At 70.8% G+C, this 57,671-nt stretch carries 43 protein-coding genes and 1 pseudogene (1 of these 44 running past the window's edge); 20 read left to right on the forward strand and 24 right to left on the reverse strand.

The window, feature by feature from the left end; genetic code table 11:
* Positions 1 to 185: 185 nt before the first annotated feature.
* Complete coding sequence (locus ACIBEI_RS34030) at positions 186 to 812, reverse strand: DedA family protein (protein ID WP_398894144.1); 627 nt, start codon at positions 810 to 812, stop codon at positions 186 to 188.
* Between the two features lie 68 nt (positions 813 to 880).
* Positions 881 to 1,648 (reverse strand): annotated as a pseudogene (locus ACIBEI_RS34035) (MBL fold metallo-hydrolase); the annotation flags it as partial.
* Between the two features lie 85 nt (positions 1,649 to 1,733).
* On the opposite strand from ACIBEI_RS34035, the gene ACIBEI_RS34040 reads away from it, so the two are divergent.
* The 7 genes from ACIBEI_RS34040 to dnaK all read left to right on the forward strand — a co-directional run bounded on the left by ACIBEI_RS34040 (position 1,734) and on the right by dnaK (position 11,751).
* Complete coding sequence (locus ACIBEI_RS34040) at positions 1,734 to 2,159, forward strand: hypothetical protein (protein WP_143640931.1); 426 nt, start codon at positions 1,734 to 1,736, stop codon at positions 2,157 to 2,159.
* Between the two features lie 177 nt (positions 2,160 to 2,336).
* On the forward strand, positions 2,337 to 4,418 hold the full coding sequence (locus ACIBEI_RS34045; protein WP_398894145.1) for an alkaline phosphatase family protein: 2,082 nt from the start codon (positions 2,337 to 2,339) through the stop codon (positions 4,416 to 4,418).
* Between the two features lie 205 nt (positions 4,419 to 4,623).
* The gene (locus tag ACIBEI_RS34050; protein ID WP_398894147.1) at positions 4,624 to 5,685 is read left to right on the forward strand and encodes an ATP-binding protein; all 1,062 of its coding nucleotides are present in this window, start codon (positions 4,624 to 4,626) and stop codon (positions 5,683 to 5,685) included.
* A 256-nt stretch (positions 5,686 to 5,941) separates the two neighbouring features.
* Entirely contained in the window at positions 5,942 to 7,747 is a 1,806-nt protein-coding gene (locus ACIBEI_RS34055) for a hypothetical protein (RefSeq protein WP_398894148.1), read from the forward strand.
* A gap of 64 nt (positions 7,748 to 7,811) precedes the next feature.
* On the forward strand, positions 7,812 to 8,240 hold the full coding sequence (locus ACIBEI_RS34060; protein ID WP_398894150.1) for an OsmC family protein: 429 nt from the start codon (positions 7,812 to 7,814) through the stop codon (positions 8,238 to 8,240).
* A 203-nt stretch (positions 8,241 to 8,443) separates the two neighbouring features.
* Entirely contained in the window at positions 8,444 to 9,658 is a 1,215-nt protein-coding gene (locus ACIBEI_RS34065; RefSeq protein ID WP_398894151.1) for an esterase-like activity of phytase family protein, read from the forward strand.
* A gap of 179 nt (positions 9,659 to 9,837) precedes the next feature.
* Positions 9,838 to 11,751: a molecular chaperone DnaK gene (gene dnaK, locus ACIBEI_RS34070; RefSeq protein ID WP_398894153.1), complete on the forward strand. Its 1,914-nt coding sequence runs from the start codon at positions 9,838 to 9,840 to the stop codon at positions 11,749 to 11,751.
* A 184-nt stretch (positions 11,752 to 11,935) separates the two neighbouring features.
* Here the strand turns inward: dnaK and ACIBEI_RS34075 are convergent, their stop codons facing one another.
* Entirely contained in the window at positions 11,936 to 12,799 is an 864-nt protein-coding gene (locus ACIBEI_RS34075) for a helix-turn-helix domain-containing protein (RefSeq protein ID WP_398894154.1), read from the reverse strand.
* A gap of 213 nt (positions 12,800 to 13,012) precedes the next feature.
* On the opposite strand from ACIBEI_RS34075, the gene ACIBEI_RS34080 reads away from it, so the two are divergent.
* Positions 13,013 to 13,447, forward strand: coding sequence for a hypothetical protein (locus tag ACIBEI_RS34080; protein ID WP_398894155.1), 435 nt, complete (start codon positions 13,013 to 13,015; stop codon positions 13,445 to 13,447).
* On the opposite strand, the gene ACIBEI_RS34085 is transcribed toward ACIBEI_RS34080, so the two are convergent.
* On the reverse strand, positions 13,429 to 14,322 hold the full coding sequence (locus ACIBEI_RS34085) for a helix-turn-helix domain-containing protein (protein ID WP_398894157.1): 894 nt from the start codon (positions 14,320 to 14,322) through the stop codon (positions 13,429 to 13,431). The genes ACIBEI_RS34080 and ACIBEI_RS34085 overlap by 19 nt on opposite strands.
* Before the next feature lie 156 nt (positions 14,323 to 14,478).
* On the opposite strand from ACIBEI_RS34085, the gene ACIBEI_RS34090 reads away from it, so the two are divergent.
* Together ACIBEI_RS34090 and ACIBEI_RS34095 are read left to right on the forward strand one after the other, a co-directional pair.
* Complete coding sequence (locus ACIBEI_RS34090) at positions 14,479 to 14,784, forward strand: 4a-hydroxytetrahydrobiopterin dehydratase (protein ID WP_189840950.1); 306 nt, start codon at positions 14,479 to 14,481, stop codon at positions 14,782 to 14,784.
* An 8-nt stretch (positions 14,785 to 14,792) separates the two neighbouring features.
* Positions 14,793 to 15,551 (forward strand): class I SAM-dependent methyltransferase, encoded by a 759-nt coding sequence (locus tag ACIBEI_RS34095; protein ID WP_398894159.1) that lies wholly within the window; start codon positions 14,793 to 14,795, stop codon positions 15,549 to 15,551.
* Here ACIBEI_RS34095 and ACIBEI_RS34100 read toward each other — a convergent pair.
* Both ACIBEI_RS34100 and ACIBEI_RS34105 read right to left on the reverse strand, forming a co-directional pair.
* The gene (locus ACIBEI_RS34100; RefSeq protein ID WP_398894160.1) at positions 15,490 to 15,996 is read right to left on the reverse strand and encodes a hypothetical protein; all 507 of its coding nucleotides are present in this window, start codon (positions 15,994 to 15,996) and stop codon (positions 15,490 to 15,492) included. The two genes, ACIBEI_RS34095 and ACIBEI_RS34100, sit on opposite strands and share 62 nt — an antisense overlap.
* Complete coding sequence (locus tag ACIBEI_RS34105) at positions 15,993 to 16,571, reverse strand: hypothetical protein (RefSeq protein ID WP_398894161.1); 579 nt, start codon at positions 16,569 to 16,571, stop codon at positions 15,993 to 15,995. The genes ACIBEI_RS34100 and ACIBEI_RS34105 overlap by 4 nt, the downstream gene beginning before the upstream one ends.
* A 62-nt stretch (positions 16,572 to 16,633) precedes the next feature.
* Here ACIBEI_RS34105 and ACIBEI_RS34110 point away from each other — a divergent pair, with 62 nt between their 5' ends.
* Entirely contained in the window at positions 16,634 to 17,605 is a 972-nt protein-coding gene (locus tag ACIBEI_RS34110) for a helix-turn-helix transcriptional regulator (protein ID WP_398894163.1), read from the forward strand.
* 91 nt (positions 17,606 to 17,696) lie between these two features.
* Positions 17,697 to 19,607: a rhamnogalacturonan lyase gene (locus ACIBEI_RS34115; protein ID WP_398894164.1), complete on the forward strand. Its 1,911-nt coding sequence runs from the start codon at positions 17,697 to 17,699 to the stop codon at positions 19,605 to 19,607.
* 82 nt (positions 19,608 to 19,689) lie between these two features.
* Here ACIBEI_RS34115 and ACIBEI_RS34120 read toward each other — a convergent pair whose 3' ends face one another.
* From ACIBEI_RS34120 to ACIBEI_RS34130, 3 genes are all read right to left on the reverse strand, one after another.
* Positions 19,690 to 20,187 (reverse strand): hypothetical protein, encoded by a 498-nt coding sequence (locus tag ACIBEI_RS34120; protein WP_398894166.1) that lies wholly within the window; start codon positions 20,185 to 20,187, stop codon positions 19,690 to 19,692.
* 237 nt (positions 20,188 to 20,424) lie between these two features.
* The gene (locus ACIBEI_RS34125; protein ID WP_398894167.1) at positions 20,425 to 23,097 is read right to left on the reverse strand and encodes a cellulose binding domain-containing protein; all 2,673 of its coding nucleotides are present in this window, start codon (positions 23,095 to 23,097) and stop codon (positions 20,425 to 20,427) included.
* Positions 23,098 to 23,311: 214 nt separating this feature from the next.
* A complete protein-coding gene (locus ACIBEI_RS34130; protein ID WP_398894168.1) occupies positions 23,312 to 26,227 on the reverse strand; it encodes a glycoside hydrolase family 48 protein in 2,916 nt (971 codons plus the stop codon).
* 482 nt (positions 26,228 to 26,709) lie between these two features.
* Here ACIBEI_RS34130 and ACIBEI_RS34135 point away from each other — a divergent pair, with 482 nt between their 5' ends.
* Positions 26,710 to 28,422, forward strand: coding sequence for a glycoside hydrolase family 6 protein (locus ACIBEI_RS34135; protein WP_398894169.1), 1,713 nt, complete (start codon positions 26,710 to 26,712; stop codon positions 28,420 to 28,422).
* Positions 28,423 to 28,640: 218 nt separating this feature from the next.
* Positions 28,641 to 29,549 carry a class I SAM-dependent methyltransferase gene (locus tag ACIBEI_RS34140; RefSeq protein ID WP_398894170.1) on the forward strand — a complete coding sequence of 303 codons (909 nt, stop codon included), beginning with the start codon at positions 28,641 to 28,643 and terminating at the stop codon, positions 29,547 to 29,549.
* 95 nt (positions 29,550 to 29,644) lie between these two features.
* On the opposite strand, the gene ACIBEI_RS34145 is transcribed toward ACIBEI_RS34140, so the two are convergent.
* On the reverse strand, positions 29,645 to 31,009 hold the full coding sequence (locus ACIBEI_RS34145; protein ID WP_398894171.1) for a glycosyltransferase family 39 protein: 1,365 nt from the start codon (positions 31,007 to 31,009) through the stop codon (positions 29,645 to 29,647).
* A gap of 306 nt (positions 31,010 to 31,315) precedes the next feature.
* Between ACIBEI_RS34145 and ACIBEI_RS34150 the strand changes: the two genes are divergently transcribed.
* On the forward strand, positions 31,316 to 34,828 hold the full coding sequence (locus tag ACIBEI_RS34150) for a hypothetical protein (protein ID WP_398894173.1): 3,513 nt from the start codon (positions 31,316 to 31,318) through the stop codon (positions 34,826 to 34,828).
* 112 nt (positions 34,829 to 34,940) lie between these two features.
* A complete protein-coding gene (locus tag ACIBEI_RS34155) occupies positions 34,941 to 35,642 on the forward strand; it encodes an SDR family oxidoreductase (protein WP_398894174.1) in 702 nt (233 codons plus the stop codon).
* A gap of 84 nt (positions 35,643 to 35,726) precedes the next feature.
* On the opposite strand, the gene ACIBEI_RS34160 is transcribed toward ACIBEI_RS34155, so the two are convergent.
* Complete coding sequence (locus ACIBEI_RS34160) at positions 35,727 to 36,428, reverse strand: glycoside hydrolase family 75 protein (protein WP_398894176.1); 702 nt, start codon at positions 36,426 to 36,428, stop codon at positions 35,727 to 35,729.
* Between the two features lie 308 nt (positions 36,429 to 36,736).
* Positions 36,737 to 37,525 carry an aldo/keto reductase gene (locus ACIBEI_RS34165; RefSeq protein WP_398894322.1) on the reverse strand — a complete coding sequence of 263 codons (789 nt, stop codon included), beginning with the start codon at positions 37,523 to 37,525 and terminating at the stop codon, positions 36,737 to 36,739.
* Positions 37,526 to 37,814: 289 nt separating this feature from the next.
* On the opposite strand from ACIBEI_RS34165, the gene ACIBEI_RS34170 reads away from it, so the two are divergent.
* Positions 37,815 to 38,603, forward strand: a complete 789-nt coding sequence (locus ACIBEI_RS34170; protein ID WP_398894178.1) for a Tat pathway signal sequence domain protein — start codon at positions 37,815 to 37,817, stop codon at positions 38,601 to 38,603.
* Between the two features lie 41 nt (positions 38,604 to 38,644).
* Here the strand turns inward: ACIBEI_RS34170 and ACIBEI_RS34175 are convergent, their stop codons facing one another.
* From ACIBEI_RS34175 to ACIBEI_RS34195, 5 genes are all read right to left on the reverse strand, one after another.
* Positions 38,645 to 39,478 (reverse strand): ABC transporter ATP-binding protein, encoded by an 834-nt coding sequence (locus ACIBEI_RS34175; RefSeq protein ID WP_398894180.1) that lies wholly within the window; start codon positions 39,476 to 39,478, stop codon positions 38,645 to 38,647.
* Positions 39,475 to 42,609, reverse strand: a complete 3,135-nt coding sequence (locus ACIBEI_RS34180; RefSeq protein ID WP_398894181.1) for an ATP-binding cassette domain-containing protein — start codon at positions 42,607 to 42,609, stop codon at positions 39,475 to 39,477. The genes ACIBEI_RS34175 and ACIBEI_RS34180 overlap by 4 nt, the downstream gene beginning before the upstream one ends.
* A gap of 102 nt (positions 42,610 to 42,711) precedes the next feature.
* Entirely contained in the window at positions 42,712 to 43,968 is a 1,257-nt protein-coding gene (locus ACIBEI_RS34185; protein WP_398894182.1) for an ABC transporter substrate-binding protein, read from the reverse strand.
* Between the two features lie 199 nt (positions 43,969 to 44,167).
* Complete coding sequence (locus ACIBEI_RS34190) at positions 44,168 to 45,994, reverse strand: AMP-dependent synthetase/ligase (protein ID WP_398894183.1); 1,827 nt, start codon at positions 45,992 to 45,994, stop codon at positions 44,168 to 44,170.
* A 346-nt stretch (positions 45,995 to 46,340) separates the two neighbouring features.
* Positions 46,341 to 47,834 (reverse strand): MFS transporter, encoded by a 1,494-nt coding sequence (locus ACIBEI_RS34195; RefSeq protein WP_398894184.1) that lies wholly within the window; start codon positions 47,832 to 47,834, stop codon positions 46,341 to 46,343.
* 138 nt (positions 47,835 to 47,972) lie between these two features.
* Here ACIBEI_RS34195 and ACIBEI_RS34200 point away from each other — a divergent pair, with 138 nt between their 5' ends.
* Positions 47,973 to 48,947 carry an Lrp/AsnC family transcriptional regulator gene (locus ACIBEI_RS34200; protein ID WP_398894186.1) on the forward strand — a complete coding sequence of 325 codons (975 nt, stop codon included), beginning with the start codon at positions 47,973 to 47,975 and terminating at the stop codon, positions 48,945 to 48,947.
* Positions 48,948 to 49,013: 66 nt separating this feature from the next.
* On the opposite strand, the gene ACIBEI_RS34205 is transcribed toward ACIBEI_RS34200, so the two are convergent.
* Complete coding sequence (locus ACIBEI_RS34205) at positions 49,014 to 49,883, reverse strand: LysR substrate-binding domain-containing protein (RefSeq protein ID WP_398894187.1); 870 nt, start codon at positions 49,881 to 49,883, stop codon at positions 49,014 to 49,016.
* Positions 49,884 to 50,043: 160 nt separating this feature from the next.
* Between ACIBEI_RS34205 and ACIBEI_RS34210 the strand changes: the two genes are divergently transcribed.
* Positions 50,044 to 51,087: a bile acid:sodium symporter family protein gene (locus ACIBEI_RS34210; RefSeq protein WP_398894188.1), complete on the forward strand. Its 1,044-nt coding sequence runs from the start codon at positions 50,044 to 50,046 to the stop codon at positions 51,085 to 51,087.
* Here the strand turns inward: ACIBEI_RS34210 and ACIBEI_RS34215 are convergent.
* The 4 genes from ACIBEI_RS34215 to ACIBEI_RS34230 form a co-directional block, all read right to left on the reverse strand.
* Positions 51,026 to 52,261 (reverse strand): DUF4185 domain-containing protein, encoded by a 1,236-nt coding sequence (locus ACIBEI_RS34215; RefSeq protein ID WP_398894189.1) that lies wholly within the window; start codon positions 52,259 to 52,261, stop codon positions 51,026 to 51,028. The genes ACIBEI_RS34210 and ACIBEI_RS34215 overlap by 62 nt on opposite strands.
* Before the next feature lie 10 nt (positions 52,262 to 52,271).
* Entirely contained in the window at positions 52,272 to 54,278 is a 2,007-nt protein-coding gene (locus tag ACIBEI_RS34220) for an exo-alpha-sialidase (RefSeq protein WP_398894190.1), read from the reverse strand.
* Between the two features lie 328 nt (positions 54,279 to 54,606).
* Positions 54,607 to 55,359, reverse strand: coding sequence for a collagen-like protein (locus ACIBEI_RS34225; RefSeq protein ID WP_398894192.1), 753 nt, complete (start codon positions 55,357 to 55,359; stop codon positions 54,607 to 54,609).
* The gene (locus ACIBEI_RS34230; protein WP_055616762.1) at positions 55,356 to 55,628 is read right to left on the reverse strand and encodes a hypothetical protein; all 273 of its coding nucleotides are present in this window, start codon (positions 55,626 to 55,628) and stop codon (positions 55,356 to 55,358) included. The genes ACIBEI_RS34225 and ACIBEI_RS34230 overlap by 4 nt, the downstream gene beginning before the upstream one ends.
* Before the next feature lie 258 nt (positions 55,629 to 55,886).
* Here ACIBEI_RS34230 and ACIBEI_RS34235 point away from each other — a divergent pair, with 258 nt between their 5' ends.
* Positions 55,887 to 56,414, forward strand: a complete 528-nt coding sequence (locus ACIBEI_RS34235; protein ID WP_398894324.1) for an isochorismatase family protein — start codon at positions 55,887 to 55,889, stop codon at positions 56,412 to 56,414.
* Positions 56,415 to 56,577: 163 nt separating this feature from the next.
* Here ACIBEI_RS34235 and fdhD read toward each other — a convergent pair whose 3' ends face one another.
* Positions 56,578 to 57,441, reverse strand: coding sequence for a formate dehydrogenase accessory sulfurtransferase FdhD (fdhD, locus tag ACIBEI_RS34240; RefSeq protein WP_398894193.1), 864 nt, complete (start codon positions 57,439 to 57,441; stop codon positions 56,578 to 56,580).
* 7 nt (positions 57,442 to 57,448) lie between these two features.
* Positions 57,449 to 57,671, reverse strand: the 3' end of a protein-coding gene (locus tag ACIBEI_RS34245) for a 2Fe-2S iron-sulfur cluster-binding protein (RefSeq protein ID WP_398894195.1). It continues 638 nt past the right edge of the window; the window shows 223 of its 861 coding nt (coding positions 639–861); the start codon falls outside the window, past its right edge; the stop codon is at positions 57,449 to 57,451.

The following is a 57,671-nucleotide window of genomic DNA, read 5'->3' on the forward strand; positions in this document are numbered from 1 at the left end:
CCTTCCTCCAGCTCGCCCACTGCATGACCCTCGCCCGCAAACACCCGGCTTTCTGAAAGCACCCCTTAGGGGCGCGGGGAACTGCGCGACCAGCCACACTCAACCCGCAGACAACACACGGCAGAAGCTCCCCGCACTCACACCCGCACCCGCACCCGCACCCACGCCCACGCCCACGCCCACCCCTACCGCGGAGCGCCACGCAATCGCCGCCACACCCCCGGCGCCACGCTGATCACAACCGTCAGCACGACCACCGCAACCACCCCCTCCCAGGGCTCCTTGAACAAGGAACCCCCAGCCACCCCGATGAGCTGATACGTGGCAGCCCACGCGAGGCACGCCGGCACATCCCCCCGAGCGAACCTCCGCAACGGCCACTTCGCCATCAAGCAGGCCAGCATCACCGGAATACGCCCCGCCGGCACCAGCCGCGACAACACCAGCACAGCCACACCGTGCTCCGCGAGCTTCTCCTGCGCCTGCGCCAACCGATCCTCCGGCGCACGGTCCCGGATCGCGGCCAGCCACCGCGACCCGTTCTTCGACTTCATGCCACGGCGCCCGAGCCAGTACAGCGCCACGTCCCCCAGGAACGCAGCGAACGCCGCCACCACGAAGACCAGCACCATCGAGAACGGCGCGGTCTGGTGGAACGCCACCACCGCCGCCGAACTCACCAACGCACCTGTCGGCACGACGGGCACCAACGCCCCGATCAGTACCAGCAGGAACAGCGACGGATAGCCGAGCGCCTGCTGGGTGGACTCGGTCGGCACGGTCGTGACAGCGGCGGCGAGCACATCCCTCACCGGGCTCCGCCCTCCCGCTCGTCGTCGCCCCGGCCGGCCGGCGCGTCCCTCGGGGATGACCGGTACCCCGCGACCCGGGGCCGCACACGCTGTCCGTGGTCCAGAAGGTGCACCGCCACCTCGGGCGCACGCTCGGCGGCCAGGCGCACGAACTCCTCGCCGGGCGCGTGGAATTCATGGGGGCGCACGGCATCCATCCCGATCGGCCAGTACGTGCCGTAGTGCACCGGCACCGCGCTCCCCGGCCGCAGACGGGCCAGCGCCTCGGCCGCCCGCCCGGCGTCCAGGTGTCCCTCACCCAGATACGGCCCCCATCCACCGACCGGCAGCAGCGCCACGTCGACCGGTCCGACCTCCTTGGCCATCGACTCGAAGAGGCCCGTGTCCCCGGCGAAGTACGTCCGTGCCTCGCCCTCGATCACATAGCCGAGGGCGGGCGCGCGGTGCGGCCCGACCGGCAGCCGCCGCCCGTCGTGCCGCGCCGGAACGGCCTGTACGACCAGGTCACCGACCTTCGTACGGTCGCCGCTCGCCATCTCGGTGACCCGCAGATGAGTGAGCCTGCGCAGCCCGGGGACGGCCCGCGGGGCGCCCTTCGGCACCAGCAGCCGGGTGCCGGGAGCGAGCCGCGCCAGCGACGGGACGTGCAGATGATCGGCGTGCAGATGGGACACCAGGGCCACGTCCGCCACCGCGGCGTCCGGCGGGGGCGGCGCGCCCCGGCGCCTGCGCAGATGCGCGAGCCGGCGCGCGAAGAGCGGGTCCGTGAGCACGCGCGCGCCCGAGTCCTCGACGGTGCAGGTGGCGTGACCCCACCAAATGATCTCCACCGGCACTCCTTTGCCTCCTTCGCGCGACTCCCCCCGAGCGTACGGGCAGGAGTAGGGTCGGCGACGAAACCCGGAGGTGAGGGGGGACGCCATGGGAGACACACGCCGTGCCTCCGGCATGCTTCGCGTGACGACGATCGCGAGTCTGACGCCGTTGGAGGAGCTGGAGGCGGACCCCTTCCTGGTGGACTCGCGCAGCCAGCACGCCATGTGCGCGCGCTGGGCGGCCGAGCGCGGCTATGTCGTCACCCGCGAACTGCTCGTACGGGGGCTGCGGCCCGACCACTGCGCGCTCTGGGAGGACGTCGAGGCGGGCCTCGTCGACCTGTTCGTCGCGCCCAGCCGCCGGGTCTTGGAGCGGGCGCTCGCCTCCGTGGACGAGTTCACCGCCGAGTGCGCCCGGCGCGGAGTGCGGGTCGAGACGGTCGGTCATGCGGAACCCGCGTACGACGCCCAGATGAAGGCCCATGTCCACCGCCGGCTGTCGATGCCGACGGCGGGCTACGACGGCCGCTGACACCTCCGGCGGTGCCGAGCCCGGGATCACCCCGTGCGGTGGCCCGCCGTCGCCCCCCGCTGCCCCCCCCTGCCGCGCCGGTGGGCCACCGTCGTGCCCTTGTGCGCCGCCGAAACGGCTTGCGTGCTTGTGACAGGGTTGGGGCAGGGTTGAGAGCGGGGTGGAGGTGGGCGTGGCGTGAGCGGCGCGAGATGGCGGCGGCTGGTGAGCGCGCTCTGGCGGAGCGTTGCCGTATGGGCAGTGTCCACGGTCACCATGCTGGCGCTGGCCGGGATCCTGCCGGACTTCAGAATCCAGTCCGCCGACGGGGACAGCGCGACCAGGATCGCCATCACGGCCGCACTCGGCGCCGGGGCGTTCGGCATCCTCTCCTCTGTCGTCTGGCCGCTCCTCGTCCGGGCCCTGCTCCTCGTCCCCGCCCTCGTCCTCGGCCTGCTCGTCTTCTTCCTCAACGGCTCGCTCCTGTGGCTCGCCCTGCGCATCATTCCGTCAGGAGAGAGCGAGGCCGCCCCCGAGACGGCCGTGGTGGTCGCCGCGGTGATGTCCGCCGTCGCGTCCGCCACCGGCGGTGCCCTCGCCGTCCGGGACGACGACGCGTACCGGCGCAGGCTCTACCGGCTCTCCGACCGACGGCGCTCGGAACTGGAGCCGGGCTCGGGCCCGTCCACCCCCGGCGCGGTCTTCCTCCAGCTCGACGGCGTCGGCCACGACGTACTCCTGGACGCGGTCGGACGCGGTCTGATGCCGACCGTCGCCGCCTGGCTCGGTGACGGCGAGGGGGCACGCACCACCCACCGGCTCACGCCCTGGCGCACCGACTGGTCCAGCCAGACCGGCGCAAGCCAGCTGGGCATCCTGCACGGCTCCAACCACGACATCCCCGCCTTCCGCTGGTACGAGAAGGACACCCGGGAGGTCATGGTCTGCAACCGCCCCACCAGCGCCGCCGAACTCCAGCGCCGCGCCGTCGCACACACCGGCGACGGCGGCCTGCTCACCATGGACGGCGCCAGCCGGGGCAACCTCTTCAGCGGCGGCGCCGACCAGCTCGCCCTGGTGCTGTCCGTGGCCGCCAGGAGGGGCCGGGAGAACCGCTCGCGGGCCGGCTACTTCGCGTACTTCTCCGACCCCGCCAACGCCGTCCGTACCGCCCTGTCCTTCGTCGCCGAGGTCGGCCGTGAGATCGGCGAGTCCACCTGGGCCCGCCTCAAGAAGCGGCGTCCGCGGGTCGGTCGCGGCGGTCTCTACCCGTTCATACGGGCCTTCGCGACCGTCATCGAGCGGGACGTCGTCGTCGCCGCGGTGATCGGGGACATGCTCGCCGGCCGCTCCTCGGTCTACGCGGACCTGGTGGCGTACGACGAAGTGGCGCACCACTCGGGCCCGCGCAGCCGCGACACGGAGAAGGTCCTGGCCCGCCTGGACCGCTCACTGGCCCTGATCGCGCAGGTCGCCGAGCACGCCCCGCGCGCGTACCGCGTCGTCCTGCTGTCCGACCACGGCCAGAGCCCCGGTGAGACCTTCCGTACGCGCTACGGACTCGGCCTCGGCGAGCTGGTCCGGGCCGGCTGCGGGCTGCCCGTGCCCCGCAAGGCGCGCCGCACCCACAGCGGCGCCGAGGCCAGGGCCGCCGTACGGGCGGCGCTGCGCAGGCCCGTCGAGGAGGGCCGCGAGGAGTACCGCCCCTCCAGCCGCCACTCGGAACCGCTCGTGCTGGCCTCCGGCAACCTCGGTCTCGTGTCCTTCCCGGACGTGCCGCACCGGATGAGCCGCGAGGAGATCGACGCCCGCCACCCGGCCCTGCTGGCCACGCTCGCCAACCACCCCGGCGTCGGCTTCGTCCTCGTGCGCAGCGAGGAGCACGGCGGCCTGGTGCTCGGCGCGAACGGCGCCGAGATCCCGCTGGACGAACTGGACGAGAACCCGGGCCCGCTCGCCGACTTCGGCCCGGGCGCCGCCGACGCCGTACGCCGCACGCACGCGTTCCCGCACACCGCGGACATCATGGTCAACTCCTGGTACGACCCCCAGGAGGGCGAAGTCCTCGCGTTCGAGGAGCAGATCGGCTCGCACGGCGGCCTCGGGGGAGCGCAGGGGCGGCCCTTCCTGATGTCGCCGCTCACGTTCTCCGCGCCCGTCGAGGACGGGGAGGAGCTGGTCGGCGCCGAGCAGGTGCACCACGTACTGCGGCGCTGGCTGCGCGAGTGCGACGGCCCGCAGGTTCCCGTCGAGACCGGGCCCGAGCGGCGGGTCGCGTAGCGCTCCGCGGGGGAACCAGGCGGGGTGCGGTGGTGATGAGGCCGCGGGCCCGATGTGGCTGGTCGCGCAGTTCCCCGCGCCCCTGAACGGCGCTCGCGGCGCCCGAAAATGGGCTGCGGAGCGCGGGACGAACCACCCACACTGTCCGCATCGGACATCGCGCGCACCGGCGCGCCCCGCTCGAACACCCACCTGGAGCCACTGCGTGCAGGCAGCCGTCACCGTCACTCCCGCCCGAATACCGGAACTGCTGCTCGGCCTCGCGACCGTGCGGCCGGTCTTCATCTGGGGCGCCCCAGGCATCGGAAAGTCCTCCCTGGTAAGGGAGTTCGCCGAGTCACTGGGACTTGAGTGCGTGAGCCTGCTGGGTACGCAGCTGGCGCCGGAGGACCTGATCGGCGTACCGCAGATCCGCGACGGCCGTTCGGTCTTCTGCCCGCCCGAGGCGATCGCCCGCGACGAGCCGTACTGCCTGTTCCTGGACGAGCTGAACGCGGCGACGCCGGACGTCCAGAAGGCGTTCTACTCGCTGATCCTGGATCGGCGCATCGGCAACTACGAGCTGCCGGCGGGCTCGATCGTGATCGGCGCGGGCAACCGCGCGACGGACAACGCGCTCGCGCGCCCGATCGCGTCGGCGCTGGTCAACCGGCTCGCGCACGTGCACCTCGAAGCGTCCCCGAAGGACTGGCTGGTGTGGGCCGGGGCGAACGGAATCCACCCGTGGGTGCTCGACCACCTCATCGACCGCCCCGACCACCTGTGGTCCAAGCCGCCGAAGACCGAGGAGCCCTTCTCGACGCCCCGCTCCTGGCACATGCTCTCCGACGCGCTGCACTCCTTCGGACCGACGCTCGACGAGCCCACGCTGAAGGTGATCGCACACGGCACGCTGACGCCCGCGCACGCGGTCGCCTTCTGCGGCTACGTGAAGATCGTGCGCAGCCGGTTCGGCATCGAGGCCATCATGAAGGGCGAGGCCCGCTGGCCGAACCGCCTTGAGGACCGCGACCTCCTCTACTACCTCGCGGAGTCCTTCCGGGGCCGCCTCGTGAAGGAACTCCCCGCCAGCAAGGAGCGCGCCTCGGCGAGCGGCCGCCAGACCGCCTACCGCGCCAAGTCCCTGCTCGTGCAGCTCGCCGAGATCTCCGTCGAGGTCGCCCAGAGCGTCATCGCCGCGGACGAGGACGGCAACCCCGTCCTGCCCGCCTGGTTCCTGGTGGAGGCGGCCCGCGACATGCCGCGGCTGGTGGAGGCGCGACGGTGAGCGCGTCGCGCGGGACGGTTGGTGCGTCGACCGGGACGACTGTGGGCGAGCCGCGCGGGGTGGTGAGTGCTCCGCGCGGGACGGGGAGCATGCCGAGCGGGACCGGGAGCGCGCCGGCGCCGGGCGGGAAGGCGGTCGCCGGGTTCGGCCCGGCCGCGACGTCGACGGAGCGTACGTCCGGCCCGTCGACGTGGCCCGCGCCCCTTCGCCGCACCTCGGTGCCTGCCCCGTCCGCCCGTCGGCAGGCGGCCCCGCGATGAGCCGTACGCGCAATCAGGAGCAGCCCAAGAAGAAGGATCTGGCCGCGGAGGCGTTCGTCGAGGGGATGCGGCTCGTGCGGGCCAATCGCGCGCTGGCCGCCATCGGGTTCAGTACCTGCCGTCAGGAGGACTGCGAGGAGGCGCCGGACGACGGACTCGTGCGCGTCGACTCCGACGGGGTGCTGCACGTCCATCCCAAGCGCCGGGCCGACCCCGTCGAGTGGGCCTGGGCGGTCGCGCACGGCGCCCTGCATCTCGGCTTCGGCCATGTCACGGCGGCGACCGGCCTGCGTGCCCAGCCCGACCGGTTCGACATCGCCGCCCGCTGCGTCGTCGTCAACCGCTTCCTGCTGGGCTTTCCGATCGGCCGGACCCCCGCGGACCTGCCGATGTCGTACCCCGACGGCGACGAGGAGCAACTCGCCGCGCGCTGGCGCCGCGACGGCATCCCGGCCATGTACGAGCGCTGCGGCACGGCGGGCCCCGAACCGGACCAGATGCTGGTGCCGTGGGACAGCTGGCTCGGTGGCCGGCCGCCGGACTGGCAGCTCGCCTTCGCCCACGCGCTGACCCGCACGGTGGCCACCGCGATGGACATGGCGGGCGGCCGCCGAGACTCGATGCGCGGCGGTGTCACCCCGCGGCAGCCCTGGGAGCGGGCGCTGAGCTGGTTCGTCTCCGCCTACCCCCTCCTCGGAGGCATCGCGGCGGGCATCACGATCGTCGCGGACGCCGAACTCGCCCGCGCGCACGGCATCTCCGTCGCCGCGGTCGACGCGGGGGCGGCCGAGATCTACATCAACCCGCTGCTCCAACTCGACGACGAGGAATGGCGGTTCGTCCTCGCGCACGAGATGCTGCACGCCGCGCTGCGCCACGGCGACCGCTGCGGCACCCGCGACCCGTACCTCTTCAACGTCGCCTGCGACTACGTCATCAACGCCTGGCTGGTCGAGATGCAGGTCGGCACGATGCCCGAAGGGCTGCTGTACGACCAGGAGTTGAAGGACCTCTCCGCCGAGGAGGTCTACGACCGGCTCGCCACCGACCTGCGCCGTATGCGACGGCTCGCCACCCTGCGCGGCAAGGGCGTCGGTGACATCCTCGGCGGCCCGCTCGGCTCGCCGCGCGACTACGTGGACCTCGACGAGTTCTACCGCCGCGGCCTCGGCAACGGCCTCGACCTGCACCAGCAGCAGAGCCGTGGCTTCCTGCCCGGCGGACTGGTGGAGGAGATCCGCGCGCTCAGCCACCCGCCGCTGCCCTGGGACGCCCAACTGGCCCGCTGGTTCGACGAGTTCGTGCCCCGCCCCGAGCCGGTACGGACCTACGCGCGCCCGGCCCGCCGCCAGGCGGCCACCCCCGACATCCCGCGCGCCGGACGCTACTTCCCGCCCGAGGAGATCGCCCGCTGCACCTTCGGCGTCGTCCTCGACACCTCCGGCTCCATGGACCGCACCCTCCTCGGCAAGGCCCTGGGCGCCATCGCCTCGTACGCTGAGGCCCGTGACGTACCGGCCGCCCGGGTCGTCTTCTGCGACGCGGCCCCGCACGACGCGGGCTTCCTCCCCGTCACGGAGATCGCGGGCCGGGTACGCGTCCACGGTCGCGGCGGCACCGTCCTTCAGCCCGGCATCGATCTGCTGCACCGTGCCGAGGACTTCCCGCCGGGTGCCCCGATCCTGGTCATCACGGACGGTTGGTGCGACGTCCTGCGCGTCCGGCGCGAGCACGCCTACCTGATCCCACAGGGTTCTTCCCTGCCGTTCACCGCACGTGGGCCCGTCTTTCGCGTGCGGTGAGCCTGAATGTGATCGGATAGTGCTACGGACCCCAAAACCGGGACCTGATCGAAAGGGATTCATCGTGGCAACCACGCGCTCCGCACACACTGTCTGGGAAGGCAACCTGCTTGAGGGCAACGGAGTCGTCAGCTTCGACTCCTCCGGCGCCATCGCGCAGCAGCCCGTGACTTGGGCGTCGCGCTCCCAGGACGCGAACGGCAAGACCAGCCCCGAAGAGCTGATCGCCGCCGCGCACTCCAGCTGCTTCTCCATGGCGTTCTCGCACGCCCTGGCCGGCGCCGGCACACCGGCCACCAAGCTCACCACCTCCGCCGACGTCTCCTTCCAGCCGGGCGAGGGCATCACGGGCATCCACCTCACGGTGGAGGGCACCGTGCCGGGCATCGAGGAGGACGCGTTCGTCGCGGCCGCCGAGGACGCCAAGAAGAACTGCCCCGTCAGCCAGGCGCTGACCGGCACGACGATCACGCTGTCGGCCAAGCTCGCCTGACCTGCTATTTCCTGCTGGCCGGTCATCCGAGGCAACTCGGAAAGGCTGCTGGGCAAGCTGCTTCACCGACAGGAGCTTGCCCGGCGGCCGGACCAGGACCCGACTGCGAGCACGAACTCGAAGGCGATGCCGCCCGACTTCCCCGTGGTCCGCGTCGTCCTGTGTTCGACCGCCCGTCACCCGGGCTCCCTAGTGTGCGGGCCATGAAGAGACTTTCGATCACGGTCGGCGTTTTCGCGCTGACCGTCGGACTCGCGTCGCCCGCCGTGGCCGACCGCGACTCCAAGGAGCACGGTCAGGCCACCACGGCCTTCGGCCAGGCCAAGTTGACCGGTTTCGCCTCGCTTCCGGCCGAGACGTTCGTCCCGAACAGCGAGCCGTCCGGCTCGGCCATCGGAGCGGGTCCGTTCAACGGCATCACCGGCCCGTTCGCCGACCAGCCCGTCCAGGGCTTCAGCGGCGCCGTCAACCGCCACGACGGCAGCTACGACGTGCTGTCCGACAACGGTTACGGCGGCAAGGCCAACAGCGCCGACTTCCTGCTGCGCGTGCACCGCGTCGAGCCGGACACGAAGACCGGCAAGGTCAAGGTCCTGGGCGGTTTCAACCTCAGCGACCCGTACCGCAAGGTGCCGTTCCCGCTCACCCGGTCCGACCGGGTGCTGACCGGCGCCGACTTCGACGTCGAGTCGATCGTGCGGGCGTACGACGGCTCGTACTGGCTGGGCGACGAGTTCGGCCCGTTCCTGCTGCACTTCTCGTCGAAGGGCAAGCTTCTCGAGGCCCCCATCTCCCTCGACGGAGTGCGGGCGCCGGAGAACCCGTACCTGAACGGCGCCCAGCCCACCATCGGTGGCAGCAAGGGCTTCGAGGGCATGGTCCGGTCGGTCGACGGCCGTCGGCTCTACCCGCTCCTCGAAGGCACGGTCAACGGTGACACCCCCGGCGACCTGCGCTTCAGCGAGTTCGACCTGAAGAGCCGCGACTACACCGGGAAGCGTTTCACCTACCGTCTGGAGTCGCCCTCCAACGCCATCGGTGACGCCATCGCCGTCGACAGGACCCGCTTCCTGGTCATCGAGCGCGACGGCGGCCAGGGCGCCGACGCCAAGTTCAAGCGGATCTACCTCGCGGACATACGGGACCGCGACGGCGACGGGGTCATGGACAAGACCCTCGTGGCCGATCTGATGAACATCGCGAACCCAGGGGGCCTCGGCGGCTTCGGCGAGACCTTCACCTTCCCGTTCACCACGATCGAGGACGTGGTTCTCCTCGACAACCGGACGCTGGCCGTCCTGAACGACAACAACTTCCCGTTCTCCTCCGGCCGTACGCCGGGCAAGGCGGACAACAACGAGTTCATCACCATCCGGCTCTCGGAGAGCCTGAAGGCGGACAAGCGCGCCCTCCGCTAGAGGCGCGGCTCCGCCGCCGATGCCGCGGCCCGGACTGCTTCGGGCCGCGGCATCGGCATGTCCGGGAGCCGTCGTCCGGGGGCGTCGTCCGGTTCCGTCCGGGGTACCCGCCCCATTGACAGGAAGGCACTCAAGTTTTGTGATGGTAGGCGTTAGGGCCCGGGTGGAAGGGGACGGACATGGCACGTGCGGTCGGGATCGATCTCGGTACCACCAACTCGGTGGTGGCCGTTCTGGAAGGGGGTGAGCCCACGGTCGTCGCCAACGCCGAGGGCGCACGAACCACCCCCTCGGTGGTGGCCTTCGCCAAGAACAACGAGGTTCTGGTGGGCGAGGTCGCCAAACGGCAGGCCGTGACGAACGTCGAGCGCACTGCGCGCTCCGTCAAACGCCATATGGGAGACCCGAGTTGGCGGTTCCCCGACAGCGGCACGGTCGACGGCACCCGCTACCGCGCGCAGGAGCTGTCCGCGCGCGTGCTCCAGAAACTGAAGCGGGACGCCGAGGCGTATCTCGGCGAGGACGTCACCGACGCGGTGATCACCGTGCCCGCCTACTTCGACGACACCCAGCGCCAGGCCACCAAGGAGGCCGGCGAGATCGCGGGCCTCAAGGTCCTGCGGATCATCAACGAACCGACGGCCGCGGCCCTCGCGTACGGACTCGACCGCGGCGAGGAACAGACCGTCCTCGTCTTCGACCTGGGCGGCGGCACCTTCGACGTCTCGCTCCTGGAGATCGGCGACGGCGTCATCGAGGTCAAGGCCACCAACGGCGACACCCAACTGGGCGGCGACGACTGGGACCACCGGATCGTCGAGCACCTCGTCAAACGCTTCAAGGGCTCGTACGGCATCGACCTCGGCCAGGACAAGATGGCGCTCCAACGGCTGCGCGAGGGCGCGGAGAAGGCCAAGATCGAGCTGTCCTCGTCCACCGAGACGTCCATCAACCTGCCCTACATCACCGCCTCGGCCGAGGGTCCGCTGCACCTCGACGAGAAACTGACGCGCGCTCAGTTCCAGGAGCTCACCGCCGACTTGCTCGACCGCTGCAAGAACCCCTTCCACCAGGCGGTCAAGGACGCGGGCGTGAAGCTCTCGGTGGTCGACCACGTCATCCTCGTCGGCGGCTCCACCCGGATGCCCGCGGTGACCGAGCTGGTGAAGGAACTCACCGGCAAGGACCCGCACAAGGGCGTCAACCCGGACGAGGTCGTGGCCCTCGGCGCGGCCCTCCAGGCGGGTGTCATCCGCGGCGACGTGAAGGACGTCCTGCTCCTCGACGTCACCCCGCTGTCCCTGGGCATCGAGACCAAGGGCGGCATCATGACGAAGCTCATCGAGCGCAACACGACCATTCCCACGAGGCGTTCGGAGATCTTCACCACCGCCACGGACAACCAGCCCTCCGTCGGCATCCAGGTCTTCCAGGGCGAGCGTGAAATCGCCGCCTACAACAAGAAGTTGGGCGTCTTCGACCTCACCGGCCTGCCGCCCTCGCCACGCGGCGTCCCCCAGATCGAGGTCGCCTTCGACATCGACGCCAACGGGATCATGCACGTCTCGGCGAAGGACCTCGCCACCGGCCGCGAACAGAAGATGACCGTCACGGGCGGCTCGGCGCTCCCCAAGGACGACATCGACCGCATGATGCGCGAGGCCGAGCAGTACGCCGACGAGGACCGGGGGCGCCGGGAGGCCGCGGAGACCCGCAACCAGGCCGAGCAACTCGTCTACCAGACCGAGAAGTTCATCCGCGAGAACGAAGAGCGCATTCCGTCCGACGACACGAAGGCCGAGGTCGAGTCCGCGATCGCCGAACTGAAGGCCCTCCTGGAGCAACGGGAGACCACGGACACGAACACCCTGCGCACCGGCGTCGAGAAACTCGCCACCGTCAGCCAGAAGATGGGCCAGGCCATGTACGCCCAGGCCCAGCAGTCACCCCCACAGGACCAGCCACCCACCGAACAGGCCCCACCGAACGACGAGGAGGGCGTGGTCGACGCGGAAATCGTCGACGACGAGAAGGACACCAACGAGAACAAGCCGGGCGACCCCGGCACCGACACAAAGGCCAACCCGAACTGAGGGGGTGCTCGTGAGGGGCCCGCCCCCCAGGCGCGCCCCTCAGGGGCGCGGGGAACTGCGCGCTCAGCCCAAGACGGCCGTCAGCCGACAAACAACAGCGAGCCCCCACCCACCCAGGGGCGCGGGGAACTGCGCGATCAGCCCAAGACGGCCGTCACCCAACACCCAACAACCAGCCCCACACCTAGAAGTCGGCCCGCCGAGCCCGAATCAACTCCGCGGTCCGCCGCGCCCCCGCCGCCCCGGTGGTCATATGGTCCAACACCTCCAGGTGCGCAGCCACCTCGTTGCGAGAGTCGAGATACAGCGCCCCGGTCAGATACTCGGTGTAAACCATGTCCGGCAACTCCGGCTCCGCGAAGCGGAACAGCACGAACGGCGCGTACGTCCCCGGATGGGGCCCCGCCGCGAACTCGGCGATCTGCAGCGTGACGCGGTCGCTCTCCACGGCCTCCAGCAGATGGTCGAGCTGCTCCGCCATCACCTCGGAGCGGATACTGACCGGCCGCCGCAGGACCGTTTCCTCCATGATCACCCAGAGGTGGGGCGGGTTCTCCCCGGTCAGCAGCTTCTGCCGGGCCATCCGCAGGGACACATGGCGTTCGATCTCCTCGGGCCCGGTCTGCCCGACTGTGCCCGCCTCCAGGACCGCGCGCGCGTAGTCCTCGGTCTGCAGCAGCCCGGGCACGAAGTGCGGCTCGTACGACCGGATGATCGAGGCCGCGCCCTCCAGGCTCACATGCATGCTGAACCAGTCAGGCAGGACGTCGTGGAAGCGCTGCCACCAGCCCGGCTGGTTCGCCTCCTCGGTCAGCCGGACGAACGCCGCGATCTCGTCGTCGGGCACGCCGTACGTCGACAGGAGCACCTGGACGTACGGGATCTTCAGCGCGACCTCGGCCATCTCCATCCGGCGGATGGTCGCGCCCGTGACCCGCAGGATCCGCGCGGCCTCGTCCCGTTTCAGACCGGACGCCTCGCGCAGTTCCTGCAGTCGTCTACCCAGCACCACCTGCCCCACGGTCGGCGCAGGACGCCTTTCACTCACGCCACGCCTCCCCACGCGCCGAGCATGGCCAGAAGTGTGCCATGTTCCCGCTCAACCCTCACCTGATCCGGGGCGTTGTCATTACCTCGGCGGTAATCGACCGTCACCCGGGGCGCCCGTCATGGTGGGTGTACCGGTTTCCGGGCCGGCGCACTCCGGTCCGGGAACCGGGTCCCACTATTCCGCCACGACCTCGACGGAGGGTGATCCGCCATGTCCGCAGCCCAGTTCGCCGCCCTGGCCCGCACCACCGAGCCGCAGACCATGCTGCGCCGCTTCCTGGCGTTCGACGCGGCGGTGACCGGCGTGAACGGCGTCGCCTACCTGGTCGCGTCCGGACCGCTGGGGCGGCTGCTCGATGTCGATTCGGGGCTGCTGCTCGCCCTCGGCCTGGTTCTCACGGTGTACGCGGCGGGTGTCGCGTGGCTGGCCTCACGTCGGCCGTCGCCCGTCCTCCCGGTACGGGCCGTGATCGAGATCAACCTCGCCTGGGCGGTGCTGAGTTGCATCGCGCTCGCCGTGTGGCTGTCGCCGAGCACCGCGGGCGCCGTGTGGATTCCCTTGCAGGCACTGGTCGTTGCGGGGTTCGCGCTTGCGCAGCACGTGGCGCTGCGAGCGCTGACGGGACCTCAGGACATCAGCGACTGAAGGTATTTGACCGTCGCCGGGTCGGCCGGGAGCAGTGTCTCGATGGCCAGCTCGGCGACGGTCACGTCCATGGGCGTGTTGAACGTCGAGATGGACGAGATGAACGACAGCACCCGTCCGTCGTGCTCGATCTGCATCGGCAGGGCGAAGTAGGGGACGGTCTCCCCGGTCCCCTCGCCGCTCCCACTCCCGCTGCCGCTCCCGCTCCCGGGAGAGCCCTCCGAGGAGCCCTCCAAGGAGCCCTCCGAGGGATACGGATACGCCGCCACCTCCTCGTACAGCGCGCGCAGCGGTTCGGACCGGCGCAGGGCGATGTCCCGCTCCATCTGGGCCAGCAGATGGCCGCGCCACTCCCGCAGATTGCGGATCCTCGGCGCGAGACCCTCCGGGTGCAGTGTCAGCCGCATCGCGTTCAGCGGCGGGGCGAGGAGGCGCTCGGGGACGGTGTCGAGCAGCATGGCGATGCCCCGGTTGGCGGCGACCACGTTGTACGTCGCGTCCACCACGAACGCCGGATAGGGCTCGTAGCCCTGGATCAGCCGCTCCACACCCTCGCGCAGCGCGTCCAGCGCCGGATCGTCGAGCGGGGTCTCGGGGTAGCGGGGCGCATAACCGGCCGCCAGCAGAAGGGCGTTGCGGTCCCGCACGGGTACGTCCAGGTGCTCGGCCAGCCGCAGCACCATCTCCTCGCTCGGCCGGGAGCGGCCCGTCTCGACGAAGCTGATGTGCCGCGCCGACGACCCGGCCCGCAGGGCCAGCTCCAGCTGGCTGACCCGACGCTGCTCCCGCCAGCCGCGCAGCAGCGGACCGACACCCTTGGCGGACGTGGCGGCCGACGTACTGGTGGACGGGGAGGCGGCAGCGGCGGCGGTCATGCACCGACCGTAGTCGATCCGCGCCCAGGGAGTCGATGAGCCGCCGAGCGGCCGAATGCCTACCCCGCCCATTGCGCCGGACGCGCCTGACCAGGGACGGGACGGCCGGACTGTGGCACGCTGAAGAGATCCGGACATCATGGAAGGAGCGCGATCATGCCCCCTGCCCCGCTGTCGCAGAAGGAGATCGAGGACCGGCTCGCGGAGCTGCCCGGCTGGTCCCTGGACGGAGACCGGATCGCCCGCTCCTACCAGCTCGGCTCGCACTTCGCGGCGGCCGCGCTGGTGGTGCACATCGCCCAGGTGCAGGACGAGCTGGACCACCACTCCGACCTCACGCTCGGTTACCACACGGTCTCCCTCACCGTGAACACGCACAGCGTGGGCGGAGCCGTCACCGAGCTGGACTTCGACCTGGCGCGCCGGGTCGAGGACCTCGCCGCCGGGCACGGCGCACATTGAGCCCACTGGTGTTCGACTACGACAAGGAAGCCGAGCGGTACGACGTGTCCCGCGGCGGCGAACCCCGTGCCGCCGCGGCCGCGAGCGCAGTGCTCGGACTGATCCCCGAGGGCACGGGCAACCTCCTCGACATCGCCTGCGGCACCGGCATCGTGACGCGTCGGCTCGCGGAGTCCGGTCTCGACGTGGCGGGCGCCGACGCGGCGTACGGCATGCTGCGGCGGGCAGCCGAGCGCGTACCCGGCCGCGTGGTCCTCGCGGACACCCGCCAACTCCCCTTTCCGGACGCCTCGTTCGGTGCCGTCACGGCCGTCTGGCTGCTGCACCTGCTGGACGACGCGGAGCGGGTCGTCGCCGAGGCGGCCCGGGTGCTGCGGCCCGGCGGTGTCTTCGTCACGACCGTCGACAAGGCCGCCTCGCACGACGTCCGCAGCGACATCGACGCCGTGATGGCCCCGCGCCCGCGCCGCGCGGCCCGCGACCGCGACGACCTCGTGGGGTCCTTTGCCGACCGGCACGCCCTGATCCCGGCGGGCCGGGCGTGCTTCCGCGGCTACGGCCAGGGCCGGGCCCCGGCTCGGGCCGCCGCCGACGTACGGCGCGGCTGGTACACACTGCTGCCGCCGGGCGCGCCCCTCACCGAGAAACTCGCGCAACGCCTGGAACAGCTCCCGGACCAGCATGTCCCGCGCCCCGACCCGAAGTTCAAGCTGCGGGCGTTCCGGAAGCCGGGGCCGGCCCTGGGCCCGCCGGGAGCCGGCGTGTGAAGTCCATGACCCAGTTGGTCACCCACGTCTTCTCGCCGTCCACGGAGAACGCCTGCTCCCAGCGGGCCGTGGTCGCCGAGATCCCCGACCACACGAACCGCACACGCACGTCCTTGCCGTCGTACGTGTCGTCCCCGTAGAACTCGCCCCGACCGTCAGTGAATTGGCCGATCACGGGCGGGAACAGTCGGCCGATGCGACTGCTGGACCAGTTCAGCGACCACTGCCCGGTCTCCCGGTCGCGCAGCCGCAGGGTCAGCCCCTTCCACCCCTGGCCGGGCACGTCCATCTCGTCGATGTTGCCTGCCCCGTCGAACAGGCTCCAGCAACGGTTCGTGGCCGGGAACTCCTCCCACCCGCTCCCGGCGTCCAGGAAGTCGGTGCGGCGGCGATGGGCCACATCCCACTCGCCGACGAAGAAGTCGAAGTCGTGCGGCGTGCTCATGAACGGTCTCCCGTCGTGCCCTCGGGCAGGCAGTCGGCCATATAGGCGTCGAGGTCGGGGGCATCGGGCGCGAGCATGTGCCGCACCCAGGCGTCGCGCTCGTGCAGGATCGGCGGCAGCTCCCAGACACAGCCGATCCACGGCAGGTCGGGGGCGATGAAGTGCGTCGGGTCCCGGTCCGGACAGCCGAGCACCGGCTGACCCGCCGCGGCACCCATGAAGTGCAGGACGTTGTCCCACACCCAGCTGTACGCGTTCAGATAGGCACCGTCGTCGGCGCCCCGGTGCAGCACGACGAACGTCGCGGGCGGCGTGCCGTCTTGATTGGCTCCGCTTCCGGGCGCCTTAGCCGGTGTCGGCGCGCCCCAGCGGCTCCGCCCGCCCGCTTCCGGCAGCAGCTTCGGCAGCATCGCGTACGCCGCCTCCTGGACGTCGGGCGCGATCCCCGCGGGGTCGGTGGTCACGTGGTAGCGCTTGATCCGCCGCCCCGCCACCTCGATGGGCGGCGGCACGGTCAGCAGTTTCTCCGCGAAGGTTCGGGAGGTCATGGCCGTCTTGGATGTCTCTGAGGTCATGAGAGGACGCTAGGGCCGCTTCACTGACACCTACTGTCAGTGAAGCCTGGCATTCTGGAGAGGTGAAGTCAGCCCGCCTCGTCTCGATCCTCCTGCTCCTCCAGACCCGGGGCCGGATGACCGCCGCCGACCTCGCCGAGGAGCTGGAGGTCTCGGTGCGCACGGTCTACCGAGACGTCGAGGCACTCAGCGCCGCCGGCATCCCGCTGTACGGCGACGCGGGACACGCGGGCGGCTACCGCCTCCTCGACGGCTACCGCACCCGGCTGACCGGCCTCACCGCGGGCGAGGCGGAGGCCCTGTTCCTCGCGGGTGCGCCCGGACCCGCCGCCGAGCTGGGCCTCGGCACGGTCCTGGCCGCCGCCCAGCTCAAGGTGCGCGCCGCTCTCCCACGCGAGCTGCGCGAGCACGCCGACCGCATCAGCGGCCGCTTCCACCTGGACGCGCCCGGCTGGTACGCCGACACCGACAGCGGGGGAGGCCCGTACCTCCCCGCCGTCGCCGACGCGGTCTGGAACAGCCGCGTCCTGAACGTCCTGTACCGCCGCTGGCGCGAGCCCACCGACGTGGAACGCCGCCTCGAACCGTACGGCCTCGTCCTCAAGGCGGGCCGCTGGTACGTCGTCGCGGGCCCCGGACCGCGTACGTTCCGGGTCGACCAGATCCTCGAACTGGCCGCGTCCGGCGAGGAGTTCACCCGCCCCGACGACTTCGACCTCGCCGCGTACTGGATGGCGTACCAGAGGGACTTCCACGACCGGCTGCACCGGGGCGAGGCGGTGGTCCGGCTGGCCCCGGGCGCACGCCTCACCGGACCGGCGGGAGACGCCGTACGGGCCAACGGCCGCACGGACGCGGACGGTTGGACCTTGGCCACCGTCCCCATCGAGTCCGTCGACCACGCACACGGCGAGTTCCTCCGTCTCGGCACGGACGTCGAGGTGCTGGAACCGGCCGAGTTGCGTGAGCGCATCGCGGAGACGATCGCCGCCCTGTCCCGCACGTACGACGTGTCCCGCACGCAGGACGCATAGACAGCGCTTGCTGAATCGCGGCAACTCCCGTGCCTCCAGCGGCAACTGAGGTAGCAGAACCCGTCTGCCCCTCCCAGGGAGGTACGTCACCGTGCAGCACCCGCAACGCAGACGCAGCAGCAGGACGAGGACCAGGAGCAGGACCAGGGCCAGGGCCAGGGCCAGGCTCCTCCTCACCACCGTCGTCGCCGGGGCCCTCGCCGCCGCAGGGCTCACCTCGCTCACCGCGACTCCGGCCCATGCCGCGACCGCGCGCCAGGTCGAGAAGCTGGACCGGGGTGTGGTCAGCGTCCACACCGACGCCGGTAACCTCGTCAGCTGGCGCTGGCTCGGCACCGACCCGAACGACGTCTCGTTCAACGTCTACCGGGCCGGTACGAAGGTCAACTCGACCCCGGTCACCGGCTCGACGAACTACTTCCACTCCGGCGCGCCCTCCCAGGCCGACTACACGGTCCGCGCGGTCGTGGGCGGCGTCGAGCAGGGCGACTCGGTCCACGCGATCCAGTTCCGTACCGGATACAAGGACGTGCCCATCAGCCCGCCCGCCGGCGGCACCACCCCCGACGGCGTCGCGTACACCTACGAGGCCAACGACGCCTCGGTCGGCGATCTCGACGGCGACGGCGCGCTCGACTTCGTCCTGAAGTGGCAGCCGACGAACGCCAAGGACAACTCCCAGTCCGGCTACACCGGCAACACGATCGTCGACGGAATCAAGCTCGACGGCACCCGGCTGTGGCGCATCGACCTGGGCCGCAACATCCGCTCGGGCGCGCACTACACGCAGTTCCAGGTGTACGACTACGACGGCGACGGCAAGGCCGAGGTGGCCGCGAAGACCGCCGACGCCACGGTCGACGGAACGGGCGCGGTCATCGGCAGCTCCTCCGCGGACCACCGCAATTCCAGCGGCTACGTTCTCGCCGGACCCGAGTACCTGACCATGTTCAACGGCCAGACGGGCAGGGCGATGCAGAGCGTCGACTACGTCCCGGCGCGGGGCACGGTCTCGTCGTGGGGCGACTCGTACGGCAACCGCGTGGACCGGTTCCTCGCCGGGACCGCGTACCTGGACGGCGCCCGGCCCTCGCTCATCATGGCCCGCGGCTACTACACGCGTTCGGTGATCGCGGCCTGGGACTGGCGCAACGGGGCGTTCACGCGGCGCTGGACCTTCGACACCAACTCCTCTACCAACACCGGCAAGGGCTTCGACGGCCAGGGTTCGCACAGTCTGTCCGTCGGCGACGTCGACAACGACGGCAAGGACGAGATCGTCTACGGGGCGATGGCCGTCGACGACAACGGCAACGGCCTGTGGACCACGAGGACAGGCCACGGCGACGCCCAGCACCTGGGCGACCTGGACCCGGGGACATCGGGCCTTGAGTATTTCAAGGTCTCCGAATCCACCTCCCAGCCCGCCGAGTTGTACATCAACCCCGCCAACGGCGCGATCCGCTGGCAGCTCGCCGCCTGCTGCGACAACGGCCGGGGAGTGGCGGGGGACATCTACGCGGGCAACGCCGGCGCCGAGATGTGGTCCGCCTCCGACACGAGCATCCGTGACAAGTCCGGCGCCACCAAGGGCCGCGAGCCCTCCTCCGTCAACTTCCTGTCCTGGTGGGACGGGGACACCATCCGCGAACTCCTGGACGGCACCCGCATCGACAAGTACGGCACATCCGCCGACACCCGCCTGCTGACCGGCGCCTCGGTCCACTCCAACAACGGCACCAAGGCGACCCCGGCGCTGTCCGGCGACCTCTTCGGCGACTGGCGCGAGGAGGTCGTCTGGGCCACCGGCGACAACACGGCCCTGCGCGTCTACTCCACCCCGAACGAGACCACCACGAAGATCACGACTCTCCTCCACGACACGATGTACCGCACGGGCATCGCCTGGCAGAACACCGCGTACAACCAGCCGCCACACCCGAGCTTCTACATCGGCAACGGCATGCCGGCGGCTCCGCGGCCGACGGTTTACACTCCGTGACCTGCTGAAACGGGTTCCAGGGTGAGGTGAATGGGCGGCCGTCCGAGCTCATGGGGCGGCCGCCGAACTCGCGCACGGCCCGTCAGCCGACCTTCTTCCACGTCTGGCATCCGGTGGACTGGAACGCCCCGTCGCCGCTGGAGATGGTGACCGTGGTGGGGCCCTTGACGTTGCCGTTGGTGATGATGTCCTCGAAGTCGCCCGACGTGCCCTTGAGCCGTGCCCAGTAGCAGTTCGGGATCACCGAATCCTCGGCGCCCGCAGTCTTGTAGGTGCCTGCCTTGATGTCGTCTCCGACGACGAAGGTTCCGTCGCCGGGGATGGTGGCGACCTTCGGCGCGGGCTTCTTCGACGGCTTCGCCGTGACGGTCTCCGTTTCGGTGACCGTGACCTCCGGTGCCGGCTCGGCGTCGGCCTTCAGCTCGGCGGGGGTGGCGGTCACGGTGACGGTCGGCCGTGCGGAGACCTTCTTGCCGGAATCCTCCCCGCCGGACGCTCCGATGCCGGCCCCGACGAGCAACAGGACGGCTGCGGCGGGGATCGCGACGCGCTTGCGCGCCCAGCCCGGCCGGGGAGGCACGGGCGGCTGCAGGGGAGGACCCCACTGTGGCTGCGGAGGCGTGGACGGCGGCGGTCCGAAAGACATGGGTCCCCCCAGGGTTGTGGAGGAATGACCGTAACGGGAGGGATGGAGAAAGTGTGAGGGATGTGCGCGAGTGGTGACTTAGTTGTGATCTGAACCAAGGTGGACGGGTCTCTGCTGCGGAAGGGCGCGGGCCGCTTCCGGCCCGCGCCCTCCCGTTCGTCCGGCCCGGTGTCAGGTCACCGTGCAGGACTGGTCACCGAGCTTGAACGCCGCCGGAGTCCCGTTCGTCCCCGACCAGCTCCCCGTGAAGCCGAAGCTCACCGACGAACCGGCCGCGACATTCGCGTTCCAGCCCAGGTTCTTCATCGTGACCGCCGCTCCGGACTGTGTGTGCTCGGCGTTCCACACCTGGGTGACACCCTGGCCGTTGGGAAAGGACCAGCCAAGTGCCCAGCCGTTCCAGGCGGTTGAGCCGGTGTTGCTGAGCCGGACGTCCGCCTGGAAACCGCCCGACCACTGGTTTGTGATCTTGTACGTCACCGCGCAGGCGCCGGTCGGTGTCGGGTCCGTGCCGCCGCCCCCGCCTCCGCCGTCCGCGTCGGACGAGTCGCCGTAGATGACGCCCCGGCCGTTCGTCGACACGTACACGCGCCCGTAGACGCGCGGATCACCGGTGATGGCCGCGCCCGTCCAACCCCACTGGTGGGCATCGTCGTTGATGCGGGTCCAGGTCGCGCCCTTGTCCGTGGAGCGGAAGATGCCGCGGACGCCGCCGATCTTCGCGCTCGTGTAGAGGCTCTGGTAGGAGGCGCCGGCCGCCGCCTTGCCGAAGCCGATCGTGTCGGCCTGCTCGACGCCCGACAGCTTGGTGAAGGTCGCGCCGCCGTCGGTGGAGTGCCACAGCCCGTACGCGCCGTCGCTCGCGCCGCCCGCCAGCCACACGTCACCCTTCGTGCCCGGCAGCGCCTTGAACCGTACGCTGTCGCCGCTCGGCAGCCCGGTCGCGGACGAGGCGGTGAAGGAGACTCCGCCGTCCGAACTGACGTAGAACCTGCCGGACTTGAAGCCGTAGAAGACCTTCGGGTCGACCCGGTCCGACTCGACGATCGCGCCGGCCGGGATGCCGGTCGACGCCGACCACGACGTGCCGAACCCCGTCGCGTGGTGGACGCCCGCGCCCTCCGGGCTCCACACGAAGCGGCTTCCGTCGGACGCCGCCGCGACCGTGCCGCCGCCGCTGACCCCCGAAGGGTCGGTGCCCGCAAACCAGTTGGCGCCGTTGTCCGTGGAGAACGCCACATGCGGACCAGAGTCGAGATTGCCGGCCCGCACCACCGTGCCCGGGTTGGACTCCGCGAAGTCGAGGCTCGTCGTCGTGGTGAAGTTCGGCGAAGTGAACATCATCGGGGGGACCTTGGTGAGATCCGTGTGCCGGAAGCCGCCGATGTCGCCCAGCGCGCTGAGGAGTTGGGCCCCGCCGGACGGGGGAGCGGCCAGGTCGTTCACGGCCGTCTCCTCCAGCCCCTGCGCCATCGGCTTGATGGTGAACTGGCCGCCGCTGTCCCACTGGCCCAGGTTCTCCGTGCCGTAGACCGTCGCGCCCGTCCCGTACATCATCCGGGCCGAGTTGAACGGATCGATCTCCAACGCCTCGGTCATCCAGCCCAGTTTGGGCGCCTGCTCAGGCGGTGACGGATTGGCGCCCCAGCTCAGCCACGGCGAGGACGAGACGTCCATCGTGTAGCGGTTCGAGCGGTTGGGGTACGAGGTGTAGTCCCAGGCCTTCGTCCAGGTTCCGCCGCTGTTCGTGGAGCGGAAGATCTGGGTGTCCGGCCACCAGGAGCTGTACGCCGTCGCCATGACCGTGCCCGGCTTCTGCCGGTCGACCGTCAGCCCGCTGAAGCCGTAGTAGGTGTCCGCCTCCGCGACCGGGCTGATGTCCGTCCAGGTGCCGGTCGCCGTCGCGTACCGCCACAGCCGACCCTTGCCGCCGTCGTACGGGCCGCCCTTGTCGCTGTACGCGAGATAGAGGTAGCCGTTCACCGCGTCGAGGACGCCCTTGTGGGCCAGGTATCCCGTGGGCTGCCCGGCGAGCCGGGACCAGGTCGCGCCCGCGTCGGTGGAGCGGTAGACGGCGTTGTCCTTGTCGGCGACACCGACGTAGATGGTCCCGGTCGCGTTGGTGCCCGTGCCGGTCGACTCGTCGAAGGTCACCCAGGCGATGCCCTGGTTGTCGGAGGCGTACCCGCTCGTGTCGGTCGGATCCTGCACGTAGTTGCCGACGTTGGGGAAATTCGTCACCTGCGACCAGGAGGCACCCGAGTCCGTGGACCGCCACAACCCCTTGCCGCTCGGGGCGCCCAGATACAGCACGCTGTTCCTGTGGGGGTCGACAGCGAGCCGTTCACCCATGCCGCGCCCGGGCATGTTGCCGCCCAGCTTGAACGGCAGATCGGCCTTCTGCCAGGTCGCGCCCCGGTCGGAGGACCTGAGCACGGCCCCGTTCCCGGGGTCCCAACTGTTCGTGTACGTCCCGACGGCCGCGTACACCTTGCTCGGCGAGACCGCGTCGGAGGCCAGGCTCACGACGCCGGTGTGGCCCCAGCGGTCCCAGCCCACCGAGTCGAGCAGCGGGGTCCAGCTCTTCGACGACTCCTGCCAGCGGTAGGCGCCACCGATGTCGGTCCGGGCGTACGCGAGGTTCCTCTCGGACCGGTTGAAGACGATGCCGGGAACGAACCCGCCACCGTCGATGCGCGCGTTCTTCCAGGTGTACGTGTCGGCGGCGATGGACGCCGCAGGGGCCTCCTTCTCGACGGCCTGCGCGGCGAGCGCGGGAGGAGTGCCGGCGAGCAGCCCGGCGGCAAGCCCGAGCACGGCGGTGAGGACGGGGGTTCTTCGCACGGTGACTCTCCTTGCGTGGGGGGACGAAGACGCGAAAGGCGCGTGTGGACCGGACGGCCCCCGGTGGAGTGGGGGGACCGTCCGGCCCGGCGCACGCGAAGCTCTGGGCGCCCCGAGCCCCTCAGGGGCGCGGGGAACTGCGCGACCAGCCACATCAGGCCCGCAGCCTACGTACCGCCCAACCCGCGGAGCGCCACGCGGAGCGGCAACGGGGCTATTCGAGGAGCTCCGCGTACGAACCCATCGCGAGAGCGATATCCGCCTGGGCCCAGAACCGGTGATACGTGAACGAGGGCGCGGCCCCGCCCGCCAGATACGCCTCGATCTTCGACCAGGCCGGATCGTCCTCGTAGAACGAGCGGATCGAGTCGAAGGTCGACGACGAGTTGATCGTGTCGCCGTTCGGCATCCTGCCGGTCCAGCCACTCGGGACGTACACGCCGTCGTCGAAGCGGTTGTAGTCGGCGCGGGTCTCCGGGACCGCGATGCCCAGCGCGTCCTGATTGTTCTCCCACATGCCGTCGAGCAGCGCCTTGGCCGTGGCCCCGGCCTGTGTGTCACCGGAGCGGTCGGCGTAGTACGTCAGGGTCTTGGCGTACGCGGCCGCCACGCCGACGTCGTCCGTGTAGTCGGCGACGGTGACGTGAAGTCCCGTGTTCCCACCGGGACTTGACGCGTTCCAGGTGTCAGGCTTACCCGACCACTGGAGGGTGTTCGGGATGCGGAAGGAGCCGTCCGGGTTGACCGTGGTCTTGGACAGCGCCCAGTCGACCCACTTGTCGAGGACGACCTTGGCGTCCGCGTCACCCGTCTGCTGGTAGTACTCGGCGACCCGCTCCATCGACCACGCCTGGAAGCCGAACCACTGGTTGGACGGCGGGTCGTGGTAGACGGGCTTCTCGTCGTAGAACATGCCGTAGAAGGTCGGCGTCCCGGAAGGCGGCGTCGCGTACCGCCCCTGCCAGCTGTTGGTCGCGCCGCCCGCGATGGCCCCCTCGCTGGACTGCAGCCAGCGGTAGAACTCCAGCTGCCGGTCGAGGGACTTGGCCCAATCCGCCTGCCCTGTGGCCGACTTGGGCTTCAGGTCGGCGTACGAGCTGAGCGCGTACGCCGCCAGGGGGTTCTGGTAGCCGCCGTGGGTGTGGCTGGAGCCGATGCGCCAGGCCCAGCCCGCCGAGGCGTCGGTGGCGCCGCCCCACGCGTAGTACCAGTTCAGCAGGTAGTGCGAGGCGTCCTTGCCGGTGCCGGCCGGGCAGGTCGACGGCCCCACGCAGTTGCCGATTTTCTTGAAGTACTTGTCGTACATGGAGTAGCGGAGATAGTCGCCCATCTTCGCGGCCTTGCCGACGGTCGCCGTGACGGCGGAGCCGTTGCCCTGCTGCTTGGCCCAGATGTCGGCCCAGTACGCGGCCTGCACGGCCCGCGCGTCGGCGTCGGGGGCGTTGGTGAACTTCCACTGCTTGGCGTACGAGGCGTCCTTGGTGAACAGGTCCAAGTACCCGTTCGTGCCGCCGTACTTGAAGGCGTCACACGTCGGCTGGGGCACGGTCTCCCACACCGACTCCTGCGATCCGCGCTGGAAGGTGTTGATGTACGAGGGACCGGTGTCCGTCGGACCCGCCTCGCACTTGCCGGGCGAATTGCCGTACCCGTAGACGTTGTCGACGTCCTGCAGCCAGTGCATGCCGTAGATGTCGTCCGTGCCGTACGCGCTCTTCAGCTCGGCGGCGATCGGGTCGGAGCCGACCGACACACCGGTGTCGAGCTGCGCCGGGTACTCGTTCGGGGTGTCGTGCTCGGGCGCGTAGGTCGCCGGCTTCGAGGCGTTGTAGAACGAGTTCGTCGGCTGGTCGGCCTTCGTGGGGATCATGAACTTCTCCATGATCTCCCAGGCCCCGTTGAACCTGGACCAGTCGCCCGTCACCTTGCCGTACATGGCCTGGAGCCAGAGCAGATAGCTGTACGCCTCCGACGTCGTCTCATGGCCGTGGTCGGGCGCCTCGACGATCAGCGTCTCCACCGAGTGGTACGGGATGCCCTCCGGCGAGAAGTAGCCGTTCGCCGGGTTGGTGATCTTCCCGTAGAGCTCCAGGAAGCGGGCGTCGTACTCCTTCGACGCGGCGAGCTGCGTGACGGTGACCGCGCCCTTCGCGTGCCCGGTGGCCGTCGACTCGAAAGTCGCCGAACCGGTGCCCGAGGCGGCGGCCGTGACGGTCACCTTCTGGGCGGTGTTCCAGTTCGACGGGGTGAAGGTGAGCGACGCCCCGGCGGTGACGGACAGGCCCGTGTTGCCGCTCGCTCGAGCGGTCGCCACGGTCACGTTCGCCGAGGGCTGGGTCGAGAGCTTCACGTCGTACGTCCCCGACTTGCCCTGCTGGACGCCCAGTTGGGTCGGCGAGACCACCACGGCGGGACCCGAGGCGACCGTGATGCCGACCGGCGTGGACTCCGCCGACGCGCCCAGGCTGTCGTACGCCTTCGCGAGCAGCGAATGACTGCCCACGGTCAAGCCGGAGGCTGAGAGCGAGTACGGCGAACTCGTGTCGGTGCCCAGCAGCGTCGTGTTGTCGTAGAACTCGACCTTGCTGATCGTCGCGTTGTCCGCCGCCGCGGCGGTCGCGGCGAGCGGGACCGTGGCGCCCTGGGAGTACACGGCGCCCGCGGTGGGGCTGGTCAGCACGGTGATCGGCGGCTGGTGGGCGCCGGCGCAGGCCGTGCCGTTGATCGCGAAGGACGTGGGCGCGGCGTTGGTGCCGCTGTACGTGAACTGGGCGCCGGTCGTCACCGCGGCACCCACCCCGATCGTCCCGTTCCAGGACGCGTTCCTCGCGGTGACCGTCCTGCCGGACTGCGACCACGTACCGCTCCAGCCGCTGCTGAGCTGCTGGTTGCCCGCGTAGTCGTACGTCAGGGTCCAGCCGCTGATCGCCTCCGTGCCGCGGTTGGTGAGGGTGAGCTCGGCGGTGAAGCCGGAGCCCCAGTCGTTCGTCTTGTAGTCGACGCTGCACTGGACGGCCGCCGCCTGAGCGGGGGTCGCGCCGGTGGCCAGTGTGGTCAACGGAAGGGCGAGGGCCGCCACCACGGCGGTCCACATCCGCCGCGCGAGGCGGCGTCTCCGTCTGGATGCCATGTTCTGGTTCCTCTCCATGCGGCTCGGAGATGGGGGGAGGGGCAACAAGCCTTGAACCAGTGGGAGCGCTCCCATAGTGGGGATGAGGGTCGAAGGGGTCAAGGTGCTTGAAGAGTCGAAATGATTCGATAGATCAAGAGTGCAACTCCTCTGTCCTTTACCAACACTTGGCGCTACCTTCTTCGGCACCAGTGGGAGCGGTTCCATCAGTCGACACGTCCGTCACGACGTGTCAGAGCTGCAAGGAGTCGCTCATGCGACATCCCCCGCGTTCATCTCTTTTAGTGGCCTGCGCTGCGGATCTCTGTCATGAGCACCGCAAGTGCATCGCTCGTGTCACCGCTACGGGAGTCGCGCCCGCCTGCCCGGTGGAGTGCTCCGAACTCACCCTCATCCCCCATGACGACGGCACTCCCACGCCGTCGTACGGCATCGGGCTGCGCGATCGTCCGCGCTCCCTCGACGGATAGGACACCCCGCACATGAGCCGTACCAGAACAGCAATCCTCGCGGCGATGGCGCTCGTGGCCGGCACCGCGGGCGCCGCCGTCGCGGCGATACCGCCGGACGTCGGCGTGGCCGCCATTCCCTGCACTGTCGACTACAAGGTGCAGAACCAGTGGGACTCCGGCTTCACCGCCGCGGTCACCGTCACCAACAACAGCGCGGCCAAGTCGAGTTGGGCCGTGAAGTGGTCGTACGCCGGAAACCAGAAGGTCACCAGCGGCTGGAACGCGAAGCTCAGCCAGAGCGGCACCGCCGTCACCGCGGCCAACGAGAGCTACAACGGCACGCTGGGGACAGGGAGTTCGGTCAGCTTCGGCTTCAACGGCACCTACAGCGGCACCAACGCGCTGCCCACCACCTTCACCCTGGACGGAGTGACCTGCAACGTCGACGACGGTGGCGGCGGCCCCGGACCCACGGACCCGCCGGTCCCGGGCGCCAAGGTCGACAACCCGTACGCGGGCGCCAAGGTGTACGTGAACCCGGAGTGGAAGGCGAAGGCCACCGTGGAGACCGGGGGCAGCCGGATAGCCAACCAGCCGACGGGCGTGTGGCTCGACCGGATCGCCGCCATCAACGGCGTGAACGGCGGCATGGGCCTGCGCGCCCACCTGGACGCGGCGCTCGCGCAGAAGGGCTCCGACGAACTGGTCGTCCAACTGGTCATCTACAACCTGCCGGGCCGTGACTGCGCGGCCCTCGCCTCCAACGGCGAACTCGGCCCGACGGAGATCGACAAGTACAGGACCCAGTACATCGACCCGATCGCGGCCATCCTCAAGGACACCAAGTACGCGGGTCTGCGGATCGTCACGACCGTCGAGATCGACTCGCTGCCGAACCTCGTCACGAACGTCTCGCCGCGCGTCACCGCCACCGCCAACTGCGACACGATGAAGGCGAACGGCAACTACGTGAAGGGCGTCGGCTACGCGCTGAACAAGCTCGGCGACGCGCCCAACGTCTACAACTACGTGGACGCCGGCCACCACGGCTGGCTCGGCTGGGACGACAACTTCGCGCCCTCGGCCGCCCTGTTCAAGGAGGCGGCCACCGCCGAGGGCGCGACCGTCGCCGATGTGCACGGCTTCATCGTGAACACCGCCAACTACAGCGCCCTCAAGGAGAACCACTTCACGATCAACGACTCCGTGAACGGCGCGTCGGTCCGTACGTCGAAGTGGATCGACTGGAACCGGTACGTCGACGAGCAGTCGTACGCGCAGGCCATGCGCAGCCAGTTGGTCTCGATCGGCTTCCCGTCCGGGATCGGCATGCTGATCGACACCTCTCGCAACGGCTGGGGCGGCACGGCACGGCCCACCGGTCCCGGGGCGACGACCAACGTCGACACCTACGTCGACGGAGGCCGTTACGACCGGCGCATCCACCTCGGCAACTGGTGCAACCAGTCGGGCGCGGGCCTCGGCGAGCGGCCGCAGGCATCACCGGCGACCGGCATCGACGCGTACGTGTGGATGAAGCCGCCGGGTGAGTCGGACGGGTCGAGCACCGCCATCCCCAACGACGAGGGCAAGGGCTTCGACCGGATGTGCGACCCGACGTACACCGGCAACCCGCGGAACAACAACAACATGTCGGGCGCGCTGCCGAACGCGCCGCTGTCCGGGCACTGGTTCTCGGCGCAGTTCCAGGAGCTCATGAAGAACGCGTATCCGGCGTTGTGACCTTCCGCTGGTGCGGGTCGCCTGAGCGGGTGGTTTGTCTGCGGCTGAGTGGGGGCTGGTCGCGCAGTTCCTCGCGCCCCTAAAAGCCACAAGATTGCGCCGTTCCCCGCGCCCCCTGACAGGGGCGTGGGGAACTCTTTGCTGTTTCCGCAAGGCGAGTAGCTGTTCTGGGGAGGTGGTAGCACGCTGTCCGTATCCCGGACGAGAGGCTTGGAACCATGGCACACGACCACGGGCAGCACGACGAACAGGGTCACGAACACGGTTACGGGCACGGCCACACGCACACCCACATCGACTTCGCGGAGATGCTTCCGATGCTGGAGCAGGAGGCCGAGCTGTTCACGCCGCTCTACGCGGAGGCGGCGGGCTGGCTGCGGGAGCGGCAGCCGGAGCCCGAGATGATCGTGGACGTGGGCAGCGGTCCCGGTGTCATCTCCTGTCTGCTCGCCGACACGTTCCCCAAGGCGCGGGTCGTCGCCGTGGACGGCGCCGGGCCCCTCTTGGAGGCGGCCCGCGCCCGTGCCGCCCGCCTCGGGATCGCCGACCGCTTCAGCACACTGGAGGCCGAACTCGGCGACGGGCTCGGCGACTTGGAGTACCCGGCCGATCTTCTCTGGGCCAGCAGGTCCCTGCACCACGTCGGTGACCAGCGGGCCGCCCTCGCCGGATTCGCCGAGCGGCTCGCGCCCGGCGGTGTCCTCGCCCTGCTGGAGGGCGGCCTGCCCTCGCGCTACCTTCCACGCGACATCGGCATCGGCCGGCCCGGTCTGCAGGCCCGGCTGGACGCGGTGGAGCAGGAGTGGTTCACGCGGATGCGGGGCGAGCTGCCGGGGGCGGCCGAGGAGACCGAGGACTGGGCCGGCCTCCTGACGGCTGTCGGCCTGCGTCACGCGGCGACCCGTACGTTCCTGCTCGATCTGCCCGCGCCTCTGTCGGAGGAGGGCCGCGCCTTCGTCGCGACCAGCCTCGGCCACCGCCGGACCGGGCTCGCGGAGGGCCTTGAGCCCGATGATCTCGCTCTGCTCGACCGGCTCCTCGACGCGGACGACAAGGCGAGCGTGTATCAGCGGCCCGATGTGTTCGTGCTTGCCGCGATGACTGTGTATGTCGGGGTGAAGGCTTAGCTTTTCGCACGATGTCGTCGTCATCGTGCGGGTGGTGGGGGCTGGTCGCGCAGTTCCCCGCGCCTCTGAAGGGCTGCGCACCCGGGTGCGGACCCTCAGCATTGGCCCGGGCGTGCGTATGCGGTGACCTGGGCTCCGTGTACCTCGCGCGTGTCGCACTCCTCGAAGTGGGCCTGGAGCACGTTCCGTTTCACGGCCTCCCCCGCGAAGGCGTCCAGTGGCTGGCCCGCCGGGTCGCGGACCGTGACGATCCTGGGGGTGGCGAGCATGCGGGTGCGGATGGCGGAGGGGGACACCTCCGTGCCGTACAAGGTGCGGGAGGCGTGCGGACCGCGGTCGAGGGCGAGGTCGCGGAGGCCCGCGACGGCCTGCGGATACGGCAGGGACCACACGCGGCGTCGCAGCGGCATGTAGAGGATGCCGTCTCCAGGCTCGCTCATTTTCTGGAGGGCGCGGGCGATGGCCGTGACGTCGTCGGTGCGGCTCGCGGGGTCGCGCAGGTGCAGGGTGCCGGGGACCAGGGCGCAGACGGTCGCCGCCGCAGCAACCCGTATCCAGCCCAGCCTGCCGAGCCGATGGAGCGCGGCGCCGATCAGCAGGGCGAGTCCGGCGTTGCCGTAGAGGACGTATCGGTCCACGTACAGGGGCTGGAGCACGGACGTCAGCATGAGCAGGGCCGCGGGTGCGATGAGAAGGGCGAGCGCGAGTGTCCTGAGATCCACGGTCCGGCCGGTACCCAGGGGGAGGACGCGCGCGCAGGCCAGGCCCAGGGCCGCCACGCTCCCGAACGTGATGTACGAGACGACGTCGAAGCCGATCCACCCCACCTGCTGCGACTGGCCCGCGCTCAGTACCGCGACAGGCGCGAGCCCGAGGACCACGGCGGCCGCGGTGACCGCCCAGCCGCGCCGGGCCGCGCGCGGGACGGCCGGCGCGTGCGCGGCCAGGGCGAGGACCGCGAACTCGTGCAGCAGACAGGCCGCGAGCATCAGCGCGCCGTAGCCGGCCCAGACCTTGGCGTTCCGCGCGGTCACCGCCGACACCAGCGCATACGTGGCCCACACGACCAGCGCGCACACGAGCGCGTACGAACGGCCCTCCTGCGCGTACTCCTGGACAGGCGGGAGGAGCGCGAAGACGAGGCCCGCGAGCAGTCCCGAACGCGGGCCCGCCAATCGGTTCCCGAGCCGGATCACTCCCGCTGTAGCCGCCGCTGTGGCGAGGACCGACGGCAGTCGCATCACGAGGAGCGGGTCGGCGCCGCCGAACACGGCATACAGGGTGTGAACGAGGAGGTAGTGCGCGCCGTGCACCGCGTCCGCGTTGCCGAGCGTGGCCCACAGGTCGGGGAGACTCCGGTGCGCCATGTCGTACGTGACCGCCTCGTCCCGCCACAGCGAACCACCCCGGCGGACACCCCACAGGCCGAGCGCGAGGGTGACGAGGACGGGCAGCAGCAAGAGGAGCGGTCCGGGGCGCCGGGGGGCGACGCCCTGGAGGCGCACGATCGTTGTGGGGGCCGGGCGGGCGGACTGCGCGGTGGCGATGACGGGCTCCCGTACGTGGGCGTCGCCGACGGGGTGACGACGGAGGGACTCGGAGACGTCGAGTCCAGCCGTCGCGGGATTGATGCGCAGGCCCGTTCCGGGCGCCTATCAATCGGATCCGGCGGCTCCTGGCGTGGTCGGACGCCGGCCGGTGCGGTTGCGGCGCTTGCTACCGTGCCGTGGGAAACGGTTGTGTCCGGGGGACGGGGGGAGACACCTGTGGGACGCCGGGAGAAACCGCTGGACCCGGCCGCGGGGCCCGTGCAGCGCTTCGCGTACGAACTGCGCAAGCTGCGGGACGGGGCGGGCGCACCCACCTACCGGGACATGGCCCGGGACGTCCGCTATTCGGCACCGACGCTCTCCGCCGCGGCGGCCGGCGAACGGCTGCCCTCGCTGCCGGTGCTCCTCGCCTACGTCACCGCGTGTGGCGGTGATCCGCGCGAGTGGGAGCGCCGGTGGGGCGAGGCGCTCGCCGAGGAGGCAGACGACCGGGCGCCGCAGGACGGCGACTCGCCGTATCCCGGGCTGGCCCGCTTCGGGACGGACGAGCGGTACGCGTTCCACGGGCGCGACGAGTTGGTCGCGGAACTCCTCGAACTGACCGGCAGGCGACGGATCCTGGCCGTCATCGGTGCCTCCGGCAGCGGCAAGTCGTCGCTACTGCGCGCCGGACTGATACCCGCCCTGCGTGCATCCGGCGACGGGCTCGCCGCCATCAGGATCCTCACCCCGGGGGATCGTCCCGCCCGCACCCACCGTGCCCTTTTCACTCCGCGCGCCACGGACGGCAGCGGGGAGAGGGGCGGCGCGAGCAACGGGGCGAGGGGTGAGGGCGGAGAGCACGCCGGGGAAACGGCCGGCGACACACTGCTCGTCGTCGATCAGTTCGAGGAGGTGTTCTCGCTCTGCCGCAATCCAAGCGAACGGGCCGCGTTCCTCGACCAGTTGCTCGCCGCGCGAGACCCCGACAGCAGGCTCCGTGTGATCCTGGCCGTCCGCGCGGACTTCTACGGCCGCTGCGCCGAGCACGGCCCGCTCGCCGAGGCGCTGTCCGACGCGAACATCCTCGTCGGACCCATGCCGCCCGACCGCCTGCGCGAGGCGATCGTCCGGCCCGCCGTCACCGCCCGGCTAGTCGTCGAACGCGCTCTGACCGCCCGGATCATGGCCGATGTGGCGGGCGAACCGGGCGGACTGCCGTTGATGGCGCACGCCCTGCGCGAGGTCTGGCGGCGCCGCTCCGGCAAGACGCTCACCGAGGCCGCGTACGACGCGATCGGGGGCGTACGCGGTGCCGTCGCCCACACCGCGGAGGAGATCCACGGCACATTCACGGCGGCCGAAGCCACCGCTGCCCGAGCCCTGTTGCTGCGCATGGTGTCGCCGGGTGACGGCACCTCCGACACCCGCCGCCCTGTGGAGCGCGCCGAACTCGCCGCCGACCCCGCCACGGAGCGGGTACTCGAACGCCTCGTCCGCGCCCGTCTGTTGACGGTCGACGGCACGGTCGTCGACTTCGCCCACGAGGCGCTCATCGACGGCTGGCCCCGGTTGAAAAGCTGGATCGACGAGGACCGGGAGCGCCTGCGGCTGCACCGGCGGCTGACCGAGTCGGCCCAGGCGTGGTCCGAACTCGCTCACGACCCGGGCGCGTTGTACCGCGGGACCCGGCTCACCGCGGCCCGCGAGACTTTCACCGACCCCGCGGGCCTGAGCCCGCTGGAGCGCGACTTCCTGACCGCGAGCATCGAGTCGTACGAGCGCGGGGTGCGCGCGGCCACGCGTACCACCCGGCGGCTGCGCACCCTCACGGCCGCGCTGGCGGCGCTGCTGTGCGTCGCTGTCCTGGCCGGCCTGTCCGCCTGGCGCCAGAGTGGCACGAACGCCCGGCAGCGCGACGAGGCCGAGGCCCGCCGGATCGCCGACGTGGCGGGGGAGTTGCGCACGTCCGACCCGCGTACCGCGATGCGGCTGTCCGTCGCGGCCTGGCGAATCGCGGATCTGCCGGAGACACGGGCGGCGGTCCGGACGGCCGCGGGGCGGCGGGAACAGACGGCGTACACCCCGCCCGGCGAACTGCCCCAGAACGCGCCCTCGTGGCTGAGCGGGGACGGTCGCCTGCTGACCACGGTGTCGCGCGACCGGGTCACACAGTGGGACGTGCGCGCGGAGCGCGAGGTCCGGTCCGTGAAGGTGCCCGGGATCTCCAAAGGCGTCACCGATGTGTCCAGGGACGGACGGTGGATCGCCCACCACGCCGAAGGAGGGGTTACCGTACGGGACTTGACGAGCCGGACGACACGGCACGTCCCGACCGGTGACTGGCGCGACGACGACGGGGTGTTCTCACCGAGCAGCCGCCTGTTCGTCGACAAACGGCACATGGGCGGGGACCGCGCACGGGTCCAGGTATGGGACGTGCGGCGGCAGAAGCGCCTCTTCACGTACGGGCGCGCGGAGGACGGCGGCCATATGCCGGTGGTGAGCCCGGACGACCGGCTGGTCGCCTGGTGCATCCGCCCCAAGGCCAGGCTGGAGATCCACGACGTGGTCACCGGCCGTCGTGTGATGCCCAATTGGCCGCGCCGTATGGCGCAGCGCTTCTGCGGCCCCACCGGGGACGAGTTCGACTTCACACCCGACGGCAGGGCTGTCGCCGTCGTGAACACGGACGGTGTCCACACCTGGGACTTCCGTGCAGGGCGTGAGCGCGAGGCCCTGCCGCTGAACGGCGTCGGTCAGACGGCCGTGCGCTTCGACAGCACGGGCGACTACGCCCTGACCTGGTCCGGTGGCCTCTTCGCGGTCTGGCGCACGGACAGTTCCGACCGACCGCTCATCACCTTTCCCGTCTCCAACCGCACCGTGAGCGAGTACCGGCTGGACACGGAGGACGCGGTGCTGCGCTACCGCGAGGGCGGTCAGACGAACAGCGTCCGTACGCTCTCGCTCGACGGCCTCGTCGGTGATGTGACGTGGCGTCAGAAGGCACTCACCCACGCGGTGTTCGACCAGGGCGGGAGGGCGATATCGTCCCCGGGGCCGGCGTACATGGCCCGGGCCGTGTCCCCGGACGGCACACTCTTCACCGCCATCAACACGGCCAGCGGCCTGGAGGTCCGGCGGAGGGGCGACCGGCCCAGGAGCTGGATGGTGGGGACGCCGCAGATGGACGCGGTGGCCATCGCCCCCACCGGACGCACCGTCCTCGACATGGACGGCGAGCTGATCGACGTGCCGACGGGCCGTAGGAGCAAGGCGGTTCGAGGAGAGGACACGGTGGACGCGGCGGCCTTCAGCCCCGACGGGCGTTACCTGGCCATCGCGACCACCAACGGGCGGACCTCCCTGTGGGACGTCCGTGGGCGGCACCGGATCGCCGTCCTCGTCGACACCGACGATGCGATGTCACCCCCGGTGTTCGCCTTCTCCGCCGATGGCTCACTGCTCGCGGTGGGCGACGAGGACGGCTCCGTACGCGTCTGGGAGACCGCGTCGTCCCGACAGGCGCCCGCGTCGGTGCAGGTGGGGGACGGCCCGGTGCTTGCGGTCGGATTCACCACCGGCAACCGGGAGTTGAGGCTGGCCACGCCACATCTGCCCCCGCGGGGGTACGCGCTGGCCCCGGAGAGCGCCGCCACGGCTGTGTGCGCCCGGGCGGGTGGTGGCGCGACCGAGGAGCAGTGGCGTTTGTACCTGCCCAACGTGTCCTACCGGCGAACGTGCTGACGATGGCGTCCGCCGGGACGTGTTGACATCGAGTGCTCTCCAAGTGATGGACTCCAGGCACTTCGTGACGGACACGACACGGACATGACGCGAGTACGGCTTGGGGGAACGTATGACTGACTCACCAGTGGCGCTGATCACCGGCGGCGGCAGCGGGATCGGCGCGGCGGTGGCGCGGCAGTTGCTCGACGCCGGGCACCGGGTGACGGTGACGGGGCGCGGGGAGGAGCGGCTGCGCGGGTTCGCGGAACAACTCGGCAAGCCCGAGGGGCTGTTGACGATCAGGGGTGACGCGGCGGACTACGACCACGTCCAGGCTGCCGTCGAGGCGACGGTGAAGGAGTTCGGACGGCTCGACACCGTCGTCGCCAACGCCGGGTACGCCACGCACGACACCGTCGCCGAGGGCGATCCGGCCGGGTGGCGGGACATGGTGCTGACCAATGTGCTCGGCCCCGCGCTGCTCATCCGGGCGTCGATCGACCGGCTGAAGGAGACGCGGGGGCGGATCGTGCTCGTCGGCAGCGTCGCGGGCCACATCCACGGTCCCGGCAACATCTACGGAGCGACGAAGTGGGCCGTGACCGGGCTCGCCGAGAACACCCGGCGGCAGGTCACCGAGTACGGCGTGGGCGTGACTCTGATCTCGCCCGGCCGGGTGGAGACACCGTTCTGGGACGGCCTCGGCAGCCTGCCGCCCGGACATCTGCTCACCTCGGACCAGATCGCGGAGTCGGTCGTCTGGGCGATCCGGCAGCCGAGCGGGGTGGATGTGAACACCGTCGTCGTACGGCCGATCGGCCAGCCGGTCTGAGCAGCCAGGTCGAGCCGGTCTGAGCGTCAGGTCGAGCCGGTCTGATCCGGTCTGAGTCGGGGGACATGAGAGGTTCGCCGGTCCTCAGTTGTTTGAATCTTGGTTGTCGTCAAGGAACTGCTCCGCCAGCTCCTCGCCGAGGGACACCGTCGCTGCCTGGTCCTCGATGGGGGAGACCTGGGAGTTGGTGAAGACGATGTACGTCACTCCGGAGGCCGCGCCGCCGGTCGCCGGGTCGGGATTGATGCCGAGGGCGCGCGCGGTGGCGTACGAGGCCTCGCCGATGATCTTCGTGGGGCCTGTGTCACCGACGACGGCGTACTGGACCTCGTCGCCGTGGATCACCGCCGCCACGCTGCCGCCCCTGATGCCGGAGGCCGTGTAGTTCCAGATGTCGCTGGGGCCGGGCACCACGACGTACGGGAGTTCCTCGGAGTTCAGCGGTCTGCCGTCGGACTGGTGGAAGGCCGTCTGGTCCTGGAACCACGGGTCGGTGCGCTTGTTGCACTCGGTGGTGACCTGGCCGTCGCAGTCGATGTCCATGTCGGCCTTCCAGAAGACCGCGCCGTTCATGCCGCACACGGGGACGGTGGCCGGCGCCCCCACGTCGAGGCTGTATTTGCCGTTCGAGATCTGCGAGCAGGACGTCATCTCGGCGAGCAGGTCGGCCGCGGTGACCGTACCCTCCGGAGCCTGTACGGGAGCGGCGCCCGCCGGGAGGGTCGCGGCGGCGAGGAGCGCGGTGCCTGCTGCGGCGGCGGCGAGGGTCAGTGTTCGAGTGCGCACTGTGGGAGGACCCTTCTGGGCCTTGGGGACGTCACGCGGCGGGGCGACGTGCATCCGACGTGTGGGGGGACATCGACGGGGACATATGTGTGCTCGCTGAACGGGTACTCGGGCGAGCCTGACCGATCCCCCTCCCATCGGCGAGGATGCCGCGCCTTTTCTCACCCGCCCGCCGCATCCACGACACCGTGTCGGCCCCGAACACACCGAACACACGACAAAGCCGCCGCCCGAGCATGTCGGGCGGCGGCTTCCGGTACCCCGGGTTGTGCGGCTGTGGCGTACGACCGTGTCGTGCGGCCGTACGGTCAGTCGTTGACGTCCGCCGGGTTCGAGCCGAGCCGGCGGTCCTCGTTGAGCGCGCTGATCGCGGCGATGTCCTCGGTGTCGAGGGAGAAGTCGAAGACGTCGATGTTCTCCTTGATCCGGGACGGGGTCACGGACTTGGGGATCACCACGTTTCCGAGCTGGACGTGCCAGCGCAGGACGACCTGGGCCGGCGTGCGGTTGTGCTTCTGGGCGATGGCCACGATCGCCGGGACCTCCAGCAGGCCCCTGCCCGAACCGAGCGGGGACCAGGCCTCGGTGGCGATGCCCTGCTGCGCGTGGTACTCGCGGGACGCGTGCTGCTGGAGGTGCGGGTGCAGCTCGATCTGGTTGACGGCCGGAATGACGGACGTCGCGTCGATCAGCTTCTCCAGGTGCTCCGGAAGGAAGTTGGAGACACCGATCGACTTGGCACGGCCGTCCGCGTAGAGCTTCTCGAAGGCCTTGTACGAGTCGATGTACTTCTCCTTGGCCGGCATCGGCCAGTGGATGAGGTACAGGTCGACGTAGTCGAGGCCGAGCTTCTCCAGGGACGCGTCGAACGCGCGCAGTGTCGAGTCGTATCCCTGGTCGGCGTTCCAGAGCTTGGTGGTGACGAAGAGATCCTTGCGGGCGACGCCGGAGGCGGCGAGGCCCCGGCCGGTGCCGGTTTCGTTGCCGTAGATCGCCGCGGTGTCGATGCTGCGGTACCCGGCCTCCAGCGCGGTGGCGACCGCCCGCTCCGCCTCGTCGTCCGGCACCTGCCAGACCCCGAAGCCCAGCTGGGGCATCTCGACGCCGTTGTTCAGGATGATCGGGGGGACCTTGCTCACGAGCTCTCGATCCTTCAGTCGTCGGGTGGTACTCCCATCGTCAACGATCACGGGCCGTCGCGCATTCCTGTCCTGTTTTTCGGTCTTTTCGGTCCCGTGCCCGCGCCGAACGAACGGGAGATTGGCCGGAAACCTACCCGGGTTCATAGGTCCGAACCATTGACCGCGTCTCGTCAGGCCGAGGACTCTTTGCATGTTGGTGAACGGAGTGCACGTATATGAACTCGACGACGAGGATGAGGGACCCATGACCCCCACACGTAGGAACCTGCTCGGTGCGGCACTGGGCGGCGTGGCCGCCGCGGCCGTCGGTTCACCCGCTCTCGCGGCACCCGCCGCGTCCTGGCAGCTCAAGTGGTCCCCGTCGGCGCGCACCAACGGGCTGGGCGCCTTCGAGACCCTGGAGGACGACCGCGCGGGCTCGCACCCCGCGGCCTCCCCGCACATCTACGCCACGGGCGACAACTGGCGCTTCAACATGCACACCGTCGACCGCGACACGTCGACGGACCGCCAACGGCACGAGGTCACCGGCCTGCGCAACGGCTCCGGCAGCAACTACCTCAAGTGGACCGAGGGCCAGACCTGGCGGGTGACGTACTCGATGTACATCCCCAGCTCCCTCAAGGCGACCACCACCTTCACCCACATCATGCAGATGAAGCAGCCCGGCACCGGCAGCTCGCCGATCGTCGTGCAGTCGCTCCGGCGGGTGAACGGCGTGCAGACCATCGAGCTCAAGCTCTTCGAGAGCGACATCCTCGTCGGCCGCACGAACCTCGAACCCCTGCACAACAAATGGATCGACGTCGACTTCCAGATCAAGGTCGGCAACGGCTCGGCCGGTTCGGTCCGCTGGATCCTGAAGAACGGCTCGACGACGGTCGTCGACGCGTCACGCACAGGCGTGGACACGTTTCTGGCCGACCGCGTACGCCCCAAGTGGGGCATCTACCGCTCCCTCGGCGACACGTCCGGGTCCCTCCAGGACTGCTATCTGCTGCTTTCGAACATGCGGGGTTACCAGCTGGTGTGAGCCGCTCGTGCGGGCCGCGTGTCTGTGGCCGGTGCGGGCCGTCAGTTCGTGGTCGTGCCCAGGTACGCGTCCCGCACCCGCCGGTCCGCGTGCACTTCGGCGGGGGTGCCCTCGGCGAGGACGCGGCCCAGGTCGAGTACGACGATCCGGGCGGACAGTTCCATGACGAAGGCGACGTTGTGTTCGACGAGGAGGACGGCACAGCCCTCCTCCTCGGAGAGCCGGCGGATGACGGACGACAGATGACGACGTTCGTCGGCCGTCATCCCGGACGCGGGCTCGTCCAGCAGTAGCACCCTGGGCGGGTCCGCGACCGCCCGCGCCAGTTCGACCATGCGGGCCCGGCCCACCGGCAGGGCGCCGGCGTAGGTCTCACCCAGGTCGTCGAGCCCGCAGGTGCGCAGGACGGTGGCCGCCCGGGCGCGGCGGTCCCGCTCGTACGTACGCCGTGTCGGGGACGCCAGCAGATCGGCCGCGAGCCCGCCTCCGCCGCCGCGCCACTCCTGGGCCACCACCAGGTTGTCGGCCACGGTGAGCTGGCCGAACAGCTGCTGCCGCTGGAAGGTACGGCGCATTCCGCGGCGGGCCCGCCATACGGGGGAGCGGCGGGTGACGTCCGTTCCGTCGAGACGGACGCGGCCCTCGTCGGGGCGCCGGATGCCGGAGAGCACGTCGAAGAGGGTCGTCTTTCCGGCGCCGTTGGGGCCGATGAGCCCGCAGATCTCCCCGGGACGGAGAGCGAGGCTCACGTCGTCGAGCGCCCGGATGCCGCCGAAACGGACGCCCACGCCGGTGGCCTGGAGGGCTGGGGGTGCGGTGGGTTCGGAGGGTACGGAGGGTACGGAGGGCGCGGAGGGCGCGGGGGTGCTGCTCATGGCCGGACCCCTCCCCGGGTCTGGGACGGGATGGTCGGGTTCTTGAGGGACGTGGGGCTGGGATCGGCACCGGGAATGGGATCGGGAGCGGGGTCGGGAGCGGGGTCGGGCCCGGCCTCGGAACCCGGGTCGGGACGGGCTGCCGCCTCGGGCGACGCCACCAGGCCCAGATACGCCTCCGTCAGCCGGGTCGTCTCCACGGATGCCCGGGGACCGCACCACGTCACCCGGCCCTGCGCGAGGTACGCGACCGTGTCCGCGACCCCCAGCGCCTCGGTCGCCTTCTCCTCGACCAGGAGCAACGCCGTTCCGGCGTCGCGTAGTTCGGTGAGGAGGCGGAACACCTCCTCGACGATGCGCGGGGCGAGGCCGAGGGACGGTTCGTCCGCGATCAGGACTTTCGGGGGGCGTTGGAGGAGCGGGGCGAGGGCGAGCATCTGCTGTTCGCCGCCGGAGAGCGAGCCGGCGGGCACGCCACGTCGTCCGGCGAGGCCGGGGAACCGCTCGTACACGGCCTCGCGTTGGTCCTTCTCCCGCAGATACAGGGCGAGGTTCTCCTCGATGGTGAGCGCCGGGAAGATGCCCCGCCCCTCCGGTGCCAGGACCACTCCGGCGCGCGACCTGCGTACGGCTCCCTCGCGGGTGGCGTCGCGGCCGGCCACGTACACCTGGCCGCCGAGCGGACCGATCAGGCCCGCCGCGACACGGCAAGTCGTCGATTTCCCGGCCCCGTTCGGGCCGAGGAGCGCGACGATCTCGCCGGGGTGTACGGCGAGATCCACCCCGTGCAGGACGGGCGCGCCGTCGTATCCGGCACGGACGGCGCGGAGTTCGAGGGCGGGCGGTTCGGCGGGGGAGGGGGATGCGGTCGGCGGGGCACTGGCTTGGGCGACGGCCGGACCCCCGCTCGGGGCCTGGGACACGCCGGCCAGGCTCCCGCGGGACGCCTCGGACGCGTCGGAAGCCTCGGACGCCTCGGCCCGGCTCCCACTCGGCGCCCCGGACACCCCCACCCCGGGCACCCCCACCCCGGGCACCCCCACCCCGTCGCCGCTCCGCGCCTCGACCGGGCCACCCCTCACGCCAGTCGCCGATACGGGCTCGGAGCCCGTCCCGCCACCCGCCGGCCGCGACTCTGCCCCAGCTCCAGCCTCCGCTACGGCGCCTCCCTCTGCCCCAGCCATGGCACTTGACCCGGACGCGGCCCCAGCCGCACCCCCACGCACCAACCGCCTCCGATGCACCCGCACAGACACCGCCGCGCAGTACCCGTCCGGGTCGTTCGCCAGGGCCAGGCCCGCCAGGCCGAAGAGGATCACGGGGAGGTGGACGGACTCGGTGACGTAGTCGGAGACGAGGTGCGGTACGAGGGCGTAGACGAGCCCGGCGACGACCGCGAACTGCGGGCGACGCAGGCCCGCCGCGACGACCACCGCGAGCCAGATCAGTCCGGTCATCGCGGTGAAGTCGGTAGCGGTGACACGGGTGTTGTAGGACGCGTACATCACGCCGCCGAACCCAGCGAGCCCGGCCGACAGGGTGAACAACACCAGCTTGGTGCGGACGACCGACACCCCGGAGGCCATCGCCGCCGCGGGGGCCGAGCGGACCGCGAGCATGGCCCGCCCGGACGGCGAGCCGCGCAGCGCGCTGAGCGCGGCGACGGCGGCGGTGACCAGCACGAGCAGCGCGACACCGAACGCCCGGTCGTCGTTCAGGTCCACCGGACCGAAGACCGGCCGGGGGATCGACCATCCCGTGTCGCCGTTCCTCAACCAGCCGATCTGGAACAGGACTTGGTCCGCCAGGAAGGCAAGCGCCAGGGTCGCGAGGGCGAGCGAACGGCCGCCGAGCCGCAGCGCCGGAAGGGCCACCAGGGCACCGAGTACGGCCGCCGCGCACGTCCCCACGGCGGCCGCGGCCACGAACGGCCAGCCGTGACTCATCAGCAGCCCGGCCACCAGCGCCGCCCCGGTCACGAAGGTCGCTTGCGCCAGCGACACCATCGCGCCGAGCCCCGTCACCACCGTGAAGGAGACGAACACCAGGGACAGAGCGAGCCCTTGGGCGAGGATGCCGCTCCAGAACGGGGTCGTCACCGTGTAGAAGGCCGCCGCGAGCAACACGGCGGCCGCCGCCCACGGGCCCCACCGCCGGAGCCGGGAACGGCCCGCCAGATAGTCGACCGGCGGCGCGTCCACGGCCGCCGTCCCCGCCGTACGGCTGCGGCGTGTCATCAGCAGCAGCCCGGCGAAGAGGATCAGGAACGGCACGGCGGTACGGAATCCGGTGATCCGCTCGGCGAAGTTCGCGTACCCGGCGACCAGGTTCTGCAGCACCCCCAGCCCGAGCCCGCCCGCGAACGCCAACGGGATGGAGACGAAGCGCCCGAGCACCGCCGCCGTCGCCGAGACGAAGAGGAAGAGCGTGAAGTCGTGGGCCGACAGGCCGAGAAGAGGGGTGGCCAGGACACCGGCCAGGCCCGCGAGGGCCGACGACAGCATCCACGCGATCGACGACAGCCGGTCCGCGCTCAGCCCGCGCAGCTCCACCAGCGAACGGTCGTCGACGGCCGCCCGGAGCTTCAGCCCCAGAGGGGTGTGCCGCATCAGGATCCAGAGGCCGACGGCCACCACCGCGGTCGCGACCCAGGTGATCAGCTGGTCCGAGTCGATCCCCACGCCGTCCGTCAGCTGCCAGGACCTGGCCGGACTCGGCCCGACACCGGGCAGCCCGAACTGGTTCTCGGCCGGTTTCACCGACGCGCCCGCGTCCTCCAGCAGCTCGACGATCCACAGCCCGAGCGCGGGCAACGCCACCAACAGCCCGATGGTGGCGACGATCTGGGCCGTCTCACCGACCCGCGCCAGTTTGCGGAACATCAGCCGGTCGAGCCCCCAGCCCAGCGCGGGTGCCGCCACGCACACCAGCAGGACGGCCGTCGGTACGGCGGGCCAGCCGAAGCCCGAGTGCAGCTCGTAGAAGGCGAGCGCACACAGGTAGGCGGTCGCGCCGTGCGCGAAGTTGAAGAGGCCCGAGGCCGAGTAGGAGAGCACCAGACCGGTGGCGAGCAGCGCGTACAGCGCACCCGACACCAGTCCGCTCAGTACGAATCCGAGAAGGTCCGCCATGCCGAGTCCTCAAATCACCAAATACCTGAGTCGTCAAGTCGCCTTCGATCGCGCCCGCTTGAGGTCGTGCCCGCTTGAAGTCGCGCCCGCTTGAAGGCGGGTCTACTTGAAGGGGATCGGCGGGTAGCACTCGAAGGGCGACGAGACGGCGTACTTCCCGGCCTTGAGCTGGACGAGCGCCCCGCAGCCGAACGACTCCTTCTGCCCCTTGGGCTCCGCCCGGTCGCCGACCATCGTGCCGGTGTCCGAGAACCCGTCCGCCGCCTTCTGGAAGGACGCCACCGTCAGGTCCTTGCCGGCCTTCTCGGCGATGGCGAGGAAGAGATCGGCCGACATATAGCCCGTCATCATGTGCATGTTCAGGGGTACGTCCTTGCCGGCCGCCTTCCCGATGTCCTCCTTGAACTGCGTCATCGCCGCGCTGTCCTGCTCGAACGGCTGGAACGACAGCAGGACATGGACCCCGTCGAGCGCCTTCTTCGTCGCGCTCTTCGCGAGCAGCCCGGGGTCGTAGTCGGTCGGATCGGTGAGCAGTCCGGAGTACCCCGTGCGCTTGAGCGCCGTGAACAGGCCGATGTTGTAAGGGGTCTGCATCACCGAGACGACCGCGTCCGGCGCCTTGCCGCCGTTGCTGCGCAGGATCTCCTTCGTGTACGCCGACCAGTCGTTCGGCACGGAGGTCGCGGGCACCGACGGCTTCGCGAACGTCACCTTGAATCCGGCCGAGGCGAAGCTCTGCTTGTACGTGCGGATGGCGAACGTCCCGGCGTCACTGTCGTTGGCGAGGATCGCCACGCTCTTGCCCGCCGAGCCGCCCAGCACCTTCTTCAGGCCCTCGGGCCAGGTCTGCGAGATGGTGCCGCCCGGCATCGGCACCATGCAGCCGCCGAAGCCGTAGATGTACGTCGGCCCGCAGAACGACGGCAGCGTGCCCCAGCCGAACGTCGGAACCTTCTGCTTCTGCAGGAAGTCCGCGCCGGAGAACGTCGTCGAACTCATCGGCGCGATCGCGAACACCTTGTCCTGCTGGACGAGTTTGCGGGCCGCCGTGAGGTTCTTGGCCGGATCCTGGCCGTCGTCCTCGGCACCCAGGTAGTCGATCTTCCGCCCGTTCACACCGCCTTCGGCGTTCGCCCGGTCGAAGCGTGCCCTGGCCCCGAGGTCGGTGTCCTTCTTCGAGTACCCGCTGGCGGTGGTCATCGACACGATGCCGCCCACCTTGACGGAGGTGTCGGAGACTCCGCGTACGGAATCCTCGTTCTCCGAACTCCCTGTGGTGGAGGCGGAGTTGCAGGCGCTCGCCAGGAGCAGGGCGGTTGCGGCCGCAGCGGCGGCGATGGTTCGGATCGGTCGCGACACGGTCGGTCCCCCTCCGTCGGGTGACCGAAATAATCCGTGCGATCTGACGACCCGTCAATATCTGACACATCGATACCTGACGATCCATCAGGAGTGGGTAGGCTGAGGAGTGCCCCTTCAGGGGCGCGGGGAACTGCGCGATCAGCCACACTCGACCCGCAGCGCACACACGACGCGGTCGCCCGGCGCGCATCGGCCGTCAGGCCCGATAAAGCGCCTCGACCTCCGCCCCGTACGCGTTCTCGATCGCCTTGCGCTTCAGCTTCAGGGAGGGCGTGAGCAACCCGTGTTCCTCGGTGAACTGGTGGGCCAGTATCCGGAACGTGCGGATCGACTCGGCCTGGGAGACGAGGGTGTTCGCGGCGACCACGGCGCGGCGCACCTCGGTCTCCAGGTCGGGGTCCCGGACCAGCTCCGACGGAGACAGCTGGGGTTTGTCCCGCATCTGCAGCCAGTGTTCGACGGCCTCCCCGTCGAGCGTGACGAGCGCCGCGATGTACGGGCGGTCGTTGCCGACGACGATGCACTGCGCGACCAGCGGATGGTCGCGCACCCGCTCCTCCAGGATCCCCGGCGAGACGCTCTTGCCGCCGGAGGTCACCAGGATCTCCTTCTTGCGCCCGGTGATGGTGAGATAGCCGTCCTCGTCGAGCGCGCCCAGGTCACCGGTGGCGAGCCAGCCGTCGTGCAGCGCCGCGTCGGTGGCCTTCGGGTCGTTGAGATAGCCCTGGAAGACGTTGGCGCCGCTCAGCCAGATCTCGCCGTCGTCCGCGATGTGCACGGTCGTGCCCGGGATGGGCTGCCCGACGGTGCCGTACCGGGTGCGCTCGGGCGGGTTGGCGGTCGCGGCCGCCGTGGACTCGGTGAGCCCGTACCCCTCGTAGATCTGCACTCCGGCGCCCGCGAAGAACAGCCCGAGCCGCCGGTCCATCGCCGAGCCGCCGGACATCGCGTGCTTCACGCGACCGCCCATCGCGGCACGGATCTTGGAGTAGACGAGCTTGTCGAACAGCTGGTGCTGCACCCGGAGCGACGCGGAGGGCCCGGGGCCGATGCCCCACGCCTTCGCCTCCGCCGCGTCCGCGTAGCGCACGGCGACCTCGACGGCCTTCTCGAACGGGCCCGCCCTGCCCTCCCGCTCCGCCTTCCTGCGCGCCGCGTTGAAGACCTTCTCGAAGATGTACGGCACCGCGAGGAAGAACGTCGGCTGGAAAGCGGCCAGATCCGGCAGCAGGGCCGCCGCGTTCAGCTGCGGCTGATGGCCGAATTTGACCCGCCCGCGGATCGCCGCGACCTGCACCATCCGCCCGAAGACGTGCGCGAGCGGCAGGAACAGCAGGGTGGCCGCCTGGTCGCCGCGCTTGGAATGGAACAGCGGCTCCCAGCGCTCGGTGACCGTGTCCGACTCGGACATGAAGTTCGCGTGGGAGAGCACACAGCCCTTGGGGCGGCCGGTCGTTCCGGACGTGTAGATGATCGTCGCCGTCGACTCGGGTGTGACCGCCCGCCGGTGCCGGTGCACCACCTCGTCGTCGATGTGGCCGCCGGCCTCGTACAGCTCCTGCACCGCGCCCGTGTCCAGCTGCCACAGCTTGTGCAGCGTCGGGAGCCGGTCGATGACCGTGGCGATGGTCATCGCGTGGTCCTCGTGCTCCACCATCGCGGCCGACACCTGCGCGTCGTGCAGCATCCAGAAGACCTGCTCCGCCGACGAGGTGGGGTAGATGGGCACGACCTGCGCGCCGATCGACCACAGCGCGAAGTCGAAGAGGGTCCACTCGTAGCGCGTACGGGACATGATCGCGACCCGGTCGCCGAACCGGATGCCGTGCGCCAGCAAACCCTTGGCCAGCGCCAGGACCTCGTCCCGGAACTCGGCGGACGTCACATCGCGCCACTGGCCCTCGTCGTCCTTGCGGCCGAGCGCGATGTAGAGCGGATCCTCCTGGGCATGTTCGAACACGGCATCGGCCAGGCCGCCCACCGGCGGTGCCGACGCCAGGGGAGGGTTCGTGAACTCGCGCAATCCCCGCTCCTTGTGGTGCTCCACAGCGCCGTGAAAGCTACCCCACCACGCTCCTCGGCGGGAGGGGCGCCGAATCCGTGTGAGGGCGGGTGTACGCACTGGTCAACCGTTGAAATACGGCCACAAGGGTGCTGGCCGGGACAGAATCCTTACTCTTCCGTAAGTTTCGGACCCGTAATCTCCACGGAATCTGTACGACCCGATTACGGCTCGCTGTGCCCCGTCAGGGGCGCGGGGAACTGCGTGCCCAGCCCACGACCGGGCACGCATGGCAGACGGCCGTTCCCGCGGGTTTCTCGGCTGTGACCTGCGGGTTCGTGGGCCGGTCGCACAGTTCCCCGCGCTCCTAGGGGCGCGGGGCCTGAACCCTCACCTCAGGGATCGGGTTGTCGAGCGGCGAGGTCTGGTGTGGGCGAGGCGCTCGCACCAGGGCCAGTACCAGCGCACCTGCGAGCGTTCCCGTCACACCCGCCACCACGGCCGCCGTGTTCAGGCCCGAGGTGAAGGCCGCGTTCAGGGTGTGGGAGGAGAAAGCGCCTCGCAGGGCCTCCGCGCCGCCGCCCGCGAGGGTGTGGGCGGCTTCGTGCGGGAGGGTGTCCCGCATCCGGGACGTGAGGACCGTGCCGAAGACGGCGACGCCGAGCGCGTACCCGAGCTGCCGCGAGGTGTTGACCGCACCGCCCGCCATGCCCGCGCGTTCGGGCCGTACGGTGGCCAGCGCGGCGCCCGCGAGCGTCGGCGCCACCAGACCCGTACCGAGGCCCACCAGGACCAGACCCGGCACGAGGACCGTCCAGGTGGTGCCCGCGTCGAGCACGGCCTGGCAGAACATGCCGGCCCCGATGAGCAGCAGCCCGCCGCCGACGGTGATTCGGGCCGGGACGCCGTGCAGCAGCTTGCCGACGAGCACCGACGCGACGACCGATGCCTCGGTCAGCGGCAGCAGCACAAGACCGCCCCGCACCGGGCTCATCCCCTGCAGCGTCTGCAGCCAGATCGAGAGATACGGGATCACGCCGAACGCCGCCGCGTTGAAGGCCAGCGCGCCCAGCATCACGCCCACGAACGCTGGCCTGCGCAGCAGCGCGAGGTCGAGCAGCGGATGGGCCGTCCGCCGCTCGACGAGGACGAAGCAGAGCAGCGAGAGCGCCGCGAGCCCGTACGCCACGGCGGTGGGCATCGACGTCCAGCCGTCCGACCCGGCCCGCACCGTCGCGTACGTCGTCGCCCCCGCGAAGCACGCGAACGTCGCCGTACCCGCCCAGTCCACCCGCATCTCCCGTGGGCCGCGCGACTCGGGCACCACCCGCAGGGTCAGCCACACCGAGGCCACGCTCACCGGCAGGTTGACGAAGAAGATCCACCGCCAGCCGGGCCCCTCGGCGAGCAGCCCGCCGACCAGCGGCCCGACCGCGGCCGCGGAACCGCTCACCGCGCCCCACACGCCGAGCGCGGCCGACCGCTGCCGCCCCTGGTACACCGAGCCCAGCAGCGGCAGCGTCGTCGCGAACATCGCGGCCGCGCCCACCCCCTGCACCGAGCGCGCCGCCACCAGCATCCCGGGCCCGGACGCGAGCCCGCACCACAGCGAGGCCGCCGCGAACAGCACGACACCCGCCACATGCACCCGGCGCCGGCCCAGCACGTCGGCCGCCGCGCCCGCCGCGAGCAACAGCGCGGCCAGCGCGAGCGCGTACCCGTCGACGACCCACTGCAGATCGCTCAGCGAGGCGTCCAGCGCCCGCGCGATGTCGGGCAGCGCCACGATCACGATCGTCACGTCCAGCAGCAGCATGAACGTGCCCAGACAGACCGCGGTGAGCGGTCCCCATGTACGCATCCTCGGCAACTCCTCGTCCCACGGCACGCGTCCGGCGTGCCTCGGCATCCGTCACTCGTACGATGAGACGCCGCCGGACGATCCAGGTGATCGGCGACGAAATGACGCCGGATACCGACACAGAAATGCGGTCCGCCCATGGAATCCCCCACTTTTGACGAGCTCGACGTGCAACTCCTCCACGCGCTGGAGGTCGACGGACGCGCCCCCTTCAGCCGCATCGCCGCCGTCCTCGGCGTCTCGGACCAGACCGTGGCCCGCCGCTACCGCAGGCTGCTCTCCGAGGGCGGGCTGCGGGTCGTCGCCGTACGCGACAACAGGAAGCTCGGCCGGGAGGACTGGATTCTGAGGCTGCGCTGCGCGCCGGACGGCGCGGAGACCATCGCGAACGCCCTGGCGCGCCGCCCCGACACGGCCTGGATCGGCCTCACCTCGGGCGGCACGGAGGTCGTCTGCATGACCCGGCCGCGTACCGCGGGCGACCAGGACGACCTGCTGCTCGGCAAGCTTCCGCGGACGCCGCACATCGTGGAGATCCGGGCCTTCCAGCTGCTGCACACGTTCTTCGGCGGCCCGGTGGGCTGGCTGGTCAAGCACGGGCCGCTCACCGGTGAGCAGGTCGCCGCGCTGCGACCGGCGCCGGTTCCCGATGCCGGGCCCGCCCGCATCACCGCCGAGGACGAGCCACTGGTCGCCACCCTCGAACGGGACGGCCGTGCCACGTACCCGGAGTTGCAGCGGGCCACCGGCCGGTCGGAGTCCGCCGTCAAGCGGCGGCTCGGCCAACTGCTCGGCTCCGGCGCGCTGTTCGTCGACATCGAGTACGACACCGCGCTGGTCGGGTTCTCCGTCGGGGCCATCCTGTGGATCACGGCGGCGCCGGGGGCGATGGACGCGGTGGGGGGTGCGCTGGCCGAGCACGAGGAGATCGCCCATGCGGCGGCGACCGCGGGCCCGTCCAATCTGGTCGCCACGGTTGTCGCGCGGGATACCGCCGCGCTCTATGCGTATGTGAGTGGGAAGCTTGGGCGGCTTGAGGGTGTGCAGCATGTGGAGACGTCGCCGTTCTTGCGGCGGGTGAAGCAGCTGACGTATCAGCAGCGGACGCGGTAGCGCTCCGCGGGGTGCGTTGTGAGTCTGCGGGTGCGTTGTGGCTGGGCGCGCAGTTCCCCGCGCCCCTTACGGGGCGCCTCGGTACAGCCTGTTTCCGCCCGCCAGGATCGACGACGCCAACGCGTCCGCCGCGCTCTTCGCGGCCGTGTGGCGTTTGGCGTGTACGAGGACGAAGTCGACCTCGCCCAGTTCGGGGAGGCCGGCGCGGTCGGGGATACGGACGAGGCCCGGCGGGATCAGGCCGCGGGAGTGGGCCATGACGCCGAGGCCCGCTCGGGCGGCCGCGATGAGGCCGTTGAGGCTGCCGCTGGTGCAGGCGATGCGCCAGGCGCGGCCCCGGCGTTCCAGCGCCTCCAGGGCCAGGGCGCGGGTGATGCCCGGCGGCGGGTAGACGATCAGCGGGACCGGACGCTCGGGGTCCAGGCGTAGCCTCTCCGCGCCGATCCAGACCAGGCGGTCGTGCCAGACCAGTTCGCCGCGCGGGTCCTCGGGGCGGCGCTTGGCCAGCACCAGGTCGAGCTTTCCGTCGGCCAGTTGCTCGTGCAGGGTGCCCGAGAGCTCGACCGTCAGCTCCAGGTCGACCTCCGGGTGGTCGTGACGGAAGCCCTCCAGGATCTCGGTGAGGCGGGTGAGGACGAAGTCCTCGGAGGCGCCGAAGCGCAGTCGGCCGCGCAGCCGCGTCCCCGTGAAGAACGCCGCCGCCTGCTCGTGCGCCTCCAGGATCCGGCGCGCGAAACCGAGCATCGCCTCGCCGTCCTCCGTCAGCTCCACGGAGTGCGTGTCCCGCGTGAACAGCTGCCGCCCGGCGGTGTCCTCCAGGCGCCGCACGTGCTGGCTGACCGTGGACTGGCGCAACCCGAGCCGCCGGGCCGCCTGCGTGAAGCTCAGCGTCTGGGCCACCGCCAGGAACGTACGCAGCTGTGAAGGGTCGTACACACCCTCAGGCTATCGCGATTTGTGATGACAGTCAGAGTGGTATGCCGGATTCCCGATCAAGGGTCCGGGGAGGACGATGGAGAGGGCACGAGCCAGCACTGAACCGCCGGTACCGCACTGCCGGCACTGAACCGACTGATCGACTGAGCAACGGAGCACCGTGAAACGCCTGAAGTGGCCGTCCTGGCTGCCGATCGACCCGTACATCCTGCTGCTGCTCGGGACGGTGGGGCTGGCCGCCCTGCTGCCCGCCCGGGGGACCGGAGCCGAGGTCGCGTCCGGCGCCTCCACCGCGGCGATCGCCTTCCTCTTCTTCCTCTACGGGGCCCGCCTGTCCACCCGTGAGGCGATGGACGGCGTACGGCACTGGCGGCTCCACATCACGGTCCTGGCCTGTACGTTCGTCCTGTTCCCGCTGCTCGGTCTGGCGGCCCGCGGCCTCGAACCGGTGCTCCTGAACCACTCGCTCTACACCGGTCTGCTCTTCCTCACCCTGGTCCCGTCCACGGTCCAGTCCTCGATCGCCTTCACCTCGATGGCGCGCGGAAACGTTCCCGCCGCGATCTGCGCGGGCTCCTTCTCCTCCCTCGTGGGCATCGTCCTCACCCCGCTGCTCGCCGCGGTGCTGCTCGGCAGCAGCGGGGGCGGCTTCTCGGCGGACTCGCTGCTCAAGATCGTGCTGCAGCTGCTGGTGCCCTTCCTGGCCGGGCAGTTGCTGCGCCGATGGATCGGCGGCTTCATCGCGCGCCACAAGAAGGTCCTCGGATACGTCGACCGCGGGTCGATACTCCTGGTCGTCTACACCGCGTTCAGCGAGGGCATGGTGCAGGGCATCTGGCACCAGGTCAGCCCGCTGCGCCTGGGCGGTCTGCTCGCGGTCGAGGCCGTGCTGCTCGCCGTGATGCTGGCGATCACCTGGTACGGCTCGAAGGCGCTCGGCTTCAACCGCGAGGACCGCATCGCCATCCAGTTCGCCGGGTCGAAGAAGTCCCTGGCGTCCGGACTGCCCATGGCGAGCGTGCTGTTCGGCGCCCACGCCTCGCTGGCCGTCCTGCCGCTGATGCTCTTCCACCAGATGCAGCTCATGGTCTGCGCGGTCATCGCCAAACGCCGCTCCCGCGACCCCGAGGCGGAACAGCCCGTCAGCCCGGCCCCAGCCGCAGAGTCACGAATCGCGGTCGGTACAGGGACACGTTCCGGCTGAGGTTGGCCTGCGCCGAGACCCCGCCGTTCGCGTCCAGCCAGTTGACGTCGTAGCTGAGCACGAGCCTGCCCCGGCTCATCGTCGGATGGACCTGCGGGTTGTACGCGGCCACGCCCGCCCCCTGCTCCGGCAGCGGCGGGCTGAAGCCCTTGCCCGGCCCGTACCAGGGTCCGGTGGGGGAGCACGCCCAGTACGAGGTGATGGTCGTCAGCCCCTCGGCGCCCGCCGCCATCGTGAACAGCACATATGTGCCCCCGTCCCGGGCGACCGTGAAGGCACTGCCCACCCCCTTGCGCCCCCCGTCGCCCAGCACGGGCTTCATCAGCGAGGGAATGGTCCACCGCTCGCCGTCCCAGTACCGCCACGCGCCGGGATCCGCCAGGCGGCCCCGGGGCACCCGCGCGACGTACGCCTTCGACGCGGGCTGGGCAGCGGCCCGCGCGTCGTCGCCGCCGAAGACGTACGTCCAGTCCCCGTCGTCGGTCAGCGCGGTCGTGCCGAACAGCACCCGCTGCGCCGGGTCCTGGACCCGCTGCTGGTCGAGGACCCGCACGATGCCTTCGAGCCGCAGGTCGGGCAGCGAGAGCGTGGCCACCTCGGTGGCCGTCGGCACCCCGTAGATCCAGGGGTACGTGCCGGTCGTACGCGTCCACAGCACGACCCGGACGACCTGCTCGGGCGAGCCGGGGGAGCGTGGCTCGACGCGGGCGGCCACCGGCCAGCGCCACTGGCCCGGGGCCGGGTCGGCGAACAGCGGTGCGGGCAGCGTGCGTTGGAGACGGCCGTCGTCCATGACCACGGCCGAGTTGCGCACCAGGGGCGCGGTCGTGTCCCGCCACGCGTAGGACTCACCCGCCGGGTTCGGCGGGCGGTACACCTGGCCGAGATACGTGTCCGAGAACAGCCACAGCACCCGGCCGTCCGGCAGCCGCACCGAGTGCGTGCCGTCGCCGCCGGTCCAGTCGTCGGCCCGCGAGGCGTCGTCCCCGTACCGCGCGAACTCGCCCGTGAGATCCCGGTCCGCCGCCCAGGAGGCGACCCTACGGGCCTGGCAGGCGCCCTCCCGGTCGTCGTCCTCCGGGAGGGCGGTGAGCAGCACGGCGCCGAGGACCAGGGCCAGGAGCAGGCCCAGCCCGGTCCCCGTGCGCTGTCGTGCTCGTGCGTCGTCGGGCACGCCCGGGACGTTAGTGGCTGCCGCTCACCCGGTCCATGGGCAGCCACAGCACGGTGTCCCGGGTCACAGGCGCGTCGCTCGTGCGGACACCGGTCAACTCGGCGTCGCTCAGCGCCCGGTCGTAGACCCGGACGTCGTCGATCGCGCCGGTGAAGTGCGCCCGGCTGTCCAGCTTCTGCCCGATGTGCACACCGAACGGCGCGTTGCGGCTCACGGAACCCGGCACATCGGTGGTGCTGATCGAGGTCCCGTCGATGAACAGCGTGAGCTGTCCTCCGCCGCGGCGCAGGGCCAGATGGTGCCACTGGCCGTCGTTGTACGCGCCGGTCGTGCGCACGGACGCGGACCGCGGGGCGCTCGCGCCGTCCCGCACGGTCATCAGCCCCTGGATACGTCCGCTCGCGGGTTCGCCGCGCAGCCACACCTGCGGCTGGGTGCCGCCGACCCCGCCCATCCACAGCAGGGGCTGCTCACCGGTGGTGGCGGTGTAGCGGAACCAGAGCGACGCGGTGAAGTCCTTCGTCCCGAGCGGGAGTTGGTCGCGGTAGGGCAGGCGTACGGCGTCGTCGGTGCCGTCGAACTCAAGGGCGCCGCCGAAGACGCCGTCCGTCTCGCCGGCCCCGCCGAGGACCGCCGCGCGGGGTGCTCGCGGGGCGCGGTCGACGGTGGTCGGGTCCGGGCCGCGGCGGGGCTCCAGCCAGTCCTCGGTGAACCGCGCGAACCGGATCTCGTCGCGCGCGTCCACGGCTCCGCCCTCGTAGAGCAGGCCCACCGTGCTGCCGCCGATGCCCACCATGTCCGAGTAGCCGGACCAGTCGGTCGTGACGACCGTGCCGCGGTCCACGCTGTCCCAGGTGCGCCCGCCGTCGTAGGAGGAGCGGACCATCATCGTGCGGCGGCGGTCCGGGTCGCCGGGGCAGGCGAGCAGGATCCGGTTGCCCAACCGCAGCGTGGAACCCTGCACCTGGGGCGTGTAGAGATCTGGGAGCGCACGGAAGGGCGAGGTGAAGCTGTCGCCGCCGTCGCGGCTGAACGCCTGCGTGCGGTGCCCGAGATCGGTGCCGTCCTGCTCGCGGCCGCTGACGAGGATCGTCCCGTCGGCGCCCTCGGTCATCGTCATCTCGGACGGCTTCTGCCGGAACGTGCCGTCGTCCGCGATCGGCCACGAGTCGCTCGCCCCGATCCGCCAGTGGTCGCCGCCGTCGTCGCTGACGATGAGCGCGGCATGGTTGGCGCTCACTCGACTGCCGTTCCACGTCTCGGTGTTGACCCCGAAGACCAGCCGGCCCGCGTGCCTGCCCCGGGTCAGCTGGATACCGTGGACGGGACCGGTCGCGTACCAGGAGTTCCAGTGGGCGGGCAGGATCTCGTCGCTGAGGTCGCGCGGCTCGGACCAGGTGCGGCCGTCGTCGTCGCTGTGCTGCATGTGCGGGGTGCGGTCGCACGGCACATCACAGTTGCGGCCGTCCGTACGGCCCGTGTTGTACGTCTCCGCCAGTACGACACGGCCGGTCTCGCGGTCCACGATCGGGGCGGGGTTGCCGTGCGTGTCGCCCCCACCCTCGTTGACGACCTGGAGCGGGCCCCAGGTGCGACCGCCGTCGGTGGAACGCTTGAGCACGATGTCTATGTCACCGGCGTCGCTGCAGTCGTTCACCCGGCCCTCGGCGAACGCGAGCAGCGTGCCCTTCGTGGTCTTCACGACGGCCGGGATGCGGTAGCAGGCGTAACCGGGATCCTGGGAGGCCTTGAAGAGTACTTGCTGCTCGAACCCGGTGGGCGCGGCGGACGCGGCCGTCGCGGTGGACGCGGAAGACGCGGAAGACGCGGAAGACGCGGTGGACCTCGCGGATTCGGCGGGCCCGTCGGCCGGTTGGGCGTGCGCGGTGCCCGGCAGCCCGAGCAGCGCGGTCGAGACGAGCACCGCTGCCAGGGCGGAGCCGAGGCGTGCGCGAGCCATGGATTCGAGATGCGAGCGAGGAGTGGATCTGAGACGTGCGCGAATGCTTGACGGCATGGTGCGACCTGCCCTTCATGCGTCTGGACATCTGGATACATCAGGACGTCTGGATAGGTCTGGACATCTGGACATCCCACGTCCAACGTGCGCGCCACAGACGCTACTTGGGCTCTCAGGCACCCCACAAGAAGCGTGCACGGGTCGTGCCGGAGGAAGTTGGCGCACGGCGGACGAGGGCTCGGTGCCGCTTGGTGGTGTGCGCCTCCCCTCGGCGGTCGGGCGGTTCGCGTTCCAGTGGTCGGGCGGGTCCGTTCCGTGGTCCCGGGAGCGTGCCCGGCGACTGTGGAACACCGGGTGCCGCGGGCGGGCGACGACGCGGGCCGGGCTAGGCGAGTTCCCTCCGTCGGAGCAGCGGCGGCGGCACCGGGAGGAGCCCCGCGGGTTCGGGGGCGGGGGCGGCTCCGCCGCTTCGGCGGCAGACCAGGGCGTCCGGGTCGCCCGCGGGTGCCTGGAGGGTGTAGCCGTCTGGGCAGGAGGGGCCGGGGTCGCCCTTCTCGCCCTTGGGGCCGGGATCCCCCTTCGGGCCCTGATAGCCCGGCGCCCCGTCGGAACCGGGCGGCCCTGCGGCGCCCCCCGCGCCGTCCGCGCCGTTCGCCCCGTTCAGGCCGTCGGCGCCCGCGGGACCCGGCTCGCCCGGCTCTCCGGAGGGTCCGGCCGGGCCGGGGGAGCCCGACGGTCCGGGCGGGCCGCTCTCGCCGCGCGGTCCGCGCTGACCGCCGGGACCGGGTGCACCGCCCGCTCCGGTCGCGCCTCGGTCGCCCTTGGCGCCGGGCTCGCCGGGGGCGGCGGCCGGTACGCGCACGCGGTCGAGCAGGTCGTCGACGGCGTCGGACGGATCGGGTGCCGCCGGGGTGCCGCCGCCGGCCTCGACCTGGGCGCGCAGATCGCGTACGTCCTGCGCCAGCGTCGACACGGCCTCGCCGCGCCGGTCGGCCTCGGCGCGCAACTCGTCGGCCCGGCGGTCACCGGCGTCGATCCGCGCCCACAGGATGACCGCGATGCCGCAGAGCGCGATCAGCACGCAGACGAGGAAGACGCTGCGCCAGCGCAGGGCGAGCAGCCGCTGGAACCGGGTCACGGCGCACCTCCCAGTCGGTGGATGTCGAGTCGCAGACGGGCGATCTCCGACTGGTCGGCGGTGTGCATCGTCGACAACTCGTCGATGCGCGTGTCGCGTTCGGCGATCTGGCGCTCAAGGCGGTCGCGCTCGGACTGGAGCTTCTCGGTCAGGCTCGAGTAGCCGTTCAGGGCGTTCTCGCCCCGCTTCCCCAAGTACGCCACGACGGCCGCGCCCAGCACGCCCGCGCAGGCAAGTAATGAGCCGAGCAGGGTGGTGCCGGCATCCAAGTAACTGCCTCCTACCTGGACGACGGGCCGTGCCTACGGGGCCCGTTCGAGGTTGTCCGGAGCAACGAGGCAAGTGCCTGCGGGGTACGCGCCCGCCCCGGTCGTACCTCCGGACGGGTGCTGATGGAGCGTCATATCCGGCTGTACCACCGGTTGGCGACGAACGGGTCCAACCCGAGCAGTTCACGGGCCTGTTGATCCGGATTTCCGGTACGGACGGCTGATGCGGGCTAACGTTCCGTCATGAACGCACCGGACATGGAACCCCGCCTGGCCCTCGACCCCGCGCACACCGCCCTCGTGCTCGTCGACCTGATGGACCGCATCGTCGGACTGCCCCTGGAGCCCCACAAGGGGATCGAAGTCCTCGCCGTCGCTGAGGAGTTGGCGGCCGTCTTCCGGCAGGTGGGCGCGCTCGTCGTACTCGTGCGCGTGGAGCGGCCCGGTGTCCACGAGCAGCCGCCCGGCAGCGGTCTGGTAGCGGGGCTCGCGGCGGAGGGCGACGTCGAGATCGTGAAGCGGACCATCGGCGGCTTCCAGGGCACGGGGCTGCACGAGCGGCTCCGCGAACACGGCATCTCCACACTGGTGTTCGGTGGAATCGCCACCAACCTCGGCGTCGAGTCCACCGCCCGCGCCGCCGGCGACCTCGGCTACGACCTCGTCTTCGTCGAGAACGCCATGGCCGCCCTCACCGGCCCCGAACACGAGGCCTCGGTGAAGCTGGACTTCCCACGCCTGGGCACGGTCGTCACGGCCGATGACGTGCGCTTCGCAAGGGGCTGACGGGCAAGGGGGCCTGCCAAGGCGGGTCGAGCACGGTCGCGGTCTCGACACAGGCTTTTGCGCCCCGGAGGCGAACCGAGCACTTGAAACAGCAGGGCCCCTCCGGCGCAGGGGGCGCTCCCCGCCGGAAGGGGGCCCCGCCGCCGTGCAGCGGGGAGACCGGTCAGCCCTGGGTGGCCGTGGCCCGCAGGGCGATGCGGTGCTCGCCCGCGTACACGTTCATGGAGGTGCCCCGCAGGAAGCCGACCAGCGTCAGGTTCGACTCGGCGGCCAGGTCCACCGCGAGCGAGGACGGCGCCGAGACGGCCGCGAGGAACGGGATGCCCGCCATCACGGCCTTCTGGGCCAGCTCGAAGGACGCCCGGCCCGAGACGAGCAGGATCGTGCGGGAGAGCGGCAGCGAGCCGTTCTGCAGGGCGCGGCCGACCAGTTTGTCGACCGCGTTGTGCCGGCCCACGTCCTCCCGGATGTCGACGAGTTCGCCGTCCTCGGTGAACAGCGCCGCCGCGTGCAGACCCCCGGTCCGGTCGAACACGCGCTGCGCCGCGCGCAGCCGGTCGGGGAGGCTCGCGAGCAGTTCGGGTTCGAGCCGCACCGGGGGAGCCGTGTCGCCCGCCGTGTCGTCGATCGACCAGCGGGCGGTCGTACGGACCGCGTCCAGGCTCGCCTTGCCGCACAGGCCGCAGGACGAGGTCGTGTACACGTTGCGTTCGAGGGTGATGTCGGGGATGACGACGCCGGGCGCGGTCCTCACGTCGACGATGTTGTACGTGTTCGAGCCGTCCACGGTGGCGCCCGCGCAGTAGACGATGTTCTGCAGCTCCTCGGCCGCGCCCAGCACCCCCTCGCTGACCAGGAAGCCCGCCGCGAGCGCGAAGTCGTCGCCCGGGGTGCGCATCGTGATCGCGAGGGGTTTGCCGTTGAGGCGGATCTCCAGTGGCTCCTCCGCGACGAGCGTGTCCGGACGGGCGGAGACCGCCCCGTCCCGGATGCGGATCACCTTGCGTCGTTCCGTGACTCGTCCCATGTCCTGATCAGTCCCGGTTCTGTACGTGCTGGTAGCCGAAGCGGCCCTTGATGCAGAGGTTGCCGTGGGTCACCGGGTTGTCGTGCGGCGAGGTGACCTTCACGATCTCATTGTCCTGCACGTGCAGGGTGAGGTTGCAGCCCACTCCGCAGTAGGCGCACACCGTGGTCGTCTCGGTCTGCGCCGGCTCGTCCCACGTACCCGCCGCCCGCATGTCGAACTCGGACTTG

Source organism: Streptomyces sp. NPDC050988 (assembly GCF_044456225.1).
In the GTDB taxonomy this organism is placed as follows: domain Bacteria; phylum Actinomycetota; class Actinomycetes; order Streptomycetales; family Streptomycetaceae; genus Streptomyces.

Coding starts and splice junctions, on each gene's coding strand:
- ACIBEI_RS34090 (WP_189840950.1), top strand. CDS start 14,479: ATGCCCCCTGCCCCGCTGTCGCAGAAGGAGATCGAGGACCGGCTCGCG.
- ACIBEI_RS34220 (WP_398894190.1), bottom strand. CDS start 54,278: ATGCCGTCAAGCATTCGCGCACGTCTCAGATCCACTCCTCGCTCGCAT.
- ACIBEI_RS34165 (WP_398894322.1), bottom strand. CDS start 37,525: ATGCCCCAGCTGGGCTTCGGGGTCTGGCAGGTGCCGGACGACGAGGCG.
- ACIBEI_RS34140 (WP_398894170.1), top strand. CDS start 28,641: ATGGCACACGACCACGGGCAGCACGACGAACAGGGTCACGAACACGGT.
- ACIBEI_RS34175 (WP_398894180.1), bottom strand. CDS start 39,478: ATGAGCAGCACCCCCGCGCCCTCCGCGCCCTCCGTACCCTCCGTACCC.
- ACIBEI_RS34105 (WP_398894161.1), bottom strand. CDS start 16,571: ATGACCTCAGAGACATCCAAGACGGCCATGACCTCCCGAACCTTCGCG.
- ACIBEI_RS34065 (WP_398894151.1), top strand. CDS start 8,444: ATGAAGAGACTTTCGATCACGGTCGGCGTTTTCGCGCTGACCGTCGGA.
- ACIBEI_RS34195 (WP_398894184.1), bottom strand. CDS start 47,834: ATGCGTACATGGGGACCGCTCACCGCGGTCTGTCTGGGCACGTTCATG.
- ACIBEI_RS34100 (WP_398894160.1), bottom strand. CDS start 15,996: ATGAGCACGCCGCACGACTTCGACTTCTTCGTCGGCGAGTGGGATGTG.
- ACIBEI_RS34170 (WP_398894178.1), top strand. CDS start 37,815: ATGACCCCCACACGTAGGAACCTGCTCGGTGCGGCACTGGGCGGCGTG.
- ACIBEI_RS34155 (WP_398894174.1), top strand. CDS start 34,941: ATGACTGACTCACCAGTGGCGCTGATCACCGGCGGCGGCAGCGGGATC.
- dnaK (WP_398894153.1), top strand. CDS start 9,838: ATGGCACGTGCGGTCGGGATCGATCTCGGTACCACCAACTCGGTGGTG.
- ACIBEI_RS34130 (WP_398894168.1), bottom strand. CDS start 26,227: ATGGCATCCAGACGGAGACGCCGCCTCGCGCGGCGGATGTGGACCGCC.
- ACIBEI_RS34055 (WP_398894148.1), top strand. CDS start 5,942: ATGAGCCGTACGCGCAATCAGGAGCAGCCCAAGAAGAAGGATCTGGCC.
- ACIBEI_RS34085 (WP_398894157.1), bottom strand. CDS start 14,322: ATGACCGCCGCCGCTGCCGCCTCCCCGTCCACCAGTACGTCGGCCGCC.
- ACIBEI_RS34200 (WP_398894186.1), top strand. CDS start 47,973: ATGGAATCCCCCACTTTTGACGAGCTCGACGTGCAACTCCTCCACGCG.
- ACIBEI_RS34135 (WP_398894169.1), top strand. CDS start 26,710: ATGAGCCGTACCAGAACAGCAATCCTCGCGGCGATGGCGCTCGTGGCC.
- fdhD (WP_398894193.1), bottom strand. CDS start 57,441: ATGGGACGAGTCACGGAACGACGCAAGGTGATCCGCATCCGGGACGGG.
- ACIBEI_RS34040 (WP_143640931.1), top strand. CDS start 1,734: ATGGGAGACACACGCCGTGCCTCCGGCATGCTTCGCGTGACGACGATC.
- ACIBEI_RS34235 (WP_398894324.1), top strand. CDS start 55,887: ATGGAACCCCGCCTGGCCCTCGACCCCGCGCACACCGCCCTCGTGCTC.
- ACIBEI_RS34180 (WP_398894181.1), bottom strand. CDS start 42,609: ATGGCGGACCTTCTCGGATTCGTACTGAGCGGACTGGTGTCGGGTGCG.
- ACIBEI_RS34080 (WP_398894155.1), top strand. CDS start 13,013: ATGTCCGCAGCCCAGTTCGCCGCCCTGGCCCGCACCACCGAGCCGCAG.